The sequence below is a fragment of the Shewanella sp. MM_2022_3 genome (genome assembly GCF_022557375.1).
Classification (GTDB): Bacteria; Pseudomonadota; Gammaproteobacteria; order Enterobacterales; family Shewanellaceae; genus Shewanella; species Shewanella xiamenensis.
The window spans coordinates 1-57,671 of the sequence record NZ_JAKZGV010000025.1; the positions used below are offsets into that span (position 1 = coordinate 1).

General features: G+C 45.8%; 48 protein-coding genes and 1 rRNA gene. 20 read left to right on the top strand and 29 right to left on the bottom strand.

Features of this window, described 5'->3' with window-relative positions; translation table 11 throughout:
* Positions 1–338: ribosomal RNA gene (locus MMG82_RS13285) — 16S ribosomal RNA — on the bottom strand; the annotation flags it as partial.
* Positions 339–916: 578 nt separating this feature from the next.
* Entirely contained in the window at positions 917–1,468 is a 552-nt protein-coding gene (gene gmhB / locus MMG82_RS13290) for a D-glycero-beta-D-manno-heptose 1,7-bisphosphate 7-phosphatase (protein WP_047533579.1), read from the bottom strand.
* A gap of 316 nt (positions 1,469–1,784) precedes the next feature.
* Here gmhB and MMG82_RS13295 point away from each other — a divergent pair, with 316 nt between their 5' ends.
* Complete coding sequence (locus MMG82_RS13295; RefSeq protein WP_037419935.1) at positions 1,785–2,456, top strand: GntR family transcriptional regulator; 672 nt, start codon at positions 1,785–1,787, stop codon at positions 2,454–2,456.
* A gap of 92 nt (positions 2,457–2,548) precedes the next feature.
* On the top strand, positions 2,549–3,613 hold the full coding sequence (locus tag MMG82_RS13300; RefSeq protein ID WP_144375844.1) for a ketoacyl-ACP synthase III: 1,065 nt from the start codon (positions 2,549–2,551) through the stop codon (positions 3,611–3,613).
* Between the two features lie 34 nt (positions 3,614–3,647).
* Here MMG82_RS13300 and MMG82_RS13305 read toward each other — a convergent pair whose 3' ends face one another.
* From MMG82_RS13305 to MMG82_RS13350, 10 genes are all read right to left on the bottom strand, one after another.
* The gene (locus MMG82_RS13305; protein ID WP_047533632.1) at positions 3,648–4,247 is read right to left on the bottom strand and encodes a lecithin retinol acyltransferase family protein; all 600 of its coding nucleotides are present in this window, start codon (positions 4,245–4,247) and stop codon (positions 3,648–3,650) included.
* 211 nt (positions 4,248–4,458) lie between these two features.
* Positions 4,459–5,136 carry an exonuclease domain-containing protein gene (locus MMG82_RS13310; RefSeq protein ID WP_047533629.1) on the bottom strand — a complete coding sequence of 226 codons (678 nt, stop codon included), beginning with the start codon at positions 5,134–5,136 and terminating at the stop codon, positions 4,459–4,461.
* Positions 5,136–6,998, bottom strand: coding sequence for a DUF294 nucleotidyltransferase-like domain-containing protein (locus MMG82_RS13315; RefSeq protein ID WP_144346171.1), 1,863 nt, complete (start codon positions 6,996–6,998; stop codon positions 5,136–5,138). The genes MMG82_RS13310 and MMG82_RS13315 overlap by 1 nt, the downstream gene beginning before the upstream one ends.
* 150 nt (positions 6,999–7,148) lie before the next feature.
* Positions 7,149–8,885 carry a sodium:solute symporter family protein gene (locus tag MMG82_RS13320; protein ID WP_037419920.1) on the bottom strand — a complete coding sequence of 579 codons (1,737 nt, stop codon included), beginning with the start codon at positions 8,883–8,885 and terminating at the stop codon, positions 7,149–7,151.
* 11 nt (positions 8,886–8,896) lie between these two features.
* Positions 8,897–9,163, bottom strand: a complete 267-nt coding sequence (locus MMG82_RS13325; protein ID WP_011622295.1) for a DUF4212 domain-containing protein — start codon at positions 9,161–9,163, stop codon at positions 8,897–8,899.
* A 430-nt stretch (positions 9,164–9,593) separates the two neighbouring features.
* Positions 9,594–10,217, bottom strand: coding sequence for a thiol:disulfide interchange protein DsbA/DsbL (locus MMG82_RS13330; protein WP_047535254.1), 624 nt, complete (start codon positions 10,215–10,217; stop codon positions 9,594–9,596).
* A 139-nt stretch (positions 10,218–10,356) separates the two neighbouring features.
* Entirely contained in the window at positions 10,357–11,208 is an 852-nt protein-coding gene (locus MMG82_RS13335; protein ID WP_144375843.1) for an NAD(P)-binding domain-containing protein, read from the bottom strand.
* Between the two features lie 68 nt (positions 11,209–11,276).
* The gene (locus MMG82_RS13340) at positions 11,277–12,482 is read right to left on the bottom strand and encodes an HD-GYP domain-containing protein (RefSeq protein WP_037419911.1); all 1,206 of its coding nucleotides are present in this window, start codon (positions 12,480–12,482) and stop codon (positions 11,277–11,279) included.
* Between the two features lie 217 nt (positions 12,483–12,699).
* The gene (locus MMG82_RS13345) at positions 12,700–13,173 is read right to left on the bottom strand and encodes a DUF2919 domain-containing protein (RefSeq protein ID WP_037426787.1); all 474 of its coding nucleotides are present in this window, start codon (positions 13,171–13,173) and stop codon (positions 12,700–12,702) included.
* A 245-nt stretch (positions 13,174–13,418) separates the two neighbouring features.
* Positions 13,419–14,039 (bottom strand): LysE/ArgO family amino acid transporter, encoded by a 621-nt coding sequence (locus MMG82_RS13350; RefSeq protein ID WP_037419906.1) that lies wholly within the window; start codon positions 14,037–14,039, stop codon positions 13,419–13,421.
* Between the two features lie 112 nt (positions 14,040–14,151).
* On the opposite strand from MMG82_RS13350, the gene MMG82_RS13355 reads away from it, so the two are divergent.
* Positions 14,152–15,069, top strand: a complete 918-nt coding sequence (locus tag MMG82_RS13355) for a LysR family transcriptional regulator ArgP (RefSeq protein ID WP_037426785.1) — start codon at positions 14,152–14,154, stop codon at positions 15,067–15,069.
* A gap of 112 nt (positions 15,070–15,181) precedes the next feature.
* Here the strand turns inward: MMG82_RS13355 and MMG82_RS13360 are convergent, their stop codons facing one another.
* Complete coding sequence (locus MMG82_RS13360) at positions 15,182–16,282, bottom strand: AI-2E family transporter (RefSeq protein ID WP_037419898.1); 1,101 nt, start codon at positions 16,280–16,282, stop codon at positions 15,182–15,184.
* Positions 16,283–16,480: 198 nt separating this feature from the next.
* Entirely contained in the window at positions 16,481–16,714 is a 234-nt protein-coding gene (locus MMG82_RS13365; protein ID WP_037419895.1) for a sulfurtransferase TusA family protein, read from the bottom strand.
* Positions 16,715–16,826: 112 nt separating this feature from the next.
* Between MMG82_RS13365 and MMG82_RS13370 the strand changes: the two genes are divergently transcribed.
* The 4 genes from MMG82_RS13370 to MMG82_RS13385 all read left to right on the top strand — a co-directional run bounded on the left by MMG82_RS13370 (position 16,827) and on the right by MMG82_RS13385 (position 21,432).
* Positions 16,827–18,296 carry a M48 family metalloprotease gene (locus tag MMG82_RS13370; protein ID WP_047535243.1) on the top strand — a complete coding sequence of 490 codons (1,470 nt, stop codon included), beginning with the start codon at positions 16,827–16,829 and terminating at the stop codon, positions 18,294–18,296.
* Between the two features lie 122 nt (positions 18,297–18,418).
* On the top strand, positions 18,419–18,769 hold the full coding sequence (gene arsC, locus MMG82_RS13375; protein ID WP_047535240.1) for an arsenate reductase (glutaredoxin): 351 nt from the start codon (positions 18,419–18,421) through the stop codon (positions 18,767–18,769).
* 51 nt (positions 18,770–18,820) lie between these two features.
* A complete protein-coding gene (locus MMG82_RS13380; RefSeq protein ID WP_037426780.1) occupies positions 18,821–19,201 on the top strand; it encodes a DUF2069 domain-containing protein in 381 nt (126 codons plus the stop codon).
* A gap of 278 nt (positions 19,202–19,479) precedes the next feature.
* Entirely contained in the window at positions 19,480–21,432 is a 1,953-nt protein-coding gene (locus MMG82_RS13385; protein WP_047540192.1) for a hypothetical protein, read from the top strand.
* A gap of 112 nt (positions 21,433–21,544) precedes the next feature.
* Here the strand turns inward: MMG82_RS13385 and hda are convergent, their stop codons facing one another.
* Together hda and MMG82_RS13395 are read right to left on the bottom strand one after the other, a co-directional pair.
* The gene (gene hda, locus MMG82_RS13390; protein ID WP_047535237.1) at positions 21,545–22,255 is read right to left on the bottom strand and encodes a DnaA inactivator Hda; all 711 of its coding nucleotides are present in this window, start codon (positions 22,253–22,255) and stop codon (positions 21,545–21,547) included.
* A gap of 76 nt (positions 22,256–22,331) precedes the next feature.
* Positions 22,332–23,414: a DUF2066 domain-containing protein gene (locus tag MMG82_RS13395; protein ID WP_047535234.1), complete on the bottom strand. Its 1,083-nt coding sequence runs from the start codon at positions 23,412–23,414 to the stop codon at positions 22,332–22,334.
* Positions 23,415–23,629: 215 nt separating this feature from the next.
* On the opposite strand from MMG82_RS13395, the gene MMG82_RS13400 reads away from it, so the two are divergent.
* Positions 23,630–24,868: a uracil-xanthine permease family protein gene (locus MMG82_RS13400; protein ID WP_037426776.1), complete on the top strand. Its 1,239-nt coding sequence runs from the start codon at positions 23,630–23,632 to the stop codon at positions 24,866–24,868.
* A 106-nt stretch (positions 24,869–24,974) separates the two neighbouring features.
* Here MMG82_RS13400 and MMG82_RS13405 read toward each other — a convergent pair whose 3' ends face one another.
* Positions 24,975–25,307 (bottom strand): Grx4 family monothiol glutaredoxin, encoded by a 333-nt coding sequence (locus tag MMG82_RS13405; RefSeq protein WP_007649079.1) that lies wholly within the window; start codon positions 25,305–25,307, stop codon positions 24,975–24,977.
* A gap of 227 nt (positions 25,308–25,534) precedes the next feature.
* Here MMG82_RS13405 and sodB point away from each other — a divergent pair, with 227 nt between their 5' ends.
* The 4 genes from sodB to MMG82_RS13425 all read left to right on the top strand — a co-directional run bounded on the left by sodB (position 25,535) and on the right by MMG82_RS13425 (position 31,175).
* On the top strand, positions 25,535–26,119 hold the full coding sequence (sodB, locus tag MMG82_RS13410) for a superoxide dismutase [Fe] (RefSeq protein ID WP_011622352.1): 585 nt from the start codon (positions 25,535–25,537) through the stop codon (positions 26,117–26,119).
* A gap of 251 nt (positions 26,120–26,370) precedes the next feature.
* A complete protein-coding gene (locus tag MMG82_RS13415) occupies positions 26,371–28,305 on the top strand; it encodes a PrkA family serine protein kinase (protein WP_037419872.1) in 1,935 nt (644 codons plus the stop codon).
* A gap of 65 nt (positions 28,306–28,370) precedes the next feature.
* Positions 28,371–29,639: a YeaH/YhbH family protein gene (locus MMG82_RS13420; protein ID WP_037419869.1), complete on the top strand. Its 1,269-nt coding sequence runs from the start codon at positions 28,371–28,373 to the stop codon at positions 29,637–29,639.
* Between the two features lie 9 nt (positions 29,640–29,648).
* Positions 29,649–31,175 (top strand): SpoVR family protein, encoded by a 1,527-nt coding sequence (locus MMG82_RS13425; protein ID WP_241406964.1) that lies wholly within the window; start codon positions 29,649–29,651, stop codon positions 31,173–31,175.
* A gap of 109 nt (positions 31,176–31,284) precedes the next feature.
* Here MMG82_RS13425 and fadR read toward each other — a convergent pair whose 3' ends face one another.
* The gene (gene fadR / locus MMG82_RS13430) at positions 31,285–32,010 is read right to left on the bottom strand and encodes a fatty acid metabolism transcriptional regulator FadR (protein WP_037419862.1); all 726 of its coding nucleotides are present in this window, start codon (positions 32,008–32,010) and stop codon (positions 31,285–31,287) included.
* 302 nt (positions 32,011–32,312) lie between these two features.
* On the opposite strand from fadR, the gene nhaB reads away from it, so the two are divergent.
* The 3 genes from nhaB (at position 32,313) to MMG82_RS13445 (ending at position 37,312) form a co-directional block, all read left to right on the top strand.
* Entirely contained in the window at positions 32,313–33,914 is a 1,602-nt protein-coding gene (gene nhaB, locus MMG82_RS13435) for a sodium/proton antiporter NhaB (RefSeq protein WP_037426770.1), read from the top strand.
* 95 nt (positions 33,915–34,009) lie between these two features.
* Complete coding sequence (gene dsbB, locus MMG82_RS13440; RefSeq protein ID WP_055646943.1) at positions 34,010–34,537, top strand: disulfide bond formation protein DsbB; 528 nt, start codon at positions 34,010–34,012, stop codon at positions 34,535–34,537.
* 156 nt (positions 34,538–34,693) lie between these two features.
* Positions 34,694–37,312 (top strand): cache domain-containing protein, encoded by a 2,619-nt coding sequence (locus MMG82_RS13445; protein WP_241406965.1) that lies wholly within the window; start codon positions 34,694–34,696, stop codon positions 37,310–37,312.
* 67 nt (positions 37,313–37,379) lie between these two features.
* Here MMG82_RS13445 and MMG82_RS13450 read toward each other — a convergent pair whose 3' ends face one another.
* The 8 genes from MMG82_RS13450 to smc all read right to left on the bottom strand — a co-directional run bounded on the left by MMG82_RS13450 (position 37,380) and on the right by smc (position 47,301).
* Complete coding sequence (locus MMG82_RS13450; RefSeq protein WP_241406966.1) at positions 37,380–37,760, bottom strand: STAS/SEC14 domain-containing protein; 381 nt, start codon at positions 37,758–37,760, stop codon at positions 37,380–37,382.
* 356 nt (positions 37,761–38,116) lie between these two features.
* The gene (locus tag MMG82_RS13455; protein WP_037419846.1) at positions 38,117–38,473 is read right to left on the bottom strand and encodes a DUF3802 family protein; all 357 of its coding nucleotides are present in this window, start codon (positions 38,471–38,473) and stop codon (positions 38,117–38,119) included.
* Between the two features lie 171 nt (positions 38,474–38,644).
* Complete coding sequence (locus MMG82_RS13460) at positions 38,645–39,220, bottom strand: YceI family protein (RefSeq protein WP_037419949.1); 576 nt, start codon at positions 39,218–39,220, stop codon at positions 38,645–38,647.
* A gap of 148 nt (positions 39,221–39,368) precedes the next feature.
* Positions 39,369–39,824 (bottom strand): YaiI/YqxD family protein, encoded by a 456-nt coding sequence (locus MMG82_RS13465; protein ID WP_055648128.1) that lies wholly within the window; start codon positions 39,822–39,824, stop codon positions 39,369–39,371.
* A gap of 18 nt (positions 39,825–39,842) precedes the next feature.
* Positions 39,843–40,481 (bottom strand): pyridoxamine 5'-phosphate oxidase, encoded by a 639-nt coding sequence (gene pdxH / locus MMG82_RS13470; RefSeq protein ID WP_055648129.1) that lies wholly within the window; start codon positions 40,479–40,481, stop codon positions 39,843–39,845.
* Positions 40,482–40,637: 156 nt separating this feature from the next.
* Entirely contained in the window at positions 40,638–42,707 is a 2,070-nt protein-coding gene (gene ligA / locus MMG82_RS13475; RefSeq protein WP_069455203.1) for an NAD-dependent DNA ligase LigA, read from the bottom strand.
* Positions 42,708–42,805: 98 nt separating this feature from the next.
* Positions 42,806–43,846, bottom strand: a complete 1,041-nt coding sequence (gene zipA, locus MMG82_RS13480; RefSeq protein ID WP_069455204.1) for a cell division protein ZipA — start codon at positions 43,844–43,846, stop codon at positions 42,806–42,808.
* A gap of 26 nt (positions 43,847–43,872) precedes the next feature.
* Positions 43,873–47,301, bottom strand: a complete 3,429-nt coding sequence (gene smc / locus MMG82_RS13485) for a chromosome segregation protein SMC (RefSeq protein ID WP_047535208.1) — start codon at positions 47,299–47,301, stop codon at positions 43,873–43,875.
* A 241-nt stretch (positions 47,302–47,542) separates the two neighbouring features.
* On the opposite strand from smc, the gene cysZ reads away from it, so the two are divergent.
* Both cysZ and MMG82_RS13495 read left to right on the top strand, forming a co-directional pair.
* Positions 47,543–48,322, top strand: coding sequence for a sulfate transporter CysZ (cysZ, locus tag MMG82_RS13490; RefSeq protein ID WP_037426752.1), 780 nt, complete (start codon positions 47,543–47,545; stop codon positions 48,320–48,322).
* Between the two features lie 186 nt (positions 48,323–48,508).
* A complete protein-coding gene (locus MMG82_RS13495) occupies positions 48,509–50,869 on the top strand; it encodes a carbohydrate binding family 9 domain-containing protein (protein WP_052183970.1) in 2,361 nt (786 codons plus the stop codon).
* Between the two features lie 59 nt (positions 50,870–50,928).
* Here MMG82_RS13495 and MMG82_RS13500 read toward each other — a convergent pair whose 3' ends face one another.
* From MMG82_RS13500 to MMG82_RS13510, 3 genes are all read right to left on the bottom strand, one after another.
* The gene (locus tag MMG82_RS13500; RefSeq protein WP_047535194.1) at positions 50,929–51,378 is read right to left on the bottom strand and encodes a hypothetical protein; all 450 of its coding nucleotides are present in this window, start codon (positions 51,376–51,378) and stop codon (positions 50,929–50,931) included.
* A 170-nt stretch (positions 51,379–51,548) separates the two neighbouring features.
* Positions 51,549–52,670, bottom strand: coding sequence for a beta-ketoacyl-ACP synthase III (locus MMG82_RS13505; RefSeq protein ID WP_144346158.1), 1,122 nt, complete (start codon positions 52,668–52,670; stop codon positions 51,549–51,551).
* A complete protein-coding gene (locus tag MMG82_RS13510) occupies positions 52,667–53,959 on the bottom strand; it encodes an RDD family protein (RefSeq protein ID WP_037419821.1) in 1,293 nt (430 codons plus the stop codon). The genes MMG82_RS13505 and MMG82_RS13510 overlap by 4 nt, the downstream gene beginning before the upstream one ends.
* A 246-nt stretch (positions 53,960–54,205) precedes the next feature.
* On the opposite strand from MMG82_RS13510, the gene cysK reads away from it, so the two are divergent.
* From cysK to MMG82_RS13525, 3 genes are all read left to right on the top strand, one after another.
* Positions 54,206–55,174, top strand: a complete 969-nt coding sequence (gene cysK, locus MMG82_RS13515) for a cysteine synthase A (RefSeq protein WP_037419818.1) — start codon at positions 54,206–54,208, stop codon at positions 55,172–55,174.
* Between the two features lie 220 nt (positions 55,175–55,394).
* Positions 55,395–56,471, top strand: a complete 1,077-nt coding sequence (locus tag MMG82_RS13520) for a methyltransferase (RefSeq protein WP_069455210.1) — start codon at positions 55,395–55,397, stop codon at positions 56,469–56,471.
* 119 nt (positions 56,472–56,590) lie between these two features.
* Positions 56,591–57,586, top strand: a complete 996-nt coding sequence (locus MMG82_RS13525) for a TDT family transporter (RefSeq protein WP_037419806.1) — start codon at positions 56,591–56,593, stop codon at positions 57,584–57,586.
* Positions 57,587–57,671: the final 85 nt, after the last annotated feature.

The window sequence follows — 57,671 nt, forward strand, 5'->3', positions numbered from 1 at the left end:
TCTGGGCCGTGTCTCAGTCCCAGTGTGGCTGATCATCCTCTCAGAACAGCTAGGGATCGTCGCCTTGGTGAGCCATTACCTCACCAACTAGCTAATCCCACCTAGGTTCATCCAATCGCGGAAGGCCAAAAGGTCCCCTCCTTTCCCCCGTAGGGCGTATGCGGTATTAGCAGTCGTTTCCAACTGTTATCCCCCTCGACTGGGCAGATCCCTAGGCATTACTCACCCGTCCGCCGCTCGCCACCTCATAAGTAAACTTACTTGTGCTGCCGCTCGACTTGCATGTGTTAGGCCTGCCGCCAGCGTTCAATCTGAGCCATGATCAAACTCTTCAATTAAAAGTTTTTTTGTTTCCGAAGAAACGACTCAATGAATTCTACTGTTTTGATTCGCTTTGCTCACTAAGAAGCATCGCGTTTCAATTCATACATAAATGTATGTACATATTGCTATGAACACTCATTCATTGATTTAATTCTTTGATTACTCGCCAAAAGGCAGAGTAATTTCGATTAACTCAACACCTGTGAGTGTCCACACAGATTTGCTTGATAAATTGTTAAAGAGCGTGGTTATTTACCTTAAGCATTTAGCGCTTTTGGCTTTCACCGTTGACCCCGCTGGGCCAGTGGATGCGCATTATAGGGATGTCAGATTTTACCGCAACCCCTTTAGGCAAAATAATTAGAAAAAGCGACGTGAATGCGCATTTTTTAAACCAAACCTAGGTTTTAGCGCCTATTTCGCTGTAATTTCCATCACTTTGGCTATCTTTATCGCCTGATAACGCCGTTAGCATCGGTCACTAAGCAAAACGATAAAGCCAATACCGCACTTTTTTGTTGTTAAGCTCGCGCTTCAAGTTCAATCTCACGGTTCAAATAGATTGATGCACGCTTTAAGTTGCAAGAATAGGCTACTTCTTTAAAAAAACCGGTACATCGGCAATGCTATCGAGCACCGTAGACGCCTCACTATCATCAGCAATGGCTTTACCAGTACGGACGAGGATACGTGTCGGCACCCCTGCTGCTTTGGCCGCGAGCATATCGTCGGCTTTATCTCCTACCATCACAGATTGGGACAAATCGATTTTCAAAAATTTTGCCGCGTCGAGTAACATTCCTGGTTTGGGTTTGCGACAGTCGCAATCGACTTTATATTCACCAATCCCTTTTTCATTATGGTGCGGGCAATAATAAATACCATCGAGGTCGACACCTTTATCGGCAAAGTTCCAATCCATCCATTCGGTGAGACTGTGGAATTGGTCTTCGGTATACATGCCACGGGCAATTCCCGACTGATTAGTGACCACCACCAATTTGTATCCCATTTGCTTTAATGCAAGGCACGCCTCAAATACGCCTTCAATATATTCAAAGTCATCTACCTGATGCACATAACCATGATCTTTGTTGATCACACCATCACGGTCCAAAAAAACGGCTCGATTGACTGCACTCACAGTACTACTCCACTCACAAAAAACAGCGCTTAATGCGTAATTTTACTATTATTCCATCCATTGCAAAAAATTGCACCGCGAAGTTGACGGATACCACTTAGCAATTTGAGCTTGATTCATATTCTGACAATTCATTTGCCATCGTAACGCCTATAAATGGTCGATTAACACATCTTTAAGGGCGAATTCGTCCGCGAATAATTGTTTTAGCCATCTAGTCGATGCGCAGCTCAATCGAGCTTTCCCTTTATTTGTGCTGTTTTTAACGGTAATCTTGCACGGATAACAATAAAACACCTAAAAATAGACGGTCATAATGAGTCGAACTACGCCTATAGTCCATAAAACCCGCACCCAGTTAGTTGTAGAGGTGCTCAGAGAGAAAATACTTTCGGGTGATATAGCCGCAGGAGAACCACTCAGACAAAGCGCACTAGCCGAAGCATTGAATGTTAGCCGCATTCCGGTAAGAGAAGCCTTGCTGCAACTTGAAGCTGAAGGGCTGGTAAAATTCGAACCCCATAAAGGGGCAACGGCGACTGAATTATCCGTTGAACAAGTGACCGAGCTGTTTGAGTTGCGCGCCATGATCGAGACGGATCTGCTCGCCAAAGCCATTCCACGACTTCAAGAAGAAGATTTAATAAGAGCTGAACGCGTATTAGAACAATTGGAATCAGCCTTTAAACATGAAGATGCCGTCGCCAGTTGGAGCGAGCTAAATACACAGTTTCATACCTGTTTATACCAAGCCGCCAATCGCCCACATACGCTAGAGGTCGTACATGGCCTCAATACCAACTGCGATAGATATATTCGTTTGCAATTACTGCTCGCAGGAGGCATTCCCGCAGCAGAGCACGAGCACCGCGAACTGCTCAATTATTGTAAGCAAAGAGAAACAGAGAAAGCCACGGCGTTACTGCGACATCATATTTTGCATGCCGCAATGACAATTCGGGATCTGGTCGCCAAACAGGTGGTATAGATCACGGACTGTCATTCGTTATACCGATAAGCTTTGTTGTCGATTTGAGGCAGCACTAAAGGTTCTGCCTTTTTTATTTGAGAGAAAACACCATGCAGTACGCCACAATCACTGGCTGGGGAAAATGTGTTCCACCCGCCACTTTGACTAACGATGATCTTGCCACTTTTATCGAAACGTCCGATGAATGGATTAAATCACGCACAGGGATCAGTCAACGTCATATCAGCCATGTGAACACCTCGGAATTAGCGTCAGTTGCCGCCAAGCGTGCGCTTGCAGCGGCTGGGATTGAGGGTAGCGAAATTGATATGATCATTTTAGCCAGCGCTAGCCCAGATACTTTGATCCCCAATATAGCCTCAACAGTGCAGGCCAATATTGGTGCAAGCTGCGCAGCCTTTGATATCAACGCCGCCTGCAGTGGTTTTTTGTACGGCTTAGGTTTAGCTAGCTCACAGATCAAGAGTGGTCAATGCAAGAAAGTCCTCGTTGTGGGCGCCGAACGCTTATCTTTCTACCTCGATTGGTCTCGCCGTGAAACCGCCGTATTGTTTGGTGATGGCGCGGGCGCAGTTGTCGTGGAAGCGACCGATATCCCTGGTGGCGTATTAGGCTATGAGCTGAATAACGATCCCGATGGTAGAGACATCCTCAAAGCGGGTTTCGGTACCGCGATGGATCGATTCTCCGCCGAATCATTAGACTTTTACATCCAATTTGATGGCCAAGAAATTTTTAAACGCGCCATTAATGGTATGAATAAGCTAAGCACTCAAGTGCTTGAAAAATGTGGCGTCGATAAGGATGAAGTTGATTTAGTGATCCCACATCAAGCGAACGAGCGCATTATTGATACCCTCGTTAGCCGCATGAAGATCCCTAAAGAAAAAGCCTTTGTGAATATTGCTAACTATGGCAATACATCGGCGGCAACGATTCCAATCGCGATTTGTGATGCACTCGAAAAAGGGTTAATTAAACCTAACCAAACCATTCTTTCTTGCGCCTTTGGTGCGGGATTAACCTCTGCTGCATTGCTATTGCAATGGGGTGAACGTGTCACGCCAGTGCAAATCAGTGATGCCCAATTACCGCCTTGCGATCAAACTGGCATTGAGTTGGTAAAACGCGCTGTAGATTATTTCTGTAAGTAAGTTTATGCATATAAAGGCCATCATTGGATGGCCTTTATATATCTGTAAGCGCTGATGCTAAATGCATTTCATCCCAGTAAATCCCCTGCCCAAAATAAGCTGCGAGTTTTTGATTTAACTCATTAAAGCTTTTAATCGCTCGTTCTTCACCGCACAAACATGACCACACAAATCGGTGGCAATTATTGTCAAACAGGTCATATTCACGGTACTGATAAATCGCCCGCTCGGCTCGATTAACAATGGTATTAGCGATAAGCGGTTGATGTTGATGATTACAGGCAATAAAAATTTGGCTACCTGTTCGGCCCGCTAAAAATCGCTTTACCGATACGGCTCGAACAAGCCCTGAGCCATGTAACTCCACGATGCAATCATCCGCTAACCAAATCCCAGTATGCTCAATCACCCCAAACACATAACAACAAACGATACTTCCAGGTTGTGGCGTGACTTGCTTAAAACCCTTTTGCCATTGGCTCGGCGCAGTAATCATCGCCTGCTTTGTGCTTACTTGGCGAGGAACGCTGCCTAATAGTCGATTGCGTTCAAGCTGTTGTCGCTTTTCGCGTTCATCGGCGAGCATCAATGCGCCCATCGCTGCACCGCCAATCCATAGTAACGGTAGTGGCATGATCTTCTCCTATTCGCTTAACACTCTATACAACGCAGTAATACTCGCGTGCACCACTTGCTCAACACAACTTGGCAATAGCAACCAATCACCGTATAAGCTAAGCAATCGCAAATGCCTCTCTAGTAGTGAGTGTAGTCAATGAGCCATTAATCAAATATGAAAAGCCTTCTGTTCCAGAAAATATTGCGAATGAAGTGGCTTAACGTGATTAGGTCAGTAAATCTCCGACCGAAATATCTGCACCTCCCCCCATGGCCGCCACTTGTGCTAATAATAACTCCGCACAGGCTAATGCATCGGTTAATGCACTATGGGCACCGTAAATCGGTAAGTGATAACGCTCTCGACAGGCTCCAAGCCTTAGACTTCCTTCTTTAAGTACCGAATGCTCACGTAATAACCGCTGTTTCTCAAGTACTAAGGTATCTATAGCGGGGAGTAAAACGGCTTGATGGTAGATAGCCAATATATCTTGTTGTAAAAAACGACAATCCAGTGGGGAGTGATGGGCAACTAATACTCGGCCACGGGTTTGAGCAATAAACCATGCCATAGCCTCCTCAATGCTCACCGCTTGGATTAAATGGTTGTCGAGAATCCCATGAATCGTCGCACTTTGGCCGACACTGCCCTTAATTTGCACTAATTTTTGCTGCGCCTCACCAAGGGGGATCACTCCATTTTCAATGGGGACTAAGCCAATGCTTAAGATTTGATCCTGAAGGGGATCTAACCCTGTCATCTCCAAATCCATCGCCATCAAGGGAGCACGATTGATGGGCAGCGCCATCAGCGGGATTAAGGACTGATAATAATCCTTAAATAATTGATGCTGACAGCGCAGTGCTCGCCATTGCAACTTAGCATTAATCAACCAAGCGCCCATTAAAAGCTCCGCATAAATTTCATCTTCATGCCCGACTGGGCGTCATGAACCACCTTGAAGGCATCCCGTAATTGATGCCGAACTAAAGAAGATAAATGTGCGGGTAACAGATAGTTACTAATCTCAAGTCCCTGCGTATGTTGATAACCTTGGTTTGATAACCGCATATGGGCGATAAACTCATGGGCATCGGCTAAGTTAAGCGCATCCTTACGATTAAGAATATTAGCGTCCATCAGTGCCCGAATGCGTTTGGCGGTATTCACTTCTTTAATGCCCGCAGACAGGGCATATACGCGAGCAATATCATTGATCAAAGCATTCCCCTTATGCTTTAAATCAATGCCTTTTACCTCACTGCCATCGCGCTCTAACACAAATTTTCGAAAGAATCCTAAGGGCGGAGACTCGATTAAGGAATTGCCAGTCAAACCCGCGAGAAAAATATCGTTGTCTTTGGTCTGTGCCAACACCTTATCCTGCAATGCATCAAATAATGATAACGGGCCAAATACCGAACGCATATCGAAGAAAATACTTGCATGCATCAATGCCTTAGGCTCTGGAGTGACAACCCACTTTTCAAAAACCTGCTGCCATTCTTTGAGCGACATACGCCACTTGGGATTTTGCGCCATGATATTACCAGGGCAAAAAGCATAGCCACACTGATCAAGCCCTGCACAAACCGCATGGGTTAACGCATCAAAGTAGCCCTTTGCAAAATCATCCATTTCCTCGGCCACCAGCAAGCCGTTATCTTGATCCGAACAGGCCGCTTGGTCTTGCCGCCCCTGCGAGCCAAAGGCTAACCAACAAAACGCCATCGGCGCCTCACCGAGAATTTGCTGATTTAGCACAATCAAGCGCCGGGTTAAGGCATCGGTGACCGAGGTCAGCACGCGACCAATCTCCTCAGCCCGTGCATCAGCACTGATTAAATTTTGCAATAACAAGGGGATTTGTTTACTAACGCTAATGAGACTTGCGAGATCACGTTGGCGCTCGATTTCACCAATGAGGAGTAATGGCTGCGAACCTTGACCGCGTAAAATATCGGTACTAGTCACCATGCCAATGGCTTTCACTTCCTCGCTATTTTGCTCATCAATAATCGGCAGATGGTGAATATTATGTTCACTCATCAATAGCATAGCTTCAAAGATCAAGGCATTCGATGAAATCGAAATCGGTGAAGTCGTCATGGCTTGATGCACGGCAATTCGGCCATCAAGCCCTGCGGCGAGCACTCGATTGCGTAAATCTTTATCGGTTAAAATCCCCACCAGCTTACGATTATCGGTGACGAGTAAAGACGATACCCGCGAGTTACGCATCAAAAGGGCTGCTTGCGTTACACTTGCGTGGGCGTCGATCATAATCGGTGAAGATGACATTAAGGTACTAATACGACTGGTGGTCGTCAGATCTTTAGCCTTAAAACGCGCTTCATGGCGTAACCGTTTGGCAAAAGCACGGGTAAAAAATTTATCAAAGTGCCGACTCTCACTTCGTAGCTGATCGAATAATGCCTGTGGTAAGTGGTAAACCAAACTGTCTTCAAGAATGGCGACCCGATTGACTACCTTCTCCCCTGACAATAGCGTCGAAAAACCAAAAAACTCCCCTTCGGCGACTCGATCCACTAATACTCCTTCGGGATCGCGCACCTCAAAGGCACCGCTGCGGACCAAATACAATTTCGGCGCATCGGCATCAAAGGTCACAAACCCTGAGGCTTTACTGTAATACCCGACGATGACTGACTTAGCACAATGGCGAATGGTTTCGTCAGGCAAAGTATCAAAGGGAGCTGTAGACGTTAAAAACTGCACAACGGGTTGTAATTCGCTGGCGTTCATAGCAACACCTTATTTTAGGTGAATTTTATCTCACTATAACGCGCTCGATTGTTGGGCCATATACGACTAAAGTCAGGCTCAAACTCTGCACTGACACCACCAAAAACAAAAGGACGCAAACGCGTCCTTTTCTCTTAATCTAGGTGAAAGTTAGTGGCCGCTGGCCTCACCCGCCCCTTTAGGGAAACGGATAGACTCAACCATTTCCTGCACATGAGCTGGTGCCGCTGCGGTCAGTTTGCAGACAATAGCTGCTACCACAAAGTTCACTAGCATGCCCACCATACCGATACCTTCAGGCGAAATACCAAGAAACCAGTTCGCAGGCACGTTTGCAGTAGGATCAACAAACTTGAAGTAGATGATATAACCAGCGGTGAAGAATAAGCCAAGCACCATACCTGAAATAGCACCTTCTTTATTCATGGTCTTAGAGAAGATCCCCATGATGATTGCAGGAAACAGAGATGACGCAGCCAAACCGAAGGCGAATGCCACCACCGCCGCCACGAATCCTGGAGGGTTAACCCCGAAGTAACCCGCAATAACAATACCAATACCAGCAGCAAGTCGAGCGTACATTAACTCTTTCTTGTCAGAAATATTTGGCATCAGGTTTTTCTTCATTAAATCGTGTGACACTGATGTTGAGATAACCAACAACAAACCCGCAGAGGTAGATAGCGCCGCAGCGAGACCACCGGCAGCTACCAGCGCAATCACCCAAGCTGGCAGATTCGCGATTTCTGGCGTTGCTAATACGATGATGTCGTTGTCGATTTTCATTTCGTTAGGGCTAGCAGCATCTTCCATTTTGCCTTTGGCATAGTAGATTTTGCCATCACCATTTTTGTCATCCCATTTGATCAGACCAGTTTTTTCCCAGTTTTTGATCCAATCAGGCGCAGTTTCATAGGCAACACCCTTTTGATCTGGGCCGTTAATGGTTTCGATCATATTGACGCGAGAGAATGCCGCTAATGCAGGAACTGTGGTGTACATGATGGCGATAAACACCAATGCCCAACCCGCTGATATACGAGCATCTTTCACTTTCGGTACGGTGAAGAAACGCACAATAACATGGGGTAAGCCCGCTGTACCGACCATCAAAGCACCAGTAATACAGAACACGTCGATCATGCTCTTAGAACCATCGGTGTAAGGGGCAAAGCCTAAATCCACAGAGAGATTATTCAGTTTCTCTAACAGATAAACGCCAGAATTATTCCCCGCAGCATCGAGTAACTCAGCACCAAAACCAATTTGAGGAATGATATGACCCGTCATCATCACAGACAGGAAGATTGCAGGCACCATAAAGGCGAAGATCAGTACGCAATATTGGGCCACCTGAGTATATGTAATCCCTTTCATACCACCGAGTACCGCATAGAAAAACACTACGGCCATACCAATATATACGCCGGTATCTACCTCTACCTCAAGGAAGCGCGAGAATACCACGCCCACTCCGCGCATTTGGCCAGCAATGTAAGTAAAGCAAATGAAGATGGCGCAAATAACAGCTACCGTGCGCGCCGCTTGGGAGTAATAACGCTCACCCACGAAATCAGGCACGGTAAACTTACCAAATTTACGTAAGTATGGCGCCATACACAGGGCTAATAAAACGTAACCGCCGGTCCACCCCATCAAGTACACACTGCCGTCATAACCGACGAAAGAGACAATACCCGCCAACGAAATGAAAGATGCCGCAGACATCCAGTCGGCGGCGGTTGCCATGCCGTTTACAACGGGATGAACACCACCACCCGCTACATAGAACTCTTTAGTTGAACCTGCGCGAGTCCAGAGCGCAATCCCAATATAGAGGGCAAACGACAGCCCCACAATCAGATAAGTTAATCCTTGTACACCCATCTCTGTGCTCCTTAGTCTTCTTGTACGTTATATTTTTTATCTAAGGCGTTGGCTTTTGCCGCGTAGACAAAAATAAGCGCAACAAAGACATACATCGATCCCTGTTGAGCAAACCAGAAACCTAATTTGAATCCCATAAAATGGATTTCATTGAGTACATCAACCAATAGAATGCCACATCCAAACGAAACTGCGGCCCAAATAGCTAATAGGCCCAAAACCAGACGTAAATTCTCGTTCCAGTAACCTTTTGCTTTATCATTATTTTCAAACGCCATAGCGACTCCCCTGTGCTGTTTTATTTTTAAGTCTCGTTAAATCTAGCAACAGCTGGAGTGACCACAATCAAGACCTTAGTCTAATTTGCGAAATACCTCACATAGCAAAATACAAAATATCATTTAGAACCATCAACTTAACAATGTTTTTACATTTTGTTGTAAAAGTCGTTTTTTGAGCAACTTAGACCAATGTCGAAGAACTTAAGGCTAGAAAGAGACAAATTAGCGTGATAAGTGGAACAACTAGAAAGTAGTAATAGCCTGTCATGTAAACAAAATATCGTATTACTTCGAGTGTAATACGAGAGCAATCATCTCAATCTACACCACTTAGATTTGTCAGCAGACAGGCAAAAAATAACCCAGCATGGCTGGGTTATGGGAAATCGATAAATTGGCGCCAGCATAGACGCCAGTATCAACGTTATTATTTAGCGGCTAAGTACTTCACTAACTCGGCCAATTCTTCAGGAGTATGAACCTTAGACGTGACTAAATAACGGCCATTTACCAATAATGATGGCACACCTTTAATCCCAGCCAATTCCGCTTGCGAATCGTAACTCATCAGTGAAAATTTAGCGTCAACAGAATTCATCGCCGCATCCACATCATCAGCTTTAGCACCTTGAGCCACAAAAAAGGCTTTCACTTGCTCAGGGCGGGTAAATTGCTCACCCTTGTCATGAATTTGTTTAAAAATCGCCTCATGGACTTGCTTGGTCATATTGAGCTTTTGCGCGATATAATAAGCCAATTGGCTCAGTTCCCACGCAGGACGACCCGCCCCCACAGGCGTACGTTCAAAGGCTACATCCTTGCCCAAGAGTTTTACCGTGGAAGCGACAAAGGGTTCCTGTTTGTAGCAATGTGGGCAGTTATAGGAAAAAAACTCTCGCAGCACAGGCTTTTGCGCCTCGCTCATTCCTGCGACAGTGACATAATCCTTCCCTTCTTCAAAACTGGCCGCTTGCAGCGCAAAACTGGCGCTTAAGACCAATCCACAGGCCAAAGCAGCCAAAGGTCGAACAAGATTAGTTAGGGTTTTCATATATTCTCTTCTTATTAGTGAATGATTAACACGCATCATTGAATCGTAAGTCGTTTGCAACAGGCACAAGCCATTAAGATACCTCAAAATATGGCCATTGTTCTTAAACATTTGTTAACAATAGGTGGTAAATCCGCCGCTAACAGGCCGCTAGCATCGCAAGTGGGGAGGTAAACTGATACTTAAATCCCAGATCGCGGACGATTTTATCCCCCAGAATCACTTTGCTGGGTTGCAGCTGGGTATTAAATTGCGGTTCAGCCAATCCCAGTGACAGAGCCGCAGCACCGTAAAATTCGCTTCTCGATGGATGCTCTGGCGCGCATAGATTATAGATAGAGGCGATCTTCTCTCCCTTTAGCTTAGTGTCAATAATTAAACTGACTGCCGCGACGCAATCCTGTAAATGCACGAGATTGACTGCAACATTACCACCAGCCACATCGGTTTTGCCTGCAAAAAAACGCCCCGGATGACGCTTTGGTCCAACGAGTCCAGCAAAACGCACCACGCAAGTATTAGATTGGTGAGCAAATAAAGCTTCAGCATCCAGCAACACCTGCGCTGAAGGTGACTCGGCCTGGGCATCGGCTTCGGTCATGGATTTATCAAGAGAGGGATAAACGCCCGTGGTGCTAATAAACACTATGCCTTGATATTGCCAGCCTTGGGTTAAGTCGATGAGTTGTTTTAGTTCGTTAAGATAAGCTGTATTACCATGCTTTAGACGAGGAGGAATATTAACAACAAGAAAGTCTGTCTGAAATAAGTCTTGCAACAGTTGTGCATCAGGAACAATATCAGCCTCATCACCAAGTTGTAGTTTGAATGCCTCAATACCCGCGTGTGTTAACGCAGGAAGATCCTCACACTGGCGCTTAGCCCCAGTCACGCGATAACCAGCTTGAACAAGTTGTTTTGCGAGCGCAAAACCGAACCACCCACAGCCTACAACCGCAACACTCTTTTTCTCCACCACAGTGTGTTCCATTATCTCTGACCTACTTACTGCTAATAATATATTTTGGCCAATAGCATACGGAACTCTGGTAAAGGGATTCAAGCTTGTAAGGAACTAAAATAAAAACTAATCCCCTTATCGACCTGCAATGTTCGCCTTGCGCCCTCAGTTAAATCTTCAACTCGCAAAGACTTTTGCACTGTCACGCCCTCATCACTTAAAAAGCGTAACGAAGCTTCACTACCATCTTCTTTACAGGCCCACACCTGAGGCTGACTCACCTCTTTCGTGGTCATAATGACTTTTGCAACGCTATCATCCGATAGCTTAACTAAGGTCCCTGGTGGATAAATACCTAATATCTTGACTAAGACAGAAATCAACGATTCCGAATGTTTACTGGCTCTATTTTTAAATAAGTAACCGAGGGCAACTTGAGGAGAAGAAGCTTGCTGACCACTCAGTTGCTGATCGTAATCATTTGCTAGACTAACGATTTGAGTGACGATGGGAATTTTATGACCTGTGAGCCCATCAGGGAAACCCGAACCATCAACAAACTCATGGTGATGTAACACGATGTTTAGTACTTCTTTAGGGAACAACCCAGAGCGATTAAGCATGTCATAGCCAAAATTAGGATGCATCTGTAAGTAATTGGCTTCATGGGGAGTCAGAGCACCACGCTTTCGACGGATCACATCGGGCACTTTTAGCTTGCCAATATCATGGAATAAACTGCCAAGGGCAATATCGCGCAAATCCCTCGCTGGTAAATCCAGTGCATGACCTATCATCATGGCGAGCACCGCCACTGATACCCCATGCTGGGTCACACTCACATCCTTTTCGTCCATCCCGACTAAGGTCAAGAAGGGTTTTTCCACCTCTTGTAAATGACTGAGTAAATCTTCAACTAAAGCAGCCGATAATCGATAGGCCCCTTCGGGATCACTGACGACCTTACCAAAGATATTACGACACTGATTAACACTCTCCAAAAATCGCTTTTGGCTTAATCGCATCGATTTACGCGTATCCGCTTTCAGATCTCGCTCTGGTGGCGCGGCGTCAATATCTTCAATTTCAACCTCTTCTTCAGCAGTATCAATCTCATCATTACTGCCAGAAATGAGGTAAACATAGGGAACACCAAGCCCCCGGATCATCTCAATCTGAGCCGCACTATTGATATCAACTCGGTTAAATAAGAATGGGTGATTTGTCCACGACAAAGGCAACTTAACCCGCATTCCTAGTTGAAGTTGTGAAAGTAATAGTCTTCTATGATCTGCTTTTGCCACGCAATATGACTCCTTTCATGCACGTAAGAACGCAATATGACTTCTTGGCGCGTACATTTAAGCTAAGTACATATAACTATAGATGATTCAGCAAAATCAGTAAGCTGTTGATGAAAAAATGCTTATCAAACTGAGGTATAGAACACATAAATTATGCTAACTTCATCGAATAAGATATAAAAATCTGTAATAACAAAGAGATGTAGACTAATGTTTTTTAAGTTTTTATTTCCTTCGGCCAATCCGTGAGATAATAACGCAGTCGTTTTGACTGATAGACATAAAGACAGGACCAAAACAACACCAAGGCATCGAGTGCCAAACTCCAATGGAATAAAAACTGTCCGTGAATTAACCGCTGAGACAGTAAAACCGCATCAACTAATAATAATAACCACAGTCCCCATTTAAGATGGACAAACAACGGCCGAATCCATGAGGGCGAGCGGCGCCGCTCCGCAAGTACGACAAAATAAAGCACTACAGCACCAAGACCTGCCGCGAGTGCAAGTAAAAAGTCTGATTTTTCAGGATAAAAGAGCCTCACCAATTCCGCTCTATCACTGGCTTGAGTCAAGGAGGCTATAAAAATACACCAGCCTCGCGCGAGGAATGCCAAAATCACATATAAAAAAATCGGCGGTTTAATATGGCCTTTATCATCAAGCCAAGTGATGTGACTAAAATTCAACGGCAATCCATTTAGTAAAAACTTAAGCAATAAATATTAAATGGTGCCTATTGGCGTAATTTCAATGGGAGGGATAAACAAATCAAGCACACTCAACGGTTAGATCAACATTTCCGCCGTGTGCGCTACCCCATACTCCCTTCGATATGTAGATTTAACCATTTGAACTTAATATGAATAAGGTCGAAGGATTAGCCCCTTCGACCTGAACATGACAACCAGCCATAAAACTTCAAAAAGGCACATTAATTTACCGTCATATATGGCCAAATAATTGCCGCGGCGATGCTCCACATAGTCAACCAAATAAAACGATCTAAGTATCGCCACGCCGCTGGGCGGCTAAATATCGGCGCCAATAAACGCGCACCAAAACTTAGGCTGAAGAACCAAATAAACGAAGCCAGTACCGCACCCGCACCAAACCAAGGACGATGGGCATCTTCGAACTGAGTACTAATGCTCCCCAGCAGCACGACTGTATCTAAATAAAGGTGTGGATTAAGCAGGCTGATCCCAAGCGTGGTCAGCATGGCTTTACGCAAAGTGTCGGCATTTTGCGCATTATCCATCTCCATCCCTTTAGCGGCAAATGAGGCCTTAAGCGCATTGGCTCCGTACCAAAGCAAAAAAGCGGCACCACCAAAACTGGCCACATGTTTGATGGTCGGGAAGGCTTCAATAATATGCCCAAGCCCAGCAACCCCCGCAGTGATCATTAAGGCATCGATGATTGAACAAAGCAGCGCAATCGGCAAAGGATAAGCTCGCTTAATCCCCTGCTTTAGCACAAAGGCATTTTGCGCCCCTACGGCAATGATCAAACTACCACCAATGCCCATACCTTGTATAAACGCCGTTTGCATAACTACCTCTCATGTCTGAAGAAGGCGCTAGCATAGACAAAACAACAAAATTAATATAACTAATGTTTTTTATGTATCATAAGTAAAATTAATAACCTTAAGGACGGCAATCATGTTGGAATACGCCAATCTTAAAGCGCTTGCGGTCGTCGTCTCCGAAGGCGGCTTCGAGCGCGCCGCCAAAGTGTTGCATATCACCCAATCGGCGGTGTCACAGCGCGTTAGGCAATTAGAAGAACGAGTCGGCCAATCCTTACTTATCCGCTCAACGCCCGTGGTGGCGACCCCAACAGGGAAGCGTTTATTGCGCCACTATTCACAGGTGCAACTACTCGAGAGTGAATTGAGAGCCGAGTTAGATGCCGATGACCCAAATCATCCCACGACGGTGCGAATTGCAGTCAATGCCGACAGTTTAGCGACATGGTTTTTGCCCGCATTGGCCGATATGTTCAGCCGACATGCCTGGCTGCTGGAATTGATTGTCGATGATGAGTCCTACACCCATCACCTATTGAAAAACGGTGAGGCCGTCGGTTGCGTGACCACGACAGCCAACCCCATGGCCGGTTGTAGCAGCGAGTTTTTAGGAACCATGGAATATATGTGCGTCGCCACCCCAGCATTTGCGGCGCGTTATTTCGAATGGGCAAAAAATAGCGATAATGTCGGCGCTCAAATAACCCAAGCGCAGCTTGCGAAAGCCCCGGCCGTGGTGTTTTCGACCAAAGATAAAATGCATGAAAAGTATCTCGCCCAGTATTTTCAAATGTTGCCAGGTCAATGGTGGCAACACAGTATTCCCTCATCGGAGAGTTTTTTAGAGGCGATTAACTTAAGTCTGGGTTACGGTTTAGTGGGTCACTTACAGGCAAAACCCTTGATAGACAAAGGCATATTAATTGAGCTCACCCCAGAAAAACGCATTCGGGTGCCCCTCTATTGGCAGCATTGGAATATCAAAGCCAAACAAACCACTTTGGTTTATCGGGCGCTTGCCGCCACCGCACAGCATCTATTACAGCAATAATGAGTGCAGCAAGAGTGAGTAAAACAATTGTTAGTACAAATAGTTAGCGGATAAAAAAACTGAGCACTCGTGCCCAGTTTTGAACTATTAGTTTTTACCTATTACCAGCGGCTTAGGCTTCTGCCGAATCCGCCTTCACCTGCGCTATCGCCACAGGTTCAATCTCGGTTTTAGGCCAAGCATTGATCACCGCTTTCACCAAGGAGGCTAATGGAATGGCAAAGAACACACCCCAAACGCCCCATAAACCACCGAAAACTAACACAGCAGCAATAATGATCACCGGATGCAAATCCACCGCATCGGAAAACAGGATAGGTACAAGTACGTTACCATCCAAGGCCTGAATAATGCCGTAACCTAGCATTAAATAACCAAACTCAGAGCTAAAACCCCACTGGAAAAAGGCCACCAGCATAATGGGTAGAGTCACTAAGGTCGCGCCCACATAGGGAATCAACACCGACAACCCGGTCAACACCCCCAGTAAGGCCGAGTATCTCAGCCCCATAAAGGCAAAGAAGATGTAGCTCGCTACTCCGACAATCACAATCTCAATCACTTTGCCGCGAATATAGTTAAAGATCTGTTGGTGCATCTCAAACCATACCTTGCGGGCCAGCTGTCGATTAGTAGGGAAAAAACGCTTACTACCGCGGATCAGTTGATCTTTATCCTTAAGAAAAAAGAACACCAACAATGGCACTAAAATAGCGTACACCATCAGCACCAATAATGACGCAGAGTAACCAATCAGCTGTTTCGCAATGTCGAGCACATGTTGGGTATCAAGTAATTTCTTCAACTCGGAGACCATTAAATCAAGCTGTTCAGTACTTATAAATTTAGGATACTGGGTCGCTAACCCCTGCAAGGTCAGTAGCCCTTTATCTATCATATTCGGTAAATCCGTCATCAGACTTACCCCTTGACGCCACACGCTGGGGATTAGCCCAAAGGTCAGCAGCACCACTATCCCTAAAAACAGCACGAGTACTAAGGAGGCCCCCGTCGTGCGATTAATCCCCAATTTCAGCATTTGCGCCACGGGCCATTCGAGTAAAAAAGCCAACACCAGAGCAACAAGTAGCGGGGCTAACAAACCACCAGCAAAATAAAGTACTAACGCTAAACCCACTAGAATGGCCAATAAGGTGACAGCCTGTGGATCACTAAATCGCTCTTGATACCAACGAGAAAAAAAACTAAACATGCATTCATTCCAATGGGGGTTGGCTTTCCCAACAGGCAGGAAAGTGACTTATGAGTTAACCTTATCGCAGTAGATTAACTGTGTATATGCTTGAAAATCAGTTAACTGCTAACTATGACTGACAAGCCTAGGTTAAGTTGCAGTCAGCTAGCTAACTCGCCATTTTGACTGCGGCATTGAATCATGCTTTGTGTATGATTATCCCTGCGATAAATCAACTTTTGTAATTAATAGGCCTAACTGGCTCGCATCATCGTGTAACGTCACGACCTGATGCCCCTGTTTTTTTAAAAAAGTGGGAACATCTCGGCGGGAACCTGGGTCTGAGAGTAGGATATGTAAGCTGTCACCAGCAGACACAGACTTCAACGCAAGTTTGACCTTAACCAAGGGAACGGGGCAGCGCAATGATGTTAAATCAATAAAAATCATAATGAACTTGCTATGAACGAACTTGGGCTATTATCCTAAGTTGCAATTCAAACTACAAGCTAAGGGCTACCTAAGCCTTAGTTGAGACACTTAAAAGAAATAAAGGATCCACTTGCGTAATTTGACGTTTTTGACCCGATGTAAACCCCTTGCGGCGAGTGTGCTTTCATTAATGTTACTCGGTGGAGCCGCAAAGAGTTTTGCCAACAACGACTTGCCCGATCTGGGTACCGCCGCCGTCAATACCTTCAGCCTAGAAAAAGAAATGGTCTATGGCGATGCCTATATGCGCGTTATTCGCTCATCGGCGCCCATGCTGAACGATCCGGTATTGAGCCAATATTTAACTGAACTGGGCAACAAATTGGTCGCCCACGCCACGGGAGTCAAAACGCCCTTTTATTTCTTCTTGCTGCAAAATGATGAAATCAACGCCTTTGCCTTCTTTGGCGGCCACGTTGCGGTGCACACAGGGCTATTTCTTAATGCTGATAACGAAAGTGAACTGGCCTCAGTATTAGGCCATGAAATCACCCACGTGACCCAGCGTCACTTAGCACGCTCCCTCGAAGCACAGCAAAAGACCGGACCTGCGACTGTTGCTGGTTTACTCGGCGCCATTTTATTAACGATCGCAGTTCCTCAAGCAGGGATGGCCGCGTTGGCAACCACCCAAGCCATGGCGACACAATCAAAAATCAACTATACCCGCCTGCATGAAAAAGAAGCCGATCGTATCGGCATGCAAATTTTAGTCGATGCGGGATTTGATCCTAATGCCTCCGCCGATTTCTTTGGCAAACTCGCCAGTCGTTATCGTTTTACGACTACGCCACCGCAAATGCTGTTAACCCACCCTTTACCTGAATCACGGATTTCCGAAGCGCGGGATCGTGCCCAGCAATATCCCCACCGTTATGTGCCGGATAATCTGAACTTCCAGCTCGCTAAAGCCCGTATTCAGGTGCGTTTTTCCAGTTATAGCGACGATGCGGTATTAAGTATGTTTGAAAAGCAGCTCAATAAGCAAACCTACAGCTTTAAAGAGGCGGCCCTCTACGGCAAAGCATTAGCACTGTTTAGATTGAAGAAGTTTGATGAATCCGAAAAAATTGTCGATGAACTATTAAAAATCGATGATAACAACTTGTTTTATCTCGATACTAAGACGGATTTGCTTAACGAACGTAAGGATTATGCCCAGGCAACTAAGTTACTCGAAACTCAGCGGAAGATGAAACCCACTTCGCAGGTGATCAACGCTAACTTAGCCAATATCTATATCGAGGCTGGTGACCCCGCTAAAGCGATTCCGCTGCTCGAAGATATGATTTTCCTCGATAAGCAGAATCAACTGCCCTATCAGTTGCTAAATCTTGCCTACAAGAAACTTGGTAACCAAGGGATGGAGTATTTCTCCAATGCCGAGTTAATGGCGCTAGGCGCTAACTATAAGGGCGCTATCGATCAGCTTAACTTTGCTTACCGCGCCTCGGAAGGTAATCCATTACAACTGGCGCGAATCGAAGCACGTATCCGTCAATTTAAACAAGCGGATAAAGAGATGGATGCCCTAAAGTAAAATCGGCTCTGTTATTTAATCTATTGCTAATCCCTGATAATCGCGCCCCGAACACCCTGACGGGGCGCTGTTTTTTCTGCTATCATCCGCGCCATTGTTTTAGCCGATTGAGCATGAGAACTATGACCCAAGCAACGATTTACCATAACCCACGTTGTTCAAAGAGCCGCGAAACCTTAGCCCTACTCGAGCAACAAGGCTGCGATATCACAATAGTGGAATACCTTAAAAATCCTCCAAGCGCCGCTGATATTCGTGGAATTTTAGCCACGCTCAAACTCAGCGCCCGTGAGTTAATGCGCACTAAGGAAGACGAGTATCAAGCACTAGGTCTTGCCAATCCGGCTTTAACCGAAGAACAACTTATCGACGCCATGGTCAAGACGCCAAAATTGATTGAACGCCCAATCGTACTGGCTAATCAACAGGCAGCCGTTGGTCGTCCACCGGAAAATGTACTGAATATTCTCTAAGTTGTTCAGGCTATTTCACCACTGTTCCAAGATGTTTAGATTAGGAAAATCATGACCTCAAGCTCTCTACTGACACTTAGCCGCTTAGGCTACCTTGCCCTTGTTCTGCTGCTGGGCGGCTGGTTTATTGGTCAAGGCATAAATGGAGAATATACCTTATTATTCAGCCTATTATGGATAGTGCCTTTATTGCTTCCCATCAAAGGCATTTTAAAAGGTAATCCTTACACCTACGCATGGGCGAGCTTTATTTTATGCTTATATATGCTGCACGCCCTCACCTTGTTGTATGTCACGACCGATGCATTGGCCTTTGCCATTATTGAGGTCCTGCTCATTGGCGCGCTGTTAGTCGCGTTCCCGTTTTATGCTCGTATCCGTGGCCGTGAACTCGGCCTAGGTCTGAAGAAAAAATCCGATAAGCAAGACTAATATTCCGAATATAGTAAAGCGCGGTTGATTTACACCGCGCTTTTTGTTGCCCGACACACTCTCTGCGTCAGTCCATCCGTTTTTAGTCAAAATGATCAATGCCCCGCCTATCTCCAATAATCACTACAAACAATCTATACATTTAAGCTACCTTTGATCGCTTTTTGTAACTAAAAGAGCGTGCTATAGTCATTTTTTGTACCAATAAATGACGGTGAATCGTGCCTGTCAAACAACAAAAACAAACAATAACAGCGAATTAATTGGAGTGAGTCATGATGGAAATATGGGGCCCAATTCGTCGATTCAGTATCATAGCCGCAGCAGCAACATTGAGTGCCTGTGGCGGCGGAGGTGATAGCAACAGCGATGGCGGCACCGTTACACCTCCCACAACCAATGTGCCACGTTGTACCTCAGTCACACCATTAGTGACCACAGATACTGGTGCAATTCGGTTTAAGACGGAATCTCAATACGGTGTAGGACAATCCAGTGCCATTATTGCCAGTCTAGGTAATCGCGATTCGCAGGATCTCACCTTCCGTTGGCAACAACTCGAAGGCCCCAACATTGAACTCGTTAGTCAAAATAGTCCTGTGTTAGCGATGGAGCTCCCAGCCGCGGGCAGCTACCGCTTTCGCTTACAAATCACCGGCGCCAATACCAATGTGACGGGTGATATCAGCATTAATGCCGATAACAACACGGGCGGATTGCTGAATATTCGTCAAGATCATCAAGCCGTTGAGGGTAACGATGTGAGCTTGCGAATTGGTCAGCAAGCCGGCCTCAGTGCCGCCAATATCAATTGGTGTATCACCGAAGGCCCCGATGTCAGCCTTGACATAAGCGATCCCTTTAGACCCCTCTTTACCGCACCCGCTGTTGCTCAAGATACCTTAACCCGTCTTAGGGCATCAGCCACGATTAACGGTAATGTAGTGACAGATGAAGCCTTTGTATTAACCACGGCAGCGCCCACGATAAGCTCCAGTTACTTTGATACGCCACTTGCGCGTACTCATGCTTATCATCCAACCTCACCTTATGCCAGTGCGTTAACGAGCTGTGTGTACTCGAATCAGTTAAAAGAGGCTTGTACAATCAATCAATTGCCACTCATAGGCCAAGTTTCGGATAACCTTGATGTCGATACGATTCTTGATAGGGTATTAGTGTCCCACGATTGGATGGGGGACAATTTTGCCGCATTTTTACGGCAGATGGATCCTAATAGTGACTTTGCCCGCCTGCTACAATCGGTCACCGCAGTGGTGATTAGTTATGATGTGCGCCCATCTTTCTATTGGGTTGTTACAGGGGCGATTTATCTCGACCCCAACGACCTTTGGCTGACACCTATGCAGCGCGATACCATCAACGAAGCGCCAGATTATCGCAGTAGCTTTGGCAATGAGCTGAATTTCATCATGCCATGGCGTTACGTTAAAAATAATCAATATGCTTCACAGGGCTTCCCAATCACTACGCGCGCCACACGGACTCTGGCTCAAATTAACCCTGACCTCGCCTCACTCTTATACCATGAGCTCGCTCACGCTAATGACTTCTTCCCAAGAAGCGTGCACGCATCACTTACAGGTCCAAGACTATTGGATGACTATAGTCGCCGAAATGCCAGTAAGAGTTTGATTTCAGATCAAGTAAGCCGCAGTTATCCCCTCACGAGTACCGAAATGACTGGGCTTGCTGGAGTGAGCTTCTTGGGTGCGAAAGCCACTGCCACCCAAAAAGCCTACCAACCTTCGGATGTCAGTACGTTTTTCTCCGGTGATATCGCCAATGATTTTTACAATTATTCCAGCACCCGCGAAGACACTGCAATGCTATTTGAAGAAGCGATGATGAGCTATCGCTATCAGATCCTGCGGGATGTAGCTGTGACAAATGCACCCGATGTAATCACCGCGGATACGATTATCGTCAACTGGGGACAAAGAGGCCGCATTGGCGCCGATAATTTGCTCAACCGTGCAGCCTTAGTGATCGATGGTATGTTACCCGAGTTAGATGGTATTACCTTGCTAGCAAGCCTGCCCGAACCCATCCCGATGACCCAAGGGCAAAGCTGGCGTCAAACATTAGGGATATCGCCCAATGCTGCCATTGTGAAAGGACAACAAAGTAGTACCGCAGCCAGTCGCGATAGCATAGCCGAGCCAGAGCTGCGCTTCAGTGGCGATCGTCATCGCCATCCGCAGCAGTAGTCACTTGATCTAAGCGAGCAGATAGACAAGATTTCAGTATTTCAGCTCATTTGGAGATATAAAAAAGCCCATCGTAATTATGCGACGGGCTTTTTGCTAATACGGTATCGGCTCAGAGGTGCAGCATTTCTTTTGCAAAAGGAATGGTGAGTTTGCGCTGATGCACTAAAGATGCTTTATCAAGTTTATCTAACACATCAAACAGAGTACGAAGGTCTCTTGCCATTCGGTTGAGCAAAAAACGTCCAACGTCTTCAGGTAATTGCAGCCCACGCATGGCAGCACGGCGTTGCAATGCTGCGAGTTTTTCATCATCAGCCATAGGCTGGAGTTGATAATTGAGTCCCCACTGCATTCTTGAGACTAAATCGGGTAATAAAAACCCTGCATCCGCAGGCGAAGACCGACCACTCACCACCAGCGCGCAATGTTTATTTTCAGCAACACGATTATACAGATCAAAAATCGCCTCTTCCCAAACTGGGTGGCCTGCGATGTCGTCCACATCATCAATGCAAATCAAATCAAGTTGTTCCAAACCTTCTAATAGCGCCGTCGAAATACTCGCATGGATCCCAAGTGGCAGATAAAAGCTGCGGCGGTCGAGCTCATTCGCATGGGCACAGGCGGCATGCATTAAGTGAGTACGTCCCGATTTTACGGGTCCCCAAACATAGATAGCCGCTTCACCATGCCCCTCAGCATTAGCGCGCAGCTTTTGAATAAGTTCATCATTACCCGCTGCAGGATAATAACTATTAAAAGTTTCATCGTCTGGCAGATAAACCGGCAATGAAAGTTGTAGCGGTGAGTTTAATGGCACTCGTACGTCTCAATATCAATAAATTATCAACCCCACGCGACTGGGTAGAGTATTTCCCAGCCTCTACGAGGGAAGTTTAAGGTAACCGCCATTGATAGACAGTTTTACCCGCAGGGCTCGCACTGGCGGAAAACTCTCCAGGAGCGACCACCGAAATTCTCGGCTCTAAACTTAATAAACGCTCAAAGTCTGTCTGTGAGCCAAATAGATCTAACGAAAAAGTCACAGTGTTACCTTGAATGCGCGACAAAGTCGCATTCTTAACCGCACTCAGTTGTTTTAAATACTTTTCTACCTCGGCAACTTGTGCCATTTTATCAATGTTCACAAAGGTCACACTGGCGCCAACCTGCTCTCCAGAATCCGCAATAGCATACTTAGTAAAATAGTAATCCCCTAGAGCAGCCATCATCGCTGTGATCGCCTGCGCACTATTTTCGGCACTGCCATTAAAACTAAATAATGGTGGCGTTAGTGAATCAATCGTAGTTTTAGAATACAGATTTAAGCGATAACGCACCTGGTTCCCTGCTGGCTCAATGGCAACAAGCGCTAAGAAATCAGCTTGATAACGTCCAGAGACACTGGCCACGATATCTGCAAACATGCCTTTGACATCGTTCGGGTTAATCCCCATGAGTTCATCAAGATCGAGGATCGGCAATAGCACAGGTATCCCACGTTCATCAGAGAAAGAGCTAAACGACTGACGCTCGATCGATGTGGAAGAATCACTTAATAGAATGGTGTCACCTTCACTGGGCATCGCCACCCAAAACAGGGTCAATGGACGCTGGGTGCCCCATACAGGGAGTTGTGCTTGACGCAACAAGGACACAATCCGTCTATGCTCGAAATTTGCTTTCAGCAGCAATTGACCATTTTGTTCAACATAACCAAATTGACTTAGCAAGGCATCAGGATTGGCTAACTGCGATTGGATCACGCTATTGTCCAAAGAACGGGCCGTCCCCGTGTTTTTAATGATCACTTTTTCTAAAGCGGTTTTCAGCGCGCTATTACGCTCTGGAACCGCACGGGAAGTGACCGGTACATCGGCCTCATCTAATTTACTCACTTCAACAGCTTGCAGGCTATTAACGGTAAACAGGCAGTATAAAAACGCGACTAAGCTTGGCTTTAATAGAAATTTCAGCATCTTTGGGTAGTTGAAGTAACATCAGATAGTGCAAATTGTACCATAGTTCGCGCCTTTAGCGAGTCTTAGCCTTATTCGATAATCTGAATAAGGATCGCTACTCTGACAAGCCATAAAACAGTGATCGCCACCCGCAAATACATCATTTAATAAAGATCATATTGCAACAAACTGTTATCATCTCGCGGTTTACCCTAAATTTACGAGAATAATAAATGAGACGACTTGCTATTCCATTGCAGGGCGCACAAATGCTGTTTGTCGCATTTGGCGCCCTAGTACTGATGCCACTGTTAACTGGGCTCGACACCAGTGTTGCACTCTTTACCGCAGGTATTGGTACCCTACTATTTCAATTAATCACTAAACGCCAAGTGCCTATTTTTCTGGCTTCCTCCTTCGCTTTTATCGCCCCGATCCTTTACGGGGTACAAACTTGGGGGATCCCATCAACCATGGGCGGTATCATGGCCGCAGGCGCGGTCTATGTATGCCTAGGCGCCTTAGTTAAAGTACGCGGCACTGACTTTATTCATCGGCTGTTACCGCCTGTAGTTGTAGGACCCGTCATCATTATCATTGGCCTGGGCTTAGCGCCTGTTGCCGTGAATATGGCGCTGGGCAAAAGTGGCGACGGCAGTCTAACCTTAGTCGCAACCAATACGGCATTAATCATTTCGCTGGTATCCCTTTGTACCACCATTGCCGTAGCGATTTTTGCTAAAGGGTTACTCAAGGTGATGCCCATTCTTGCAGGCATTATCGTTGGCTACAGCCTGAGTCTAGCATTTGGTATCGTCGATTTTGCGGTAGTCACTGCTGCAAGTTGGATCGCCATTCCAAAATTTGTCGCCCCCGAATTTAACTGGCATGCCATTGCGTTTATGATCCCTGTTGCCATTGCTCCTGCGGTTGAACATATCGGTGACATCTTGGCTATTTCCAATGTCACAGGTAAGGATTTTATGAAAAAACCTGGCCTGCACCGCACCTTAACTGGTGACGGCGTAGCAACAATCGCCGCAGCGGCCTTCGGTGGTCCACCAAACACCACCTACTCAGAAGTCACAGGTGCAGTCACCTTAACCCGTAACTTCGACCCAAGGATCATGACATGGACAGCCATCACTGCCATTACCTTGGCGTTTGTAGGTAAATTAGGGGCACTGATGCAAACTATCCCCGTTCCAGTTATGGGCGGCATTATGTGTTTGTTATTTGGTTCAATTGCCGCTGTAGGATTAAATACCTTAATCCGTAATCACGTGGACTTATCCGAGCCGCGTAACTTAAGCATTGTCGGTGTCACCTTAGTCTTCGGTATTGGCGGTATGGCCTTTGGTATTGGTTCATTTAGCCTTACAGGCATTAGTCTTTGCGGGATTGTCGCCATTACCATGAATCTGCTATTACCTGCGAGCAAACACCACGATCGAGATGCGGCATCACACTAAGTGTTGCCCTTCAATTCCTCACTCAGTAGGAATATCGCAATAAAAAAGCCGCTAAGTTATTCACTTAGCGGCTTTTTGTTATTCTTCATCGCTCTGTTACGAGTAATTACTCTGCGGTTTTGTACTTTTCTGCAGTCGCTTTGATTAATGGCTGTAATTCGCCTTTTTGGTACATATCAACCACGATATCACAGCCACCAATCAGCTCGCCTTCAATCCACAGTTGTGGGAAGGTTGGCCAGTTTGCATACTTAGGTAATTCAGCACGAATATCTGGGTGCTGGAGAATATCCACAAACGCAAACTGCTCGCCGCAGTTAATCATGATTTGGGCTACCTGAGATGAAAAACCACAGCTAGGTAATTTAGGAGAACCCTTCATGTATACAATGATTGGGTTTTCAGCGATCTGCTGTTTAATTTTCTCTACTGTTTCCATTTTAATTCCTAAGTATGATGACATTGACTCAATGCTGGCTATTGTACGACAGCTAAGCACAGAACAAAATCCCACAGTTTGTAAGGTTATGGCCTGCAATTAGTTTTTCGATGACTCCTATCTAATCAATTAGCCAAACAATGATTCACATCACAAATTTTATCGGTACAATAGTGTCCAGTGAGCACGTTTAAAAAACGATAACCTAAGACCATGGAGAGATACTAATGGCTTTCGAATTACCCGCATTACCATATGCAAAGAACGCACTAGAACCACACATTTCTCAAGAAACCATTGAATACCACTACGGCAAGCATCACAACACCTACGTTGTTAAGCTAAACGGTTTAATCGAAGGAACCGATTTCGCAGGCAAATCTTTAGAAGAAATCATCAAAACTTCTACTGGTGGCGTATTTAACAACGCAGCTCAAGTTTGGAACCACACTTTCTACTGGAACTGCTTAGCGCCTAACGCTGGCGGTGAGCCAACAGGTCCTGTGGCTGATGCCATCAACGCGGCTTTCGGCTCATTCGATGCATTCAAAGCACAATTTACCGATTCTGCGGTAAACAACTTTGGTAGCGCTTGGACTTGGTTAGTGAAAAAAGCCGATGGCACTGTTGCTATCGTCAACACTAGCAATGCTGCAACTCCTCTGACTGACAGCACTGTGACACCAATCCTGACTGTTGACGTGTGGGAACACGCTTACTACATCGATTACCGCAACGTACGTCCTGACTACTTGGCCCACTTCTGGCAATTAGTTAACTGGGACTTCGTGAACCAAAACTTCGCGGGTTAATCGTCTCTCAGCGATCCTTAAAAAGAGCCCAAGTGGCTCTTTTTTATTACCTCAAAAATCATTCATCTTCGACTTCCCGTTAAACTTCACCTGATAACTACAAGTGCAATAATTGCAATTGCAATCATTTGTTATTGTTTTTATTTGATATTTTTTTGACACAGCAAGCAAGTTTGTGTCTAAGATTAGTGTAGGAAGCTGAAAAATCAGTTATCCCTTCCATAACATCACTGGCGTTTCAGGGGGTTTATATGGGCATTTTCGAGCATTACCAAAAGCGCTACGAACAAAAACTCGATGAAGAATACACTTTGCAGGAATTTCTGGATATCTGTAAAGAAGATCGCAGTGCTTATATGTCAGCATCTGAGCGATTACTGCTCGCCATCGGTGATGCTGAAATTATCGATACGGCTAAAAATCCAACCCTAAGCCGTATCTTTTCGAATCGTCTCATCTCACGCTATCCCGCATTTAAAGACTTTTACGGTATGGAAGATGCGATTGAGCAAATCGTTGCCTACCTAAAACACTCAGCCCAAGGCTTAGAAGAATCTAAGCAAATTTTATACTTACTCGGCCCTGTCGGTGGCGGTAAGTCATCACTGGCCGAAAAACTTAAATCATTGATGCAAAAAGTGCCCATTTATATTCTGAGCGCTAATGGGGTAAGAAGCCCCGTGAATGATCATCCCTTCTGTCTCTTCGATGTGGACGAAGATGGTCAACTATTGCGGGATGAATTCAATATTCCCAGCCGTTATCTCAAAACCATCATGTCACCTTGGGCGGTGAAACGTCTGCACGAGTTTGGCGGCGATATTTCTAAATTCCGCGTGGTCAAAGTCTATCCCTCTATTCTCGATCAATTGGCGATTGCCAAAACTGAGCCTGGGGATGAGAACAACCAAGATATTTCCTCTTTGGTGGGTAAGGTTGATATTCGTCAACTGGAACATTACTCCCAAGATGATGCCGATGCCTATGCCTACTCCGGCGCATTATGTCGCGCTAACCAAGGGATAATGGAGTTTGTGGAAATGTTTAAGGCGCCAATTAAGGTGCTACATCCACTGCTGACCGCGACGCAAGAAGGTAACTATAACGGCACGGAAGGCTTGTCTGCCCTGCCCTATAGCGGGATTATTTTGGCACACTCTAACGAGTCAGAATGGTCAACCTTTAAAAATAACAAGAACAACGAAGCCTTCCTCGACAGGGTTTATATTGTCAAAGTGCCCTATTGTCTACGGGTATCAGAAGAACTGCAGATTTACAAAAAGCTCATACAAAATTCTGAGCTATCTCAAGCACCTTGCGCCCCCGGAACCATAGAAACCCTAGCGCAATTTAGCGTACTATCAAGGCTCAAAGTCCCAGAAAACTCTTCTATCTACTCGAAAATGCGAGTTTATGATGGTGAGAGCTTAAAAGATACTGATCCTAAAGCAAAATCCTACCAAGAATATCGCGATTATGCAGGCGTCGATGAGGGAATGAACGGTCTTTCTACCCGTTTTGCCTTTAAGATCCTGTCACGGGTATTTAACTTTGACCATTCCGAAATTGCCGCTAATCCAGTGCATTTATTCTATGTGCTTGAACGGCAAATTGAGCAGGAGCAATTCCCTAGCGATACCGCCGAACGTTATCTGGAGTTTTTAAAAGGCTATTTAATTCCTAAATATGTCGAATTTATCGGTAAAGAAATCCAAACCGCCTATTTAGAGTCCTACTCTGAATACGGCCAAAATATCTTCGACCGTTATGTCACCTATGCCGATTTTTGGATTCAGGATCAAGAATATCGGGATCCAGAAACGGGCCAGTTGTTTGACCGCGCCGCACTGAATGCCGAACTTGAAAAAATCGAAAAACCTGCGGGCATCAGTAATCCAAAAGATTTCCGTAACGAAATTGTCAACTTTGTCCTGCGCGCTCGCGCAAGTCATGAGGGCCATAACCCACTGTGGACCAGCTATGAAAAACTACGCACTGTGATCGAGAAGAAAATGTTCTCGAATACAGAGGACTTACTGCCAGTTATTTCCTTTAACGCCAAAACCTCGACTGACGATCAACGTAAACACGATGATTTTGTCAATCGAATGATGGAGAAAGGCTATACCAAAAAACAAGTCAGACTCCTGTCTGAGTGGTATTTACGGGTTCGTAAATCCTCTTAACTTGCGCTCACTAAAAACGAGGCTTTGGTGTTGCCAAAGCCTTCGCTGGGGTTTGGGAGGTGCATATGGCGAACTTTATCGATAGACGGTTGAATGCGAAAGGAAAAAGCACAGTCAACCGCCAACGCTTTATCAACCGATATAAGCAACAAATCAAAAAAGCCGTCAGCGATGCCGTCACGCGTCGCAGTGTAACGGATGTAGATAAAGGTGAAAAAATCAGTATTCCCACACGGGATATCAGTGAACCTATGTTCCATCAAGGTAAAGGAGGCGTAAGAGACAGAGTTCACCCAGGGAATGACCAATTCACCCGTGGCGATAAAATTGACAGACCACCGGGAGGTGCTGGCGGCGGAGCGGGTAAAGGTGATGCCTCCGATTCAGGTGAAGGTAATGATGACTTTGCATTTGAAATCTCAAAGGATGAATACCTTGAGTTGTTATTTGAAGATTTAGAGCTACCGAATCTACAAAAAAACCGTCTCAACAAGCTCGTTGAGTATCAAATCTACCGTGCGGGATTCACCAATGATGGGGTGCCTGCCAATATCAATATTGTGCGCTCACTGCGTTCATCCTTGGCGCGCCGTATCGCCATGTCGGCGAGTAAAAAGAAATTGCTCAAAGAGTTGGAACAGGAACTGGCAGAGCTTGAAAATATACCTGGAACAAAAGCTGAGCTGATTTTGGATTTAAAAGCACAAATTGAGGAGTTAAAGCAGAAGATTGCTAAAGTGCCGTTTATCGATACCTTTGACTTACGCTTCAACAACTTTGCAAGGCGCGAGGTGCCCTCAAGCCAAGCGGTCATGTTCTGCTTAATGGATGTGTCGGGCTCGATGGATCAAGCGACAAAAGATATGGCGAAACGTTTCTATATCTTGCTGTACTTGTTCCTCACTCGTACCTACAAAAACCTCGAGGTGGTCTATATCCGTCACCATACCCAAGCGAAGGAAGTAGACGAACATGAATTCTTCTATTCCCAGGAAACTGGCGGCACCATAGTGTCGAGCGCCTTGAAATTAATGCACGAAATTCAACAGGCGCGTTACCCTGCCAATGAGTGGAATATTTACGCCGCGCAAGCATCCGACGGCGACAATTGGGCCGACGATTCACCAACCTGTAGGCAATGGTTAGAACAAAAAATATTGCCACTGGTGCGCTATTACAGCTACATCGAAATCACCAATCGTGCCCATCAAACCCTGTGGCGTGAATACGAATCCCTAAAACAACACTACGACAACATAGCGGTACAACATATTCGTCAAGCCGAAGATATCTACCCTGTCTTTAGAGAATTATTTAAAAAACAGGCGGTTTAAGGGGGCTCTATGGGGATTAAAGAAGCAAAAACACGTACAGCCTTAAGCGATGGTCCAGACTGGAGCTTTGAGCTGCTACAAAGTTATTTAAAGGAAATTGAACGGGTGGCAGCAATTTACAAATTAAACGCCTATCCGAATCAAATCGAAATCATCACCGCAGAGCAGATGATGGATGCCTATGCCGGTATTGGGATGCCCATAGGCTATACCCATTGGTCTTTCGGCAAACGCTTTATTGAGACTGAACAAGGCTACAAACGTGGGCAAATGGGGCTCGCCTATGAAATCGTGATCAACTCCAACCCTTGCATCGCCTATCTCATGGAAGAAAACACCATTACAATGCAAGCATTAGTGATGGCGCACGCCTGTTTTGGACATAATAGTTTTTTTAAAAACAATTACCTATTTAAAACCTGGACCGATGCGAGTTCGATTATCGACTATTTGGTGTTCGCTAAAAACTATATCAGCGATTGCGAGCAAAAATACGGTGTCGAGCAAGTTGAAAGCGTGATTGACTCCTGCCACGCCTTAATGAACTATGGCGTTGATAGATATAAACGTCCTGCTGAAATCTCTTTTAGGGAAGAACAAGCGAGGCAAAAAGACCGCGAAGCCTATCTACAAAGTCAAGTAAACGATCTGTGGCGAACCATTCCTACCTATCAACAACAGCAACCTTCAACCACAAAACGTCGATTCCCTGCAGAACCGCAGGAGAATATTCTGTACTTTATCGAAAAAAATGCGCCGCTACTGGAGCCTTGGCAACGGGAAATTATTCGGATCGTACGCAAAATGGCGCAGTATTTTTATCCGCAAAAACAAACACAAGTCATGAATGAGGGGTGGGCAACCTTTTGGCACTACACCATTTTGAATCATTTATACGATGATGGTGTTGTCACTGACCGCTTTATGATGGAGTTTTTGCAAAGCCATACGGGCGTCGTAGCGCAGCCTGAATATAACAGCCGATACTACAGCGGAATCAATCCCTATGCCCTAGGGTTTGCGATGTTTACCGATATTCGGCGCATCTGTGAGGCTCCGACTGATGAAGACAAAGCCTGGTTTCCGGATATTGCGGGGAGTGATTGGCTCGAAACCCTACACTTTGCGATGCAGAACTTTAAGGATGAGAGTTTTATCAGCCAATACCTGTCACCAAGAGTGATCCGTCAATTCAAACTGTTTGGCATCCATGATGATGAAAAACGTAACTATTTATCCGTATCCGCCATCCACGATGAACAGGGCTATCAAGATATTCGTAATTTATTATCGCAGCAGTACAATTTGTCTAATATTGAACCCAATATTCAAGTGCATAATGTTGAAATAAACGGCGACAGATCCCTTACGCTAAGGTACGTTCCCAACAAAGATATCCCGCTTGCTAATAGCTACAAAGAAGTGCTCAAGCATCTGCACCGTCTTTGGGGTTTTAGTGTTAGCCTTGAACAAGCCAACGCTGATAATAGTATTACATTATTAGCTACATGCCCTGAGCAGCCCAAAACGGACTGATAATCCGTGGTAAGACAACATACAAAAAAGCCGTTTTAGCGAAAACGGCTTTCATATTTTATTTGGCCTGATGTTAACAAGCACCCAGATAGTGAATGCTCAGTGTCAGCTACGAATGCGAATCCTGTTGAGCAATTGAAGACGGCATATCATCACGCAATTGCAGCCACATTTTGCCACTATTGATCCCATAGGTACGCATTAATGCAGGCACATCGAGATAGTTTTTCGCTTTCGCTAACAGTTCTAACTCTTTATAAAAATTAAGTGCCAACTGACGAGCCTCTGGACTACTAAAATAGTAACGCCCAACTCGACTGTATAGTCCCTTAAAGCCATTCAAGATTAATACATAAAGCGGATTACCCGATGAGAACGCTAACGTATGATGCAACAGATAATCATACTCGGCAAAGGATTCAGCGGTATCCTCTAACTGATGGATTTTAGCCAATACTTCCATCGCAGTATCAGGGCTGTTGCGCAGTGCGCCACGGAAATAAATTGCACTCACATTGGTACGAGCAGAGAGTAATTGGTCCACTAGTACAGGGAAGCCCTCAGGGTTGAGATCTGCAATCGTCTCGAGAATATTCAGACCCGAAGTTTCCCAAAAATTATTGACACGAGTCGGCTTGCCATGTTGAATTTTCAACCAACCATCACGCGCTAAACGCTGTAACACCTCACGCAACGTCGTCCGGGTCACGCCGATCAATTCAGAAAGCTCACGTTCAGCCGGTAAAATGGACCCTGGAGGAAACTTATTTTCCCAAATCGATCTTACAATATACTTCTCTGCAAAACTTGCAGGTCCTTTGGCATTGATAATCATCAGCCCACTTATCCAGTTGTTGTGCTTTAATAATGGTCACTGATCATACCAGAGCGGTAAAAAATGGAAACCATTGACTGAAACTCCCCGCTTCATCAGCGTACAATTGTCACAAAAATGTTTAATAAATCGACACAAATCAATAGCAATTGTACCAATTTTGCCGATTAGCTCCGCTTTTTGAAATCTGGGTTTGAGTAACTCGTTACATTAGCATTCTCTTTAGGCTAGACTGAATCCTAAAACATATGTCACTAACAATAACTTGTGAAATTTAAAACATAATTAGAAGAGAGGATGCCATGCCGATGACAATGAGTCAGGCGTTTATTGGAAACTTCTTAGGTAACTCACCTAAGTGGTACAAGATCGCAATACTGTCGTTTTTAATAATCAATCCAATACTCTTTTTCTATGTCAGTCCCTTTGTGGCTGGTTGGGTATTAGTGCTTGAATTTATTTTCACCCTGGCAATGGCGTTAAAATGCTATCCATTACAACCCGGCGGTTTGTTAGCCATCGAAGCGGTTGCAATTGGCATGACTTCAGCCAGTCAAGTGCTACACGAAATTGAAGCTAACCTTGAAGTGTTATTATTGCTAGTGTTCATGGTGGCTGGCATTTACTTCATGAAGCAACTGCTGCTATTCGTGTTTACTAAGATGATCACCAAAGTCCGATCTAAAATCTTAGTGTCTTTAATGTTTTGTTTAGCTTCAGCATTCCTATCCGCCTTTTTAGATGCTTTAACCGTTATTGCAGTAATTATTACCGTTGCAGTTGGCTTTTACTCTATTTACCACAAAGTTGCCTCGGGTAAAGATTTCTCTGCCGATCATGACCATACCTCAGAAGATAAAAACGAGGAAGGTGATGCCCAACTCAACGAAGCTGAGCTGGAGTCTTTCCGTGGCTTCTTACGTAACCTATTGATGCACGCAGGCGTTGGTACCGCATTAGGTGGCGTGTGTACTATGGTTGGCGAACCTCAAAACTTAATTATTGCCGCCCAAGCTAACTGGCAGTTCGGTGAGTTTGCAATTCGTATGTCACCAGTTACCGTGCCGGTCCTGATTGCTGGTATCTTAACCTGCTACTTAGTCGAAAAATTCCGTATCTTTGGATACGGTGCGCAATTACCTGATGCTGTTCATAAAATCCTCTGTGACTATGCAGCCTATGAAGATGCACGTCGTACCAATAAAGATAAAATGAAGCTTATTGTTCAAGCCATTATTGGGGTTTGGTTGATTGCAGGTCTTGCGTTACATTTAGCCTCTGTCGGCTTGATTGGTTTATCCGTGATTATTTTAGCCACTGCGTTTAACGGTATTACCGATGAACATGCCCTAGGAAAAGCCTTCGAAGAAGCTCTCCCCTTTACGGCGCTGTTAGCGGTATTCTTTGCCGTGGTCGCAGTGATTATTGATCAACAACTATTTGCTCCCGTGATCCAATGGGCGCTGAACCACGAAGGCAATACCCAATTAGTGATTTTCTATATTGCTAACGGTTTACTCTCTATGGTCAGTGATAACGTGTTTGTGGGGACGGTCTACATTAACGAAGTCAAAGCGGCTTTGATTAATGGTCAAATTACCCGCGATCAATTTGACCTGTTGGCTGTGGCGATTAACACTGGAACTAACTTGCCTTCAGTTGCAACACCCAATGGTCAAGCTGCATTCCTGTTCTTACTGACATCAGCACTTGCACCACTCATCCGCTTGTCCTACGGCAGAATGGTATGGATGGCATTGCCTTACACGATCGTCCTATCGGTTGTGGGTGTAATGGCGATTGAAATGGGTTTCTTAGAGCAAATGACGCAGTATTTCTATGATTCCCATGCAATTTTGCACCACAGTGTTAAGGAAGCCTTAGCGCCTGCGGCAGCTCACTAACATAAATATCAGAGTTGACTGAACTTTATGAGTTCAGTACAGTCAAACAAACGCCCTATCTTCAAGGGCGTTTTTTGTTGATACGGAGTTCACTTTTGACAGCATTCACTCGCTTTGCCCATTCCCGTGCATCTTGGTTTATTCTGACAGGCTCTGCGATTGTCCTTGAAGCGGCCGCTTTATATTTTCAATACGTGATGAAATTAGATCCCTGTGTGATGTGTATCTACCAAAGACTCGCTGTATTCGGTATTTTGGCTGCAGGACTTGTGGGAATGACGGTGCCAAAGTACCGTATCGTTCGAATTTTGGGAGCACTGGGTTGGGCAATAAGCGCAACATGGGGCCTAAAGCTAGCATTAGCCTTAGTGGATATGCAAAACAATCCCTCACCGTTTTCTACCTGCTCGTTTTTACCCGAATTTCCAGCCTGGATGCCACTGCATGAATGGTTTCCTGCCATCATGATGCCGACGGGTATGTGTACCGATGTGCCATGGCAATTTATGGGAGTGACAATGGCCGAATGGATGGTCGTTGCCTTTAGTGGTTATCTAGTGATGTTATTACTGTTTATTGTGCCAATTCTCAGCGGCTCAGATAAACCGTCACTCTATAAATAAGTTTCAAAAGGCAGACTTAAGGTCTGCCTTATTTTTATGCCTCTCCATTTATAACTTTAGTTAGTGTTATGACTTAACTTTGATTTAAGCCAATGGCAATTAGATCAAAAAAAGCTAAACTGGCTCAATGATCGCGGCATTTGGACCCCGTATAACATGGATAAACGGCCTATCTTTGCGCCACAAGCCTCGTTAACCCAATGGCAAAAAAGCCTGCCGTTTAAGCTCAGCTTGCTCCAACTCATCATCGCCAGCATACTGATTTTCAGTACTGCTTGGGTCATCCTTAATATCCAGACCCAACAAATCAGTGAGCAACAGACGTTGCTTAATCAGAATCACGGTCAAATAATTATTGCAAAACTGCAGGAGATAACCTCACAAGTCGAAAATCAAGTGAATGCGATTAGTCAAATCGCCATGCTCTACCGCCATGAACCTGAACAGCTCAGTAAAAGTATTCCCGTTTTACTTTCGATAGAAAGTCAAAAAGACATCATCTCTGGTGGCGGTATTTGGCCTGAGCCAGGCGCATTTAATCAGCAAAAGTTCCGTGACAGCTTGTTTTGGGCGCACAATATTCGCGGTGAGTTGGTAGCGATAGACAGCTATAACACTGATAACTTCCCAAGTTATCATACTGAAGAATGGTATCGACCAACCCGTTTTTTCCCCGCAGGTAAAGTCTTTTGGTCTAAATCCTATGTCGATCCCACAACCCATGAACCTATGGTTACCGCATCAAGCGCCATGTGGGTAGATCATCAATTTATCGGAGCAGCTACCACGGATATTAGTCTAGAAAAACTCAACCAGCTGTTACGCAATGCCATGTTGGATGTCAGTGGCTATGTCGTGGCTATTGACCATCAAAATCAAATACTGGCTTTTCCTAATCGTGATAATACACGCCAATCTCAGTCTGATACGACACACCATTTAATGAGCTTTGATGCGTTAGCTAAAGTAGAGCACGCTTTTACTCCTATAGCATCAGCGCTTCAGTTGGCAGATCGCAGTTTTATCGACCAAGCAATTGCTGAGCGCGTTTTTACTCAAGAGCAAATGGATAATCTCACTCGATTAAGCAGCGATAATGAGCGAGAAATGCTCTCTGCAATTGTGAATGACAACGCGAAAAACCATTTCACAACCCCCCGACGTATCGCTTCAATCGCATTGACAATGGATCCTGTCCTAAAGGCGCCTTCACTCGTTTCTGTTTTTCTCATGCCCCATACTTATTGGAAAATTTTAGTCGTCACACCAGTCGCGCCGTTACAAGACACCGCTAAAAAACTGATTGAAAAGGTGGGGCTTTCTTTAGTCGCAATCCAAATGCTAGGCCTTATATCCTTGTTCATACTGCAACATAGGCTAATCATGGCTCCTATAATGGAAATGGTCAGAGCGCTTAAACGCAATGACTCTGCCTCCATCGAACTCAAAGCCAAAGAGCGCCATGACGAAGTCGGATTACTCGCAAAGACTTTTTTATCGCGTACTCAACAGCTTGAAATCGCTATGGCGAGTTTAGATGCCAGCAATCTCGCACTGGAACAACAGTTACTTAGTCAACAACATGTTCAACAGGAATTGAATCGACATAAGGAACAATTAAGATCTTTATTAGACTTTGCATCTACCATCATTTATATCAAAGACTTAAATGGTAGATATACCTTGGTCAATCATAAATATTGTGAAGTACTCGGTATCGAACGGCGAAAAATTATCGGTGCCATGGATTTTGAACTCTTCCCAGCTCCTCTCGCTCAACTCTACCAACAGAACGATCAACGGGTAAACCATCGCCACGATGCTCTGCATTTTGAAGAGCCAATACCAACTCCCCGTGGTGAAATTATTTACCAGATGACTAAGTTTGATATCCGAGATGATGAAGATAATTCTATTGGCGTTGGTGCAATTGGCTTTAATGTGGATCTCAAAAAGCGCCAAGAGAAAGCACAAGAAAAACTGCTAGAACAACAACAGCAACAAATGAAGGAACAGCAACATCTAACTCAGTTAGCCCAGCAAGAACTCGCCTTAATGAGGGAGCAGATAGGTGAGCTCAATCATGAAATTACACAGCAAATCCAACTCAACCTCAATAAACAGCAAAGTCTAAAACTCATGCAGCACTTCCTCGCCGAAGTGATTAATCAAATGATGCAAGAGCAGGATCGCCTCCTCGCTCAAGTATGTCAGATTCGTCAAGATGAATATATCGACCAGTCTGCTAAAGCGGTGCATCTCATGAGTCAACAGGCCGTAAGATTAAGACAAATATCGCAGCTATTTACTGATCAACATAGTGAAATACGCCCGCTCCATTTAGCACAGTTTCTCCAACATTTGCTCAGCCTATTACAGCCACAATTACTCAAAGCACAGGTGAAAGTAAATCTTAACTGCGATGAACTATTAATTATCGATGGTAATGCTTGGCAGTATTTGCAGTTTTTCTATCGATTGCTTAATAACACTCTACAACACGCATTTAAAGAGCATCATCAACATCGCGAAATACTGTTGCAACTCGATAAACGAGGTAATGAATTACATATACTGCTACAGGATAATGGTGTGGGGATCTCGACAGCTCATCTTGAGCAACTCAGGCATGACATACTTCAAAGACAATGCACAGGAACGCTATCCTGCCTCAATTTGTGGATAAAATATGAGTTAAATGGCGAGCTAATCGTGAACAGCGAACTCAATCTAGGCACTCAAATCGAGTGCCATTGGCCGTTGGCTACGGTGTAACAGCTCTTTGCCGCCCTGCTCTATGCTTTACAAATTAAGCATCAACAATCCGAGCAGTTACTCTCTGTTACAGTGCAATCACTTTGGCGTCGTCTAGCCATTCCTTAGCCAGTACACGCTCATTTTCGCCAAAGACTTTAACCGGACAAGGCAACATAAAAGCTAACGTATTGACCATAGTCCCAAGCATTTGCGTGTCCGCAATCATCACTACCCGCGCGAAATCACTGAAATGGAACACACTGAGTAAAGCATCGTCCCAAAGTGCTCCAACTGTAATACCCATAAAATCAGCACTAAATTCATACCATAAACGAATACAAGCATGATCCAATAACTTGGCTTCAATGGCCGGAAACAAAATGGTTTCAATATCCTGATGCGTTACCTGACCGGAAACAGCAATGGTTAATAAATCATCGGCATAGCTAGGACATATGGTTAACATCATGCATCTCCCTTCGTATATCACCCAAAAATATCGTTATAGAGTAAAGATATACCCTGTAAGCAAAGATGCTTAAACAACTGGTGATTTTTCTACGACTCGGAAAGCAAAATAAGCAGAGTGATAGCTTATCTCCCCTAACCACATAGGCTTTTGTGCGAATATCGACAGAAAACAGAAAAATGAGCACAAAGGGTTGTTACTAACAACGGCAATCAATCCAGTGTGAAGAGACAAGCCATGATGGAAAAACCAATATGCAATTGCTGAAGGCAAGGAACGGGATTAAAACACGACTCCAATTCCCAAGAGCTAACGACAAGCAATGGGAGTAACCCGATGACTAGACTCAAACATTAAGCATGGGATTGAAATTTTGCGATCTCTTGATCGAATAAATTTTTGATGAGTCCTGAAAATTCAGTGATAAACAGCGTTTGCTCAGGTGTTGCCCTATGATTGGCTACAGAGGCGAGAATTTCCTCGAGATCATACACAATGGCATCGACCTCACGGATAATGGTATTACGCTCACTAAAGGAGAGTGACGGATTTTGACCACAGACCATAATAATCTGCGCGGATAATTGTTCCTCAAACAATTCCATCACAGTATCGTCGGACACATTTTGGGTATCAGGCGTTTCGAACAAGCCAAGATGCTCAGTCAAATACTGGATTAAATGCATGTAACCGTCTTTATCTGTGACCATTTTTAACCCTTAAAACAACTAAATCGAGCGCCATTAAGGACACTGTTAACATCTAAAAAGCCTCAACATCCACCCATTAAGTGGTCAGTATGAGCATTATACGTCAGCCACCTCATAACCTTATCTTAAATACAACAGCTGACGTATTGATCTAAACCAATCTTATTGTTGTTACTGAGTTAAGGTTAGTACAAACGACACCGGAACGGCTTGGCTAATACTAGATAAACCTGCAATATCACGCAACTTATCAACCCCTGCAACCAAGCCAAATTCATTGGCATTGATAATTATCGGCTGAAAACTACTAACCATCAGTTTATTATCAGATACTTTGGTCAAAATTACCGAAAAAGTTTTTGTTTGCTGTTTTCCATGCAGGGCAATTTTGCCCTCGATGTCAACAACCTTTGACTCATCCACTGCAAGCGCTTTGAGCATTTGACTATCGACTTGGGCACTCAAGTTAAGTTCAGGATACAATGACACTTCAAACAATAAGTGCTGCATACGCTCATCACGCACATCAATACCCGTTGCTACGCTTATCAGCGGAATTGTTAGCTCAAATTGGCCAGTATCCTTCAGAGTACCTTTTAGCTGCTTAAAATGATGAACCTCAGCAATATCCCCCTTTTTTACCGACACGAAACTGACCCTAGAATCCTGCTCAATCACTTGCCATTGGGCAACGGAGCTGAAGCTGATCAACGTCGATAATGCCGCGATTCCTATCCATTTATTCATCGTATCCATCCTCAATTGTGAGTTGTAAGACCCAGCAGCAGCTCCTTGTTATGAAGTACAAAGCTGCTCAGCACTTAGCAAACCGTGACAAAGATCACCTAAGCTTCACTAAAGATACTCTTTTTATTGATTAGCGACCAGTGAACTATCATTTTACCCGCACAAGCCATTTGTCTAAACTATTGGCAAAAGCCTGCTTATCGGCCGCAGACAAAGTATCAGGTCCACCTGTATGTACACCCGATGAACGTAAATCTTCCATAAAATCACGCATCGTAAGCTTTTGGCGAATATTGTCAGTGGTGTAGAGTTCACCGCGGGGGTTGAGCGCCAGCGCGCCCTTTTCGATCACTTGCGCCGCCAACGGGATATCGGCAGTGATGACTAAATGTGTGGCCTCAACATGGTCGACAATGTATTGATCCGCCACATCAAAGCCTGAGCCAACACGCACTTGACTGATATACGGTGACGGTGGCACCCGTAGCATTTGGTTCGCCACCAGCACTAGCGGCAGCGCCTTTCGCTCAGCTGCGCGAAATAAAATCTCTTTAATTGGGTTTGGGCAAGCATCGGCATCCACCCAAATCTTATACTGTTCCACATTAAGCTCCTAAAGCCATTAGGGTGCTAAACGGTCAATCATCCATTCATCCGCTTGGCGAGTGTAGAGAAAGCGGTCATGCAAGCGATGCTCTCCACCTTGCCAAAACTCAATACTTGACGGCTTAACTAAGTAACCGCCCCAAAAGCTCGGCAATGGTACATCGCCCTTAGCAAATTTCGCTTTCATTTCAAAGAACTTACCTTCGAGCACTTGTCTGGCACTCAGTTTGCTCGACTGCTGCGAAACCCAAGCGGCAATCTGGCTATCCTTGGGGCGGGTCATAAAGTATTTCAGCACTTCGGCGGTAGAAAGCGGCTGCGCCTCACCGAGAATCGACACTTGGCGTTCAATCGGATGCCAAGGAAAATGTAGACTCACTTTATTATTGGCCGCAATCTGCTGTGCCTTGCGACTGCCCAAGTTAGTGAAGAACACAAAACCTGTTTCATCAAAACGCTTTAACAGTACAATTCGTTGAAAAGGTTGGCCATGTTCATCCACTGTGGCAACACACATCGCGGTAGGATCACTCAGCTGCGCATCTCTGGCTTGTGTCATCCACAATTCAAATAACTGCATCGGGTTTTGGGGTAAATCGGCGCGTCTTAAGCCACCTTTGGTGTATTCACGGCGAATATCACTGAGATCTGTCATAGGTTTTCCTTTTTATAAGCGCACAATGATTGCTATCGGTGCAATCCGCTGATAGATCAAGTTTATCATGGCTCCGCCAGAAAACCGCGCCCAATCAAGATGAACCCTCAACAAAAACGCCTTGCTAAGCAAGGCGTTTTACTCATCAAATCAAACTTAGGTATTGGCAGCGAGCAGCGCGAGCAATTCGTCTTCGCCAATCACCTTCACGCCTAGCTCCTGCGCTTTGGCAAGCTTGGAGCCTGCAGCTTCACCCGCCACTAAGCAATCGGTATTTTTCGACACACTGCCCGCGACTTTGGCGCCTAAGGCCTGTAACTGCGCCTTAGCATCGTTACGGTTGAGTTGATTTAAGGTACCCGTTAACACCCAAGTCTGCCCCTTCAATGGTTGTTCATCGGCACTTGGCGCTGCAATCGCAGGCCAGTTGACACCAGCCGCAATCAAAGCATCGATCACCTCTAGGTTATGGGGCTGAGCAAAGAAATGCGCTACGTGCTGGGCAACCACTTCACCAATATCTTCAACTTGAATGAGTTGCTCAATGGTAGCTACGCGCAGTGCCTCTAGACTACCAAAGTGAGTCGCAAGGTTCGCCGCTGTGGCCTCCCCCACCTCTCGAATGCCTAAGGCATAGAGGAAACGAGGCAAAGTCGTGGTTTTAGCCGCTTCAATCGCCAGCGCAAGATTGGTGGCCGACTTCATTCCCATTCGGTCGAGCATGGTCATCATAGAGGCGGTGAGTTTAAATAAGTCCGCCGGGCTTTGAACCAACTCCTTATCAATCAACTGCTCAACAATTTTATCGCCCATGCCGTCGATATCTAATGCCTTACGGGAGGCAAAATGTTTGATCGCCTCTTTACGCTGGGCCTCACAGAATAAACCGCCGCTACAACGGGCAACGGCCTCACCTTCTAATCGCTCAACCAAACTGCCGCAAACGGGACAATGTTGCGGGAAGGCAATCGCCTTAGCATCTTCAGGGCGACGCTCTGGCACTATGGCCACAATTTGCGGGATCACATCGCCGGCGCGGCGGATAATCACGGTGTCGCCCATCATCACACCTAAACGCTCGATTTCATCGGCATTGTGCAAAGTGGCGTTCGAAACCGTCACGCCGCCGACAAACACAGGTTTTAGGCGTGCGACTGGAGTCACCGCGCCGGTGCGGCCCACTTGAAAATCTACGCCTTCGAGCAGCGTCATTTCTTCTTGCGCGGGGAATTTATAGGCAATTGCCCAGCGGGGAGATTTGGCCACAAACCCTAAGGTTTGCTGCTGTGCGATATCGTTCACCTTCATTACCACACCATCGATTTCAAAGGGTAAATCGCTGCGGCGAGTCAATATATCTTGATAGTAGGCAAACACTTGGCTGAGTTCGTCGCAGACTTTAATCTCGCTACTGACTGGCAGCCCCCAAGATTTAAGTTGCTGCAATTGCTCGTAATGCGTCTTAGCTAACTCGTGGGAAGTCGGCTCCACCACACCTAAGGCGTAGGCATAAAAAGACAGCGCCCGTGACGCGGTAATTTTACTGTCGAGCTGACGTAAGCTGCCCGCTGCCGCATTACGCGGATTCACAAACAGTTTTTCATCCTTTAAGCGTGCACGCTCATTTAGCGCCTCAAACGCTGCCTTGGGCATAAAGGCTTCGCCGCGCACTTCGACCACTTCAGGATAGTTGCCACCGCGCAGTTTGAGCGGAATCGACTTAATGGTTTTAACGTTTTCAGTAATATCCTCACCCACGGTACCATCGCCACGGGTCGCGGCGCGCTCAAGCACCCCATTGCGATACAAAATACTTACCGCTAGACCATCGAGCTTAGGCTCACAGCAAAAACTCACTTGGCCAACTCTGTCGCTAACACGCTTATGAAACGCGCTAAAGTCCGCCTCATCGAAGGCATTATCAAGACTTAACATGGGTTTAAGATGAGTAATTTGTTCAAACTTTGCCAGCGCCATACCACCCACTCTTTGGGTGGGCGAGTCGGCAGCAACAAACTGAGGATACTCGGCCTCAAGCTGTTTCAACTGCTGCATTAACCTGTCGTATTCTGAGTCAGTAATGCTTGGCGCATCATCGACATAATAACGAATATTGTGTTCATTCAGAGATTGGCAGAGCGCCTGCATCAATGGCTGCGCATTTTCCGACGTAACAGCTTGTGAAAGCAGTTCAGATAGGCGTTTATCGAGTTGAATGTCTTGCATATTCATTATCCAGAATTCTTAAGCATCAAAAAATTGCAAAAAATGAGGCCGCATTTAGCGGCCCTATCTGTCCATCACCGCGGTCTCGCGGCGGTGCATTAAGCGTTTGCGCGAATGCGGTGTAAATAATCTTGCTTAGTAAACTCGCCCCAAGGTTGGCGCTGACCATCAAGTACAACCGCATCGATATCATCCGCCAATTGGCGCGCCGAGTTAAGCATGATAGAGAAATTCATTAGCGCATCACCGTAGCAAGGTAAAGTCATAAAGAATACCACGCCTTGGGTGCTGAATTGCTCCATATTGTCTGGGTCAAAAACACCAGGTTTTACCATATTAGCAATGGAGAACAACACCTTACCATTACCAGCATTATCCACATGACGATGGAAAATATTCATATCGCCATATTTAAAGTTAAGGGTTAAGAAGCAAGGTAATAATTCTGCACCATTAAGTTGCTGACCTTCTTTCGCCACAACGTGCAGCACTAATACATCACGTGGTTCACCTAAATCATCATTGGCCTGTTCAACGGCTTGAGGTTGCTCTTCTTGATACGCCTCTTCATCATCAAACAACGCGGTTTGGGTGGGCATTTGCACTTGGGCACGTTGCTCTTCAGCCGCCTTTTGCGCCACTATCGCCGCATGGGATTGGCCAACGTGAGCTTGATTTAAATGCGCTGTATGGCTTTGCAATACTGGCTCTTGGCGCGATGCTTTAGGGCCGCGGTGTTGCTCTTTCACACTCGGTGATTGCAAATTAAAGTCGGGCTGCGCCATGCTTGGTTCTTGCTTAAACAGTGGTTTAGGTTCAACTTGAACGGGTTCCACTGGTTGCGGTTGTACTTTGGCTTCTTGCTTTAAATAAGGGTTAAACGCAGGTGCCTCTGGGGTATGAGCTTCATTCGCTTTACGAACTCTGACGGCGCCAATACCATCGGCGTCGAAACCATCGGCATCGATACGCTTGGGGGCAGCCTCGCCACGCTCTGCCTGCTTTTTATAGAAATTGCCCATCGGACTATCTTTCAATGACTTAGGCTGTTGTCTTCTGATAGACCAAAATCCATGCACCAGCACAGCAACTATGGCTATGGCGCCTAAAACGAACAAAACTAGTTGCAAATCTTCCATTGGTTACCCTGTCTTTCTTCTAGTTATCACGCGTCGGCCATCGCCACCGCTTGCTCTAAATCTACTGCGACTATACGGGATACACCCGGCTCATGCATAGTCACACCGATAAGTTGATCAGCCATCTCCATCGTAATTTTGTTATGGCTGATATAGATAAACTGTACGCTCTGCGACATCTCCTTCAATAATCGGCAGAAACGTTCTACGTTGGCATCGTCTAAGGGCGCATCCACTTCGTCTAACATACAGAAGGGAGCTGGATTCAACCTGAAAATCGCGAATACCAATGATAAAGCCGTTAGGGCTTTTTCACCACCGGAAAGAAGATGGATTGTGCTGTTCTTCTTACCTGGCGGCTGGGCCATGATGGTCACGCCCGTTTCTAATAAATCATCTTCCGTTAGCGCAAGGTAAGCACGCCCGCCACCAAACACCTTGGGGAACAATCGCCCTAAATCCTCGTTGACAGCATCAAATGTGGCTTTAAAACGGGTGCGGGTCTCCTTATCGATTTTACGAATGGCTTCTTCTAGTGTTGCAAGCCCTTTATTGAGATCTTCATCTTGATGATCCAAATAGGATTTTCGCTCACTTTGTTGCTCAAATTCTTCGATCGCCGCGAGGTTTATCGCACCTAAACGGATAATTTTTTGGCGGATCTGATCCAAATCACGCTGCCACTTATTTGGCTGACCATCGCTAGGCAGCGAATCAATCACCTGAGCAAGCACAATTTGCTGTTCCGCCAGGGCTGCCAACTGGCTGTCAGCCTGCCCTTTTAATCCCTCACGACGTAACTTTAACGTGCTGAGGCTTTGAGTCAAGCCCTCAAGCTTACCAAGCTCTTGTTTTTGCTTTAATCCTATACTGTTTAGCGTTTCAGTGAGCGAACTTTGTTGTGCCCTGAGCGTTTTAAGTGCCTGTTGCTGACTCTGTTGCTGATTGAGTAGCTGCGCCAGTTGTTCACTCAGCTTTGCCGTTTGCTGAGCACCCTGCTGTGCGACAACACTGGCAAGCTGGGCTGACAGTGTTTCCTGTGAGTGGACTAATTCACTGACACGGACCCGCTGTAATTCAATTTGTTCTGTGCTCACTGCCATCCGAGTGGTGACCGATTGTAGACTGGCATTGAGACTCGCTAAGCGGCGCTCGGCATCGCTAATTTGTGCCTTTAGCGCTTGGTGACGGGCTAAATCCCCTTGGGCTTCAAGACTTTGTTGTTGCTGTTTCTCAAGGCTTAACGCTAGCGCCTCCGCCAATTCATCCTCTTGTTCCGAAAGCAGCATTAACTGCTCAGCCAGCTCGGCTAACTCATTGCGCGTTTGCGCAACGGTTTCTGCTAGTTGTCCCCGTTTAACTTCGCGCTGCTTGGCCTGGGCCTCTGCGTTATTAAGCTGCGTAGATTTGGTGGCTTTATCGAGCTGTAACTGGTGTAAGCGTTTGATACCTTGGCTTAAGCTGTCACGCACTTGGGTTAATTGCTGCGCCAACGCCTCGAGCTTTGACTGCTGTATTACCCGCGCCTGCTCACACTCATTAATCGCTTCGCTTAATTGAGTTTGTTCTTTACTCAGTTGCACTAACGATTGGCTATTGTCTTGTTTGGCAATCAAAAAACCTTTGCCAAGCAGATAACCATCAGCGGTCACTATTCGCTCATCGGCCGCCAAGCTCGCCACTTGTGCTTGTGCGCTGGCCAGATTATCGGCCCATTTAAGTCCCTTAAGCCAAGGGGCAAGGTTCAATTTTGCCCCTAAGATGGGAGAACCATCGAGATGCGCATCCGCCGCCAAGGCTGCATCGGCATAAAACCCTATCTCATTGGCGTCAACGCCCACGGGCAGCGTCATTAATCCCTGCAGCGCCAGCTCTGCCGCGGCTTCCCAGCCATTTTCCACTTGAATACTTTGCCACAGCTGCGGCTTATCACTTAACTCTTCTTGTTTTGCCAGCCATTGTTCAACCAGTTCGAAGCGTGCCCGCATCGAAGTTAAACGCTGCGATAACTGCTCAAACTCACCTCGCGCAACATCTAACGCGTGAGTATCGGTAGCCAGAGTGGATTCAAACTCTTGATTAATTTCAACTTGTTCAGCTAATGCTTGCTCTAACTGGGTAATCTCGTCATTGAGTGATGCGCTGTTATCTTCAAGGGCATGCTCATTGAGTGAGGCTAACTCTTGCTGTTGTTCTTGGTGTAACTGGGTTTTATGGGCATTTAATTGCTGCTGATGCGCCAGTTTGCTGCGGTGTAATTCTAATTGCAGCTTATGCTGAGCGGTTGCCGCCGCCAGCACTCTGGCGCTTTCACTCTGCGCCTCACTGCGCGAAACACTCATCTCCCATTGGACTTGAAGCTCATCGAGCATTTCTTGCTGCAATTCATGTTGCGGCGCAAGTTGGCTAAGCTCCGCCTCAAGCGCTTGAAAGCTGGCTTGGTAAGCGGCTAATTTGGCTTGGTTTTGGGTGATTTGCTCGCTTAATTGCTCGAGCTGAGTATGTAGCTGGGCGTCGCGCTGCTTTTGGCTCTGCAACTGTTGCTCAAGCTTTGCGATTTCAGTACCCGTTAGATAATAGGCTTCGACCGCCTGCTGCTCTTGCTCGGCTAACTGTGAAAGCGTAACTTGCAGCTCGGTGCTTTCTAACTCACTCGTTTGCGCTAAGGATTGCGCTGCCGCTTGTTGCAGCTCGAGCGAGCTAATCTGCTCCGATAAACTCGCCATCTGGCTTTGCAGCTCTTGGTAGCGCATCACCAGCAATTCAGCATGGGTTTTACGCTCAGCCTGCTTTAGCTCGCGATATTGTGTTGCGGCTTTTGCCTGCTGACTGAGCTTTTCCAGTTGTTTGGCTAACTCACTGCGAATATCCCCTAAACGCTCTAAGTTTTCACGGGTGTGACGAATACGATTTTCCGTTTCACGCCGCCGTTCTTTATAGCGAGAAATCCCCGCCGCCTCTTCGATAAAAGTACGTAAGTCTTGGGGTTTAGATTCGATTAAACGTGAAATCGTGCCCTGTTCGATAATGGCATAGCTGCGCGGTCCAAGCCCGGTGCCCATAAATAGATCGGTGATGTCTTTGCGGCGACACTTTTGGCCGTTGAGAAAATACCAAGACTCGCCGTCACGGCTGACCTGACGTTTTACCGAGATTTCTTCATAACTGGCGTATTGGCCCGCAAGGCGGCCTTCTTTATTTTCAAACACCAGTTCAACGCCTGCCACAGACACAGGTTTACGGGCGCTGGAGCCGTTAAAAATCACGTCACTCATGGAGTCGCCGCGCAAATGTTTGGCCGAGCTTTCGCCTAGCACCCAGCGCACAGCGTCAATCACGTTCGATTTACCGCAGCCATTTGGGCCAATAATGGCGCTTAATGCCTGTAAAAACGGAATTTTGGTGGGATCGACAAACGACTTAAAGCCGGCAAGTTTTATTTGTTTTAATCTCATAGTGCCAGTTAGCGCGTCTCAGTTTAAAAAGCCATCAGGGCGATGGCAGATATCGGTGCAGGCCAATATTAGCCCGAGTCGTGTCATAGAATTCTGAGGCCAACTTTAACAAAGCAAGCTGCATTTTGTAACGCTTTTTATTGAATTCATGCGGCTTTTAGCTTGTCATCTCGCGACGAGTTGATCACAATCGTACTTATCTGTCTCTCAGGCTGTATCTCAACTTTCTTGGAATGACGATATGACACAGAAATTTCCCTCGCCCTCACAGGCTAAAAGTGGTGTGAATTATTTTCTCGATGGCTTTGGTTTGATCACACGTAAAGGTCTTCGTACTTTTGTATTTATTCCTTTAATGATTAACCTGTTACTTTTTGCCGCCGTAATTTATGTGGCAGTCGGTCAGCTCGATCTGCTCTTTACTTGGATGAATGCCCAACTGCCTGAGTATTTAAGCTGGCTTAACTTTCTGCTCTGGCCACTGGCGGTTGTCACTATGTTGGTGATGCTAGCCTTTGTGTTTAGCTCAGTGATGAACTGGCTAGCCGCGCCTTTTAATGGCTTACTGGCCGAAAAGGTTGAACAACTATTAACCGGCAAACCCATGCATACCGGTTCAGGCATGGACTTAGTCAAAGACTTACCGCGCATTCTTGGCCGTGAATGGATCAAGCTGAAATACTATCTGCCCCGTGCATTGGTATTTTTACTGCTATTTTTAGTGCCAATGGTCGGGCAAACCTTGGCGCCTATTCTGTGGTTTTTATTCAGTGCTTGGATGATGGCGATTCAATACTGCGACTATCCCTTCGATAACCACAAGGTGAGCTTCAAGGATATGCGCTTTGCACTGAATCAAACCCGCGGCACCAGTTTCAGCTTTGGCGCAACAGTGACACTGTTTTCGATGATCCCTGTGGTGAACTTTATTGTGATGCCTGTGGCTATTTGTGGCGCCACCGCCATGTGGGTCGATAAGTACCGTGAAGCCTACCGTAATCCTGTGGTCGCACCTGAATAATCCTCCTTATCGCACTGGATGCATGCCATCCAGTGCGCTTTGGCTCTAACTCAATCCAATTTAAATACAATCCTTGTAACAATTACTCATTCTTGTTAACTCAAAACTTCTGGCACACTGCGCGTAATTTACGGATTATTTTGGGCCCAGTTGTTGAAGACGTTTCTCCCCTTTCTGCTATCGAGCATGATGTTTCTGAGCTTACCGAGTCAGGCCGGCTCAGTTAGCCAATTTCAGTTAACGATTCCAACCTTAACGGATACCGCCGAGATTGATGGTGAATTTGATGAGGCAGTGTGGCAGCACGCGGCGCTGGCCGAGTTGCGCTATGAGACTCAGCCCGGAGAAAACACTGCCGCTCCGGTTTATACCGAGGCCAGAATCTACGCCACCCAAACCAGCCTATTTGTGGCCTTTATCGCCAAAGACAGTCAGCCTCAACGCATTCGTGCCACTCTCAAGGACAGGGATAATCTCTGGGGTGATGATCTGGTGGGGATCAAACTCGATACCCTCAATAACGCACGCTTGGCCTATCAGTTTTTTATCAACCCGCTGGGCGTGCAACTAGACTCGATAGAGAATGAACTCACGGGCGAAGAGAGCGAAGCGTGGGATGGCATTTGGAAAACCGCCGGTAAAATCACCGCCGATGGCTATCAGGTGGAAGTCGAACTGCCATTACGGCTATTCAACTTTGACGATAAAAAGCCCATTCAAGACTGGGGATTTGAGCTTATTCGCTACTATCCACGTAATGAAAACCATCGTCTCTCCACCCATAAAATTGACCGCAACATCAGTTGCCAGCTCTGTCAGCTCGGTGTCGCCACAGGTTTAGCTTCAGCCAAGCAAGGGCAAGATCTGCAAATTACTCCCGCTTTTGTAGCAACTCGCAATGAACATAAAACTGCACATGGTTGGCAAACAGATACGGACTATGAACCTGGGTTTGATTTACGCTGGGGAATGAATGCCCGCACCTTGTTGAATGCAACCATTAACCCCGATTTCTCTCAAGTCGAATCCGATGCGGGTCAGCTCGATATTAACAGTACTTTCGCATTGTTTTACGACGAAAAACGCCCCTTCTTCCTCGATAATAAAGACTACTTCGATACCCAAGTGAATCTGCTACATACCCGCAATATCGTATCACCGGATTACGGACTCAAACTCACCAGCCAAACCGAGCAACACACCTGGGCACTGCTGGCCGCCAATGACAGCCAAGCCACCTTTTTAATGCCGGGTAATTTAAGTTCAGAGGTCACCTCATTAGCAGAGGAAAGCCTCAATCTGGCTGCGCGTTACCGCTTCGATATGGATAAAACCTTTTCCTTTGGGGGTCTTATCACGGCAAAGAGCAGTGCCGACAATCAACTGACTGAATTTGCTGTACAAACCGATGATAATAATGATTACCACAATTATGTCATAAGTTTAGATACCAAATACCAGCCTACTGAGCAAGATATATTGACCGCTCAGGTCGCCCATTCCCAGACACGTTACCCCACAGCCCTGTACCAACAATTTTGTGGCAATGTGGAGGGAGAACTCACAGAAGGGCTACTCTGCGGTCAAACGCCCTTAAACTGTGAATTTGGCCTATGCCAAGTGAATGAACAAGTATTACGTAGCCAATCAGATGAGGATTTTAGTGGCGCCTTGTATCAACTGACCTATGAACACAATGCCCGCGATTGGTTTGCCTACAGCGAATATCACGATGTTTCCCCTAATTTTCGTGCCGATTTGGGCTTTGTAGAGAAAATTGACTATCGCACCTTTATGGCTGGCGGTGGCTTAATTTGGTATCCGCAAGTGGTGTTTAACAAGATAAAATTTGGTGGTGACTGGGATATCACCCACAATCAAGCGGGAGAGCTACTCGAGCAAGAATTTGAGATCTTTTGGGAAATGTATGGCGCACTACAAAGTGAATTGTCCTTTGGGGTAGAAACCCGTGAGCGGGTCGGACCACGCCATAATACAGCGCAACTCGCCGTAATAGGTAACAGCAATCAATATGAGGAAACTCAAGGCTGGCTTTACGGAGCCATTACGCCGATTTCAGCCCTCAGCCTTGAGCTGGAGATCCATTACGGCGATGAGATTGATTTTCTTAATGATAGATTAGGCACCAACACCTTAATCAATCCGATATTCAATTGGAAAATTGCCAACGGTTTATCGGTAGAAATTTCTCACCAGTACCAACAAATGGAAATCGAGCAGGACCGATTATTTACCGCAAACCTCACGGATATGCGCCTTCATTGGCAGTTGAGTTTGCACAGCTTTATTCGCCTATCGAGCATTTATACCCAAATTGAACGTAATCTTGCGCTCTATCTGTATTCCAATCCCGATAGCCAAGCAGCACATTTAGGCAATGAAATCCTCTACGGCTACAAACTCAATCCTCAGAGTGTGTTCTATTTGGGCTATTCCGACAGTTTAACCTCGGATGATGAACTCACGCGGCTCACTCGGGACGAGAAGACCTATTTTATGAAGCTAAGCTACGCCTGGTTGCTCTAGGCAGAAAGGTTTAGCATAAAGCCCACAACAAGGCTTGTGGGCTTAAATCAGAATTCTAGCTAAGACTCATGGATACCCAATAAGCTTGGGCTAGGAAGCGCAATCCCCATTGCGGTGAGCTCCACTCCAAAATGCTGCAGCAGCGCAAGATACGCCTGCTCAAAGGGATAACGTGGCCGCGGGAATACCCACTCAGAAGGGAAACACCATTCCTCCTCACTCTCATCAATCGCTAAATAAATGGCGAAATCATGGTTTGTCTCGCTCAGCGCAGCGATTAGATTTGTCGCCATTGCAGCCCTGTGGGCAGAGGTAAATCCCAACTGTTCACCAAACTCATCAAACACATAAGCATCGTACAGCGCTTGCAGCTGCACGGGATCTAAAGGATCGTAGCGATTGAGTATTTCCCCGAGCGTTTCCTCGCGGTCATAACAATTAAAGGCGCCAAGAAACCAGCCAGGATTGGGATGGAACGGAATATCCGAATCAGGGTAAAGAAGCGTCATGGTGACAGGTTCTCGTATTGCAACTGAGGCTTTAAAAAACTGTTTTTAAGGCTGTTAACTGCCTTGTCTAATTAAAAGCATTTTCGGTTAAGGTACGACATCAAGCCGTTTAACCAATGTGCTGATATAAAAGCAAAAGCCCCATTGCTGGCAATGGGGCTTTTGTCGATTTAGCGTTTTTGCAGGATCACGCTACCGATGGAGTAACCCGCACCAAAAGAGCTTAATAGCCCTAAATCGCCCGCATTAAAGTCAGCGGAATATTTATGGAAAGCAATCACAGAGCCAGCGGAAGCGGTATTGGCATACTCATCGAGCACCACGGGTGCCTGATCGGGCGTCACCTCATCCCCTAGCAGTTTTTTCACCACAAACAGGTTCATATTGATGTTGGCTTGATGCAACCACAAACGCTTAAAGGACTGCGGCGTGAGGGATTGCTCGGCCAGATGCTCATCTAAATGCTGATAAATCATCGGCAACAGTTCTTTAAAGACTTTGCGCCCCTGTTGGTGGAATAGCTTATCCGCCTGATGCGCCGAACTTGGATCGCAGCGATTGAGAAAGCCAAAATTACTGCGAATATTGTTCGAGTAGTCAGTAAAACAACGGCTTGAAACAATATTAAAGCCTTTACTCGCGGCCACTAGGCTTTGCTCTTCGAGCACCATAGCGGTTGCGACATCCCCGAAGATAAAGTGACTGTCACGGTCACGGTAATTCACCTGCGCCGAACAAATTTCGGGATTAATCACTAACACGCGCGACGCCGAGCCAGTCGCAATCGCATTGGCGGCAGCCACAATGGCAAAGGTGGCCGAAGAACAGGCAACCTGTATATCATATCCATAGCCACGAGTACCGAGTGCTCGCTGGATTTCAATCGCCATTGCCGGATAAGCGCGCTGCGTATAAGCACAGGCAACGATCACTAAATCGATTTGCTCGGCCTTCACGTCCGCTTGTTTCAGTGCCATCAATGCCGCCTCAACCCCAATTTCGGCCTGCATAGATAACTCGTCACTGCTGCGCTCAGGGATAAGCGGCATCATGATTTCAGGATCGAGAATACCGTCTTTAACCATCACATATCTGTGCTTGATGCCCGAGGCTTTCTCGATAAACTCACTGGAGGAATAAGACAGCGGCGCGACATGGCCCTGCTCAATTAATCCTGCATTTTCAAGGTTAAACATATCGACATAGGCGTTGAAGCTTTCCACCAAAGCTTCATTTGAAATACTGTGTGGCGGCGTAAATAAACCGCTGCCAGAAATAACGACCTGTTTCATAGGTGCTCCGAACGGGTGCTTGTTGTAAGGTGAGCAGACGTCGCATTATTCTGTGTTGGCACGGCGGCTAATGCGTGTTCAGCCTGCGCCTGTTGCTGCTCTAATTGTTGCTTTTTATGCATTTGCGCTAAGTCTATCACGACTGTGGAAGATATCTTATCTTGGATCCCCTGCCGATTGGCATCCCAAAAAATCTGGATAAAGCCAAGTAAGCCTGTCGTAAAGCCCGCCGCATAGCCACCATAACGGCCAAAAGCGGTCCAGAGGCTGATTTTAGCGCCATCAAGTTGAATAACGCGAATACCTAATAGTTTTTTACCTAAGGTCTGACCATCAAATTTGGCGGTAAACACGGTAAAGTAAAATGCTGCCCAACCAAACCCTAAGCCCATATCGCTCATAAAGCCTTTAATCCACGCCAGCACACTGCGGGTATCACTTTCCTCCTCATCGGCGTTTTCGGTGTTGTTACTTTCCGCTTGACGCACGGAATTAAGATCTTCATCTGCGGCTTGTTTATCGGTATGCGCGTTAGCTAATCCATCGGCTTGTGGTTCAGACACTGGGTTCGCCCTACGTTCAAGCTTGTCATCAAGCAAATGACTTGGTTTTGGTGATTGTGATGGTGTTGTTGAATCCGTGGCTGAATCGAGAGTGACTTCAAACACTTTCACCTCGGGCCAGAGAGTGCCCGCCATGATTTCATCACGTAACTGCGTTTTATCAGCCTCGGATAAATCCGTGCTAGCTAAAGTATCTAATACCATATCGCGGCGCTCAGCTGCCGACATGCCCTCAATGGGTACATTTTCCAGCGTCTGAGTTTCGAGCGTCTGTTGCAAAGAACGGATTTGTTCACGGGCACAATCCGTATTTTCACAGAGTCCGAGGGAGACAAGGCCAGGAATCGCCTTAACAACAGCCTGAATATCCTGGGGCGCGGAGACCTTTTCGCGAGTCGATTGATTCGATTGATGCAAATCCCACAAATTCCCCGCCGAGCTAAAGAGCATTAACCCTAGCATGGCGGCATAGAGGCCCCATTTGAGAAAGCGGCCAAACTGCCGGCTACGTTTTTCGATATAAATAATCCCCACCACCAGCAGAACAAACAGCCAATCCATTTGCTCGGCTAAAATAGTGATAAATAAACCGTCGATTAATATCGCTAGCGCCCGCTTAAATGGTGTTGCTAACGGGGTATAAAGTACCGATTCGGCAATAGTAAATGCCTTAGGGGTGACCATAGTTCTAGGATCTTTGCCCACATCTGTTTGTTGTTGCTTCATAATGGTTGAAATCCGATTCCGATTAGCGCTTTTATCACCAAAACATCAAATGACTGTTCTCGTTCTATTGCAATTTTTATTGATGTTAGCAAGAGGTTAACACAGTTAAACCCACGACCAATCTGGCTTTACGAATAACAGCGACGTCTTTAATAACTTAATCGAATAAAGAAGAACAAACAATCACTTCTAAATACGCCACAGGCGATTATGATTCAATAGTGCAAACATAGGAGCAAGCAATCCATGAGCAAAATTTTCGAAGACAATTCATATACTATTGGCAACACCCCGTTAGTGCGTTTAAACCGCGTAAGCCAAGGTAAAGTGCTCGCAAAAGTCGAAGCACGTAATCCAAGTTTCAGTGTCAAATGCCGTATCGGTGCCAATATGATTTGGGATGCCGAGAAAAAAGGCCTGCTCACCAAAGATCATGAACTGATTGAGCCTACCTCAGGTAACACCGGGATTGCCTTAGCTTATGTAGCCGCCGCCCGTGGTTACAAGCTGACGTTAACGATGCCAAACACTATGAGCCTAGAGCGTCGTAAGCTGCTTAAAGCTTTAGGCGCAAATCTTGTGCTGACTGAAGGCGCAAAAGGCATGAAAGGTGCGATTGATAAAGCGGAGGAAATCCGTCAATCAGCGCCTGAAAAATACATTATGCTGCAGCAGTTTAATAACCCTGCTAACCCAGAAATCCATGAAAAAACCACAGGTCCAGAGATTTGGAACGATACCGATGGTGCTGTGGATGTGTTTGTTGCGGGTGTAGGTACTGGTGGTACTATCACTGGCGTGAGCCGTTACCTGAAGAAAGTTGCAGGCAAAACCATTACTTCTGTCGCGGTAGAACCCGCAGATTCACCGGTTATTACCCAAACCTTAGCGGGATTACCCGTACAACCTGGTCCACACAAAATTCAAGGTATTGGCGCTGGTTTTATTCCAGGTAACTTAGATCTTGAGTTAATCGACCGCGTTGAAACCGTCACTAACGATGAAGCTATCGACATGGCCCGTCGCTTGATGCAAGAAGAAGGCATTTTAGTCGGTATTTCTTCGGGCGCAGCAGTAGTTGCTGCTAACCGTATCGCTGCCCTGCCTGAGTTTGCGGATAAAAACATTGTGGTTATCCTGCCTTCAGCTGCCGAGCGTTACTTATCATCAGTATTGTTCCAAGGCCAATTTGGCGACGAAGAAAATATTCAGTAATCTCATCACTTGTTGATAAAAATACCCAGCTCCGTCTGGGTATTTTTATGCCTGCCAGTTAATTCTTGCCATGCATATCTCTTTCGAACGAATATTTTTTCTATCAAGAGCCTGATTTATTGGTGAAATTGGACACAGTTCATAGTTTTTCCGTGCAATGCTAGCTTTAACAATTCAGTCCGCTATAAATAGCCCTCTCCAAGATTAACGTCAGTCTTTTATGTCTTTCTACCAAAATCCAAAAGCGTTAAGCGCCTTTGATGCTAAGTTTGAGGCACAGAAAATTGCCTTTGGACCCGTGAGTTTTCAGGTCGCGCATTGTTTACTCAAATTTGAAGTGCTAGCCACTATTGATAAGGCTGGTGAGCAAGGGGTGACCTTAGCGAAATTAGCCCAAACGAACCTGTTGAGTGAATACGCCCTTGGGGTGTTATTGGATATGGGACTAAGCATGGGGCTGGTATGGCTTAACGAAGACGCCTATGTCCTCGATAAAACAGGTCATTTTTTACTGCATGATGATATGGCAGCAATCAACCTCAACTTTGTGCAGGATGTATGTTATCAGGGATTATTTACGCTGGATAAGGCGCTACTCACTGGTAAACCCGCGGGGCTGAGTGTATTTGGTGACTGGCAAACTATCTATCCCGCATTGAAAGATCTGCCTCACGCCGCAAAAGAGAGTTGGTTTGCATTTGATCATTATTATTCTGATCATGCTTTTCCGCAGCTTTTACCCTTAGTCTTTGCCCATAGTCCAAAACACTTAGTCGATATTGGTGGTAACACCGGAAAGTGGGCTCTAAGCTGCTGCAAATTCGATCCTAAGGTTGAAGTGACCCTGATGGACTTTCCAGGGCAATTAGCCATTGCCAAAGAAAATGCTGCAAAACATGGCGTTACCGATAGAGTCCATACCTTTGCCACCGACTTACTCGATGAGTCGCGCCCTTTTATTGAAGGTGCTGATACCTATTGGATGAGTCAGTTTCTTGACTGCTTCTCTAAGGCGCAAATCTTAAGCATTTTGCAACGCACCGCAAATGCGATGACAGCCAATAGTCAGTTGTTTATTGTCGAAACCTTCTGGGATAGACAGCCTTCTGCCGCCTCGGCCTATTGTGTTAACGCCACGAGCTTGTACTTCACCGCAATGGCCAATGGCAATAGTCGAATGTACCACTCTAAGGACTTGATGGCCTTGCTGCATCAAGCAGGTTTATATGTCGATGAGGATACTGACAATATTGGGCTTGGGCATACTTTGCTTCGTTGTAAACGAAAACCTTGCTAGTTAATAAAAACTGAATCAATGAGTAAAATTAATCAATTTTATTTATTTATACCTTAGTCATACACTGACATTAACAAATAGATACATCGAATTAATGTCAGTGTTGAGAGGTAAGTAATATGACTTCAAAGCGTAAACGTTGGACCGCACAGGCCGCAAAATTACCTAGCCCTATGGGCGGACTCGCACTCGCAATCGCAAGCTTAGGGTGGACTTGGGAAAGTGTAATGCCTTCACTGAATGGCTGGGGTCAATTAATCGGTGCAATTATTGCCTCAGCACTGTTACTAATGCTAGCCGGTAAGTTTTTGCTGCATCCTACAGTGCTCAAAAATGAACTTAGCCATCCCGTCGTCGGCAGCGTAATACCGACTTTTGCCATGGCATTAATGGTAGTGTCTAACCTGCTCGGTCACTATTTTCCCCATGCGGGATTAGCCCTTTGGTTAGCCGCCATTGCGATTCATATCGTATTTTTAGGCGCCTTTATCTACTATCGTGCTATCGACTTCAAACTCGAACATATGGTGCCTAGCTGGTTTGTGCCACCCATTGGCATCATAGTGGCTGCTGTGTCTTTCCCCAGCAATGGTGAACCTTGGTTAGTTAACACCATTTTAGCCTTCGGTATGATCGCCTATTTAGTCATGCTGCCACTGATGCTCTATCGCTTGATCTTTTGTCAAGCGATTCCTGACGCAGCTAAGCCCACTATTGCCATCCTTGCTGCTCCCGCAAGTTTATCACTTGCAGGCTATTTAACGGTTTGTGAGCAACCATCAATCGCCTTAGTCGCCTTATTAGCAAGTATTGCTATTTTGATGACAGCGGTTATCTACCTTGCTTTTTTCCATTTACTTAAATTGCCCTTTAGCCCTGGTTATGCAGCCTTTACTTTCCCCATGGTGATCGGTGCTACTGCACTCTTTAAAACCGCTCACTGGCTTGAGCAATTTAGTCAAATGACCGATCTCACTCAATGGGTAAGGTTGTTGGCAGATTTTGAACTCGGTGTAGCCACTGTCGTCGTTGCCTACGTCGCTCTTCGGTATTTGACTCATTATCTACCCAACCCAATGGCCAATATTGACACAACTATAGTTGAACTTAAGTAATAGGCATAAAATACGGTAAGTGTATTTGACTACTTAACGTACTAAATAAAAATTTAATAACACTACATACAGAATAAAATAAGGA

What these genes read in the sequence shown, in the direction of transcription:
- MMG82_RS13295 (WP_037419935.1), top strand. Translation starts at nt 1,785, where the DNA reads ATGAGTCGAACTACGCCTATAGTCCATAAAACCCGCACCCAGTTAGTT.
- MMG82_RS13300 (WP_144375844.1), top strand. Translation starts at nt 2,549, where the DNA reads ATGCAGTACGCCACAATCACTGGCTGGGGAAAATGTGTTCCACCCGCC.
- MMG82_RS13305 (WP_047533632.1), bottom strand. Translation starts at nt 4,247, where the DNA reads ATGCCACTACCGTTACTATGGATTGGCGGTGCAGCGATGGGCGCATTG.
- MMG82_RS13310 (WP_047533629.1), bottom strand. Translation starts at nt 5,136, where the DNA reads ATGGGCGCTTGGTTGATTAATGCTAAGTTGCAATGGCGAGCACTGCGC.
- MMG82_RS13315 (WP_144346171.1), bottom strand. Translation starts at nt 6,998, where the DNA reads ATGAACGCCAGCGAATTACAACCCGTTGTGCAGTTTTTAACGTCTACA.
- MMG82_RS13320 (WP_037419920.1), bottom strand. Translation starts at nt 8,885, where the DNA reads ATGGGTGTACAAGGATTAACTTATCTGATTGTGGGGCTGTCGTTTGCC.
- MMG82_RS13325 (WP_011622295.1), bottom strand. Translation starts at nt 9,163, where the DNA reads ATGGCGTTTGAAAATAATGATAAAGCAAAAGGTTACTGGAACGAGAAT.
- MMG82_RS13330 (WP_047535254.1), bottom strand. Translation starts at nt 10,217, where the DNA reads ATGAAAACCCTAACTAATCTTGTTCGACCTTTGGCTGCTTTGGCCTGT.
- MMG82_RS13335 (WP_144375843.1), bottom strand. Translation starts at nt 11,208, where the DNA reads ATGGAACACACTGTGGTGGAGAAAAAGAGTGTTGCGGTTGTAGGCTGT.
- MMG82_RS13350 (WP_037419906.1), bottom strand. Translation starts at nt 14,039, where the DNA reads ATGCAAACGGCGTTTATACAAGGTATGGGCATTGGTGGTAGTTTGATC.
- MMG82_RS13355 (WP_037426785.1), top strand. Translation starts at nt 14,152, where the DNA reads ATGTTGGAATACGCCAATCTTAAAGCGCTTGCGGTCGTCGTCTCCGAA.
- MMG82_RS13360 (WP_037419898.1), bottom strand. Translation starts at nt 16,282, where the DNA reads ATGTTTAGTTTTTTTTCTCGTTGGTATCAAGAGCGATTTAGTGATCCA.
- MMG82_RS13365 (WP_037419895.1), bottom strand. Translation starts at nt 16,714, where the DNA reads ATGATTTTTATTGATTTAACATCATTGCGCTGCCCCGTTCCCTTGGTT.
- arsC (WP_047535240.1), top strand. Translation starts at nt 18,419, where the DNA reads ATGACCCAAGCAACGATTTACCATAACCCACGTTGTTCAAAGAGCCGC.
- MMG82_RS13380 (WP_037426780.1), top strand. Translation starts at nt 18,821, where the DNA reads ATGACCTCAAGCTCTCTACTGACACTTAGCCGCTTAGGCTACCTTGCC.
- MMG82_RS13385 (WP_047540192.1), top strand. Translation starts at nt 19,480, where the DNA reads ATGGAAATATGGGGCCCAATTCGTCGATTCAGTATCATAGCCGCAGCA.
- MMG82_RS13395 (WP_047535234.1), bottom strand. Translation starts at nt 23,414, where the DNA reads ATGCTGAAATTTCTATTAAAGCCAAGCTTAGTCGCGTTTTTATACTGC.
- MMG82_RS13400 (WP_037426776.1), top strand. Translation starts at nt 23,630, where the DNA reads ATGAGACGACTTGCTATTCCATTGCAGGGCGCACAAATGCTGTTTGTC.
- MMG82_RS13405 (WP_007649079.1), bottom strand. Translation starts at nt 25,307, where the DNA reads ATGGAAACAGTAGAGAAAATTAAACAGCAGATCGCTGAAAACCCAATC.
- sodB (WP_011622352.1), top strand. Translation starts at nt 25,535, where the DNA reads ATGGCTTTCGAATTACCCGCATTACCATATGCAAAGAACGCACTAGAA.
- MMG82_RS13415 (WP_037419872.1), top strand. Translation starts at nt 26,371, where the DNA reads ATGGGCATTTTCGAGCATTACCAAAAGCGCTACGAACAAAAACTCGAT.
- MMG82_RS13420 (WP_037419869.1), top strand. Translation starts at nt 28,371, where the DNA reads ATGGCGAACTTTATCGATAGACGGTTGAATGCGAAAGGAAAAAGCACA.
- MMG82_RS13425 (WP_241406964.1), top strand. Translation starts at nt 29,649, where the DNA reads ATGGGGATTAAAGAAGCAAAAACACGTACAGCCTTAAGCGATGGTCCA.
- fadR (WP_037419862.1), bottom strand. Translation starts at nt 32,010, where the DNA reads ATGATTATCAATGCCAAAGGACCTGCAAGTTTTGCAGAGAAGTATATT.
- nhaB (WP_037426770.1), top strand. Translation starts at nt 32,313, where the DNA reads ATGCCGATGACAATGAGTCAGGCGTTTATTGGAAACTTCTTAGGTAAC.
- MMG82_RS13445 (WP_241406965.1), top strand. Translation starts at nt 34,694, where the DNA reads ATGGATAAACGGCCTATCTTTGCGCCACAAGCCTCGTTAACCCAATGG.
- MMG82_RS13450 (WP_241406966.1), bottom strand. Translation starts at nt 37,760, where the DNA reads ATGTTAACCATATGTCCTAGCTATGCCGATGATTTATTAACCATTGCT.
- MMG82_RS13455 (WP_037419846.1), bottom strand. Translation starts at nt 38,473, where the DNA reads ATGGTCACAGATAAAGACGGTTACATGCATTTAATCCAGTATTTGACT.
- MMG82_RS13460 (WP_037419949.1), bottom strand. Translation starts at nt 39,220, where the DNA reads ATGAATAAATGGATAGGAATCGCGGCATTATCGACGTTGATCAGCTTC.
- pdxH (WP_055648129.1), bottom strand. Translation starts at nt 40,481, where the DNA reads ATGACAGATCTCAGTGATATTCGCCGTGAATACACCAAAGGTGGCTTA.
- ligA (WP_069455203.1), bottom strand. Translation starts at nt 42,707, where the DNA reads ATGCAAGACATTCAACTCGATAAACGCCTATCTGAACTGCTTTCACAA.
- zipA (WP_069455204.1), bottom strand. Translation starts at nt 43,846, where the DNA reads ATGGAAGATTTGCAACTAGTTTTGTTCGTTTTAGGCGCCATAGCCATA.
- smc (WP_047535208.1), bottom strand. Translation starts at nt 47,301, where the DNA reads ATGAGATTAAAACAAATAAAACTTGCCGGCTTTAAGTCGTTTGTCGAT.
- cysZ (WP_037426752.1), top strand. Translation starts at nt 47,543, where the DNA reads ATGACACAGAAATTTCCCTCGCCCTCACAGGCTAAAAGTGGTGTGAAT.
- MMG82_RS13495 (WP_052183970.1), top strand. Translation starts at nt 48,509, where the DNA reads ATGATGTTTCTGAGCTTACCGAGTCAGGCCGGCTCAGTTAGCCAATTT.
- MMG82_RS13500 (WP_047535194.1), bottom strand. Translation starts at nt 51,378, where the DNA reads ATGACGCTTCTTTACCCTGATTCGGATATTCCGTTCCATCCCAATCCT.
- MMG82_RS13505 (WP_144346158.1), bottom strand. Translation starts at nt 52,670, where the DNA reads ATGAAACAGGTCGTTATTTCTGGCAGCGGTTTATTTACGCCGCCACAC.
- MMG82_RS13510 (WP_037419821.1), bottom strand. Translation starts at nt 53,959, where the DNA reads ATGAAGCAACAACAAACAGATGTGGGCAAAGATCCTAGAACTATGGTC.
- cysK (WP_037419818.1), top strand. Translation starts at nt 54,206, where the DNA reads ATGAGCAAAATTTTCGAAGACAATTCATATACTATTGGCAACACCCCG.
- MMG82_RS13520 (WP_069455210.1), top strand. Translation starts at nt 55,395, where the DNA reads ATGTCTTTCTACCAAAATCCAAAAGCGTTAAGCGCCTTTGATGCTAAG.
- MMG82_RS13525 (WP_037419806.1), top strand. Translation starts at nt 56,591, where the DNA reads ATGACTTCAAAGCGTAAACGTTGGACCGCACAGGCCGCAAAATTACCT.